57 protein-coding genes, 8 tRNA genes, 1 riboswitch and 2 other annotated features are annotated in these 53,823 nt (G+C 30.1%); of the genes, 2 read left to right on the plus strand and 63 right to left on the minus strand.

The window, feature by feature from the left end; genetic code table 11:
• Positions 1–300: 300 nt before the first annotated feature.
• A riboswitch (TPP riboswitch) is annotated at positions 301–399 on the minus strand.
• 52 nt (positions 400–451) lie between these two features.
• Genes rpe through BO51_RS05055 form a run of 15 tightly spaced genes read right to left on the minus strand, consistent with a single transcriptional unit; the run spans position 452 to position 14,933 of the window.
• The gene (gene rpe / locus BO51_RS04985) at positions 452–1,108 is read right to left on the minus strand and encodes a ribulose-phosphate 3-epimerase (RefSeq protein WP_496484566.1); all 657 of its coding nucleotides are present in this window, start codon (positions 1,106–1,108) and stop codon (positions 452–454) included.
• A gap of 1 nt (position 1,109) precedes the next feature.
• Positions 1,110–1,982 (minus strand): ribosome small subunit-dependent GTPase A, encoded by an 873-nt coding sequence (gene rsgA / locus BO51_RS04990; RefSeq protein WP_496484568.1) that lies wholly within the window; start codon positions 1,980–1,982, stop codon positions 1,110–1,112.
• A 1-nt stretch (position 1,983) separates the two neighbouring features.
• On the minus strand, positions 1,984–3,957 hold the full coding sequence (pknB, locus tag BO51_RS04995) for a Stk1 family PASTA domain-containing Ser/Thr kinase (RefSeq protein ID WP_496484570.1): 1,974 nt from the start codon (positions 3,955–3,957) through the stop codon (positions 1,984–1,986).
• A 12-nt stretch (positions 3,958–3,969) separates the two neighbouring features.
• Positions 3,970–4,701 carry a Stp1/IreP family PP2C-type Ser/Thr phosphatase gene (locus tag BO51_RS05000; RefSeq protein ID WP_496484572.1) on the minus strand — a complete coding sequence of 244 codons (732 nt, stop codon included), beginning with the start codon at positions 4,699–4,701 and terminating at the stop codon, positions 3,970–3,972.
• A 5-nt stretch (positions 4,702–4,706) separates the two neighbouring features.
• Entirely contained in the window at positions 4,707–5,747 is a 1,041-nt protein-coding gene (rlmN, locus tag BO51_RS05005) for a dual-specificity RNA methyltransferase RlmN (RefSeq protein ID WP_496484574.1), read from the minus strand.
• A 26-nt stretch (positions 5,748–5,773) separates the two neighbouring features.
• Positions 5,774–7,114, minus strand: a complete 1,341-nt coding sequence (gene rsmB / locus BO51_RS05010; RefSeq protein WP_496484576.1) for a 16S rRNA (cytosine(967)-C(5))-methyltransferase RsmB — start codon at positions 7,112–7,114, stop codon at positions 5,774–5,776.
• 21 nt (positions 7,115–7,135) lie between these two features.
• Positions 7,136–7,825 carry a zinc metallopeptidase gene (locus BO51_RS05015; protein ID WP_496484578.1) on the minus strand — a complete coding sequence of 230 codons (690 nt, stop codon included), beginning with the start codon at positions 7,823–7,825 and terminating at the stop codon, positions 7,136–7,138.
• Positions 7,826–7,844: 19 nt separating this feature from the next.
• Positions 7,845–8,771, minus strand: a complete 927-nt coding sequence (fmt, locus tag BO51_RS05020) for a methionyl-tRNA formyltransferase (protein WP_496484580.1) — start codon at positions 8,769–8,771, stop codon at positions 7,845–7,847.
• Between the two features lie 2 nt (positions 8,772–8,773).
• On the minus strand, positions 8,774–9,247 hold the full coding sequence (def, locus tag BO51_RS05025; protein ID WP_496484582.1) for a peptide deformylase: 474 nt from the start codon (positions 9,245–9,247) through the stop codon (positions 8,774–8,776).
• A 9-nt stretch (positions 9,248–9,256) separates the two neighbouring features.
• Positions 9,257–11,701 (minus strand): primosomal protein N', encoded by a 2,445-nt coding sequence (gene priA / locus BO51_RS05030; RefSeq protein ID WP_496484584.1) that lies wholly within the window; start codon positions 11,699–11,701, stop codon positions 9,257–9,259.
• A 32-nt stretch (positions 11,702–11,733) separates the two neighbouring features.
• Positions 11,734–12,942 (minus strand): bifunctional phosphopantothenoylcysteine decarboxylase/phosphopantothenate--cysteine ligase CoaBC, encoded by a 1,209-nt coding sequence (coaBC, locus tag BO51_RS05035; RefSeq protein ID WP_496484586.1) that lies wholly within the window; start codon positions 12,940–12,942, stop codon positions 11,734–11,736.
• Positions 12,943–12,951: 9 nt separating this feature from the next.
• Positions 12,952–13,158 (minus strand): DNA-directed RNA polymerase subunit omega, encoded by a 207-nt coding sequence (rpoZ, locus tag BO51_RS05040; RefSeq protein ID WP_496484588.1) that lies wholly within the window; start codon positions 13,156–13,158, stop codon positions 12,952–12,954.
• The gene (gmk, locus tag BO51_RS05045; protein ID WP_496484590.1) at positions 13,151–13,774 is read right to left on the minus strand and encodes a guanylate kinase; all 624 of its coding nucleotides are present in this window, start codon (positions 13,772–13,774) and stop codon (positions 13,151–13,153) included. The genes rpoZ and gmk overlap by 8 nt, the downstream gene beginning before the upstream one ends.
• On the minus strand, positions 13,767–14,042 hold the full coding sequence (locus BO51_RS05050; RefSeq protein WP_496484663.1) for a DUF370 domain-containing protein: 276 nt from the start codon (positions 14,040–14,042) through the stop codon (positions 13,767–13,769). The genes gmk and BO51_RS05050 overlap by 8 nt, the downstream gene beginning before the upstream one ends.
• A gap of 12 nt (positions 14,043–14,054) precedes the next feature.
• Positions 14,055–14,933 carry a YicC/YloC family endoribonuclease gene (locus BO51_RS05055; RefSeq protein ID WP_496484592.1) on the minus strand — a complete coding sequence of 293 codons (879 nt, stop codon included), beginning with the start codon at positions 14,931–14,933 and terminating at the stop codon, positions 14,055–14,057.
• Between the two features lie 142 nt (positions 14,934–15,075).
• On the opposite strand from BO51_RS05055, the gene BO51_RS05060 reads away from it, so the two are divergent.
• Entirely contained in the window at positions 15,076–16,845 is a 1,770-nt protein-coding gene (locus BO51_RS05060) for an Rqc2 family fibronectin-binding protein (protein WP_496484594.1), read from the plus strand.
• A 4-nt stretch (positions 16,846–16,849) separates the two neighbouring features.
• Here BO51_RS05060 and pyrR read toward each other — a convergent pair whose 3' ends face one another.
• The 10 genes from pyrR to BO51_RS05110 are packed head-to-tail and all read right to left on the minus strand — an operon-like array spanning position 16,850 to position 22,901.
• Positions 16,850–17,383 (minus strand): bifunctional pyr operon transcriptional regulator/uracil phosphoribosyltransferase PyrR, encoded by a 534-nt coding sequence (gene pyrR / locus BO51_RS05065; protein ID WP_496484596.1) that lies wholly within the window; start codon positions 17,381–17,383, stop codon positions 16,850–16,852.
• Positions 17,367–18,305 (minus strand): RluA family pseudouridine synthase, encoded by a 939-nt coding sequence (locus tag BO51_RS05070; protein ID WP_496484598.1) that lies wholly within the window; start codon positions 18,303–18,305, stop codon positions 17,367–17,369. Before BO51_RS05070 ends, pyrR begins: the two co-directional genes overlap by 17 nt.
• Complete coding sequence (gene lspA / locus BO51_RS05075) at positions 18,302–18,775, minus strand: signal peptidase II (protein ID WP_496484600.1); 474 nt, start codon at positions 18,773–18,775, stop codon at positions 18,302–18,304. The genes BO51_RS05070 and lspA overlap by 4 nt, the downstream gene beginning before the upstream one ends.
• Before the next feature lie 14 nt (positions 18,776–18,789).
• Positions 18,790–19,362 carry a DivIVA domain-containing protein gene (locus tag BO51_RS05080; RefSeq protein WP_496484602.1) on the minus strand — a complete coding sequence of 191 codons (573 nt, stop codon included), beginning with the start codon at positions 19,360–19,362 and terminating at the stop codon, positions 18,790–18,792.
• A 16-nt stretch (positions 19,363–19,378) separates the two neighbouring features.
• Entirely contained in the window at positions 19,379–20,164 is a 786-nt protein-coding gene (locus tag BO51_RS05085; RefSeq protein WP_496484604.1) for a YlmH family RNA-binding protein, read from the minus strand.
• Positions 20,165–20,431, minus strand: a complete 267-nt coding sequence (locus tag BO51_RS05090; protein ID WP_496484606.1) for a YggT family protein — start codon at positions 20,429–20,431, stop codon at positions 20,165–20,167.
• Positions 20,432–20,446: 15 nt separating this feature from the next.
• Positions 20,447–20,875 (minus strand): cell division protein SepF, encoded by a 429-nt coding sequence (locus tag BO51_RS05095; RefSeq protein ID WP_496484608.1) that lies wholly within the window; start codon positions 20,873–20,875, stop codon positions 20,447–20,449.
• A 2-nt stretch (positions 20,876–20,877) separates the two neighbouring features.
• Complete coding sequence (locus BO51_RS05100; protein WP_496484609.1) at positions 20,878–21,582, minus strand: YggS family pyridoxal phosphate-dependent enzyme; 705 nt, start codon at positions 21,580–21,582, stop codon at positions 20,878–20,880.
• A 3-nt stretch (positions 21,583–21,585) separates the two neighbouring features.
• Positions 21,586–22,518, minus strand: coding sequence for a biotin/lipoyl attachment domain-containing protein (locus tag BO51_RS05105; RefSeq protein WP_496484611.1), 933 nt, complete (start codon positions 22,516–22,518; stop codon positions 21,586–21,588).
• 8 nt (positions 22,519–22,526) lie between these two features.
• Complete coding sequence (locus tag BO51_RS05110; protein WP_496484613.1) at positions 22,527–22,901, minus strand: hypothetical protein; 375 nt, start codon at positions 22,899–22,901, stop codon at positions 22,527–22,529.
• Between the two features lie 99 nt (positions 22,902–23,000).
• Here BO51_RS05110 and BO51_RS05115 point away from each other — a divergent pair.
• Positions 23,001–23,077: transfer RNA gene (locus tag BO51_RS05115), tRNA-Pro, on the plus strand.
• Positions 23,078–23,143: 66 nt separating this feature from the next.
• On the opposite strand, the gene BO51_RS05120 is transcribed toward BO51_RS05115, so the two are convergent.
• From BO51_RS05120 to BO51_RS05305, 38 genes are all read right to left on the minus strand, one after another.
• Positions 23,144–24,163 (minus strand): NAD(P)H-dependent glycerol-3-phosphate dehydrogenase, encoded by a 1,020-nt coding sequence (locus BO51_RS05120; protein ID WP_496484615.1) that lies wholly within the window; start codon positions 24,161–24,163, stop codon positions 23,144–23,146.
• On the minus strand, positions 24,156–24,755 hold the full coding sequence (gene plsY, locus BO51_RS05125; RefSeq protein ID WP_496484617.1) for a glycerol-3-phosphate 1-O-acyltransferase PlsY: 600 nt from the start codon (positions 24,753–24,755) through the stop codon (positions 24,156–24,158). Before plsY ends, BO51_RS05120 begins: the two co-directional genes overlap by 8 nt.
• Complete coding sequence (der, locus tag BO51_RS05130) at positions 24,752–26,074, minus strand: ribosome biogenesis GTPase Der (protein WP_496484618.1); 1,323 nt, start codon at positions 26,072–26,074, stop codon at positions 24,752–24,754. The genes plsY and der overlap by 4 nt, the downstream gene beginning before the upstream one ends.
• Complete coding sequence (locus BO51_RS05135) at positions 26,067–27,416, minus strand: DUF512 domain-containing protein (RefSeq protein WP_496484619.1); 1,350 nt, start codon at positions 27,414–27,416, stop codon at positions 26,067–26,069. Before BO51_RS05135 ends, der begins: the two co-directional genes overlap by 8 nt.
• A 57-nt stretch (positions 27,417–27,473) precedes the next feature.
• Entirely contained in the window at positions 27,474–28,706 is a 1,233-nt protein-coding gene (gene glyA, locus BO51_RS05140; protein ID WP_496484620.1) for a serine hydroxymethyltransferase, read from the minus strand.
• Between the two features lie 48 nt (positions 28,707–28,754).
• Positions 28,755–29,015, minus strand: a complete 261-nt coding sequence (locus BO51_RS05145) for a metal-sensitive transcriptional regulator (RefSeq protein WP_496484621.1) — start codon at positions 29,013–29,015, stop codon at positions 28,755–28,757.
• Positions 29,016–29,026: 11 nt separating this feature from the next.
• Positions 29,027–29,449, minus strand: a complete 423-nt coding sequence (locus BO51_RS05150; protein ID WP_496484623.1) for a SoxR reducing system RseC family protein — start codon at positions 29,447–29,449, stop codon at positions 29,027–29,029.
• 22 nt (positions 29,450–29,471) lie between these two features.
• Positions 29,472–30,185: a tRNA threonylcarbamoyladenosine dehydratase gene (locus BO51_RS05155; protein ID WP_496484624.1), complete on the minus strand. Its 714-nt coding sequence runs from the start codon at positions 30,183–30,185 to the stop codon at positions 29,472–29,474.
• Positions 30,169–31,953, minus strand: a complete 1,785-nt coding sequence (aspS, locus tag BO51_RS05160) for an aspartate--tRNA ligase (RefSeq protein WP_496484665.1) — start codon at positions 31,951–31,953, stop codon at positions 30,169–30,171. Before aspS ends, BO51_RS05155 begins: the two co-directional genes overlap by 17 nt.
• Positions 31,954–31,992: 39 nt before the next feature.
• Positions 31,993–32,179: a binding site (T-box leader), on the minus strand.
• Between the two features lie 65 nt (positions 32,180–32,244).
• On the minus strand, positions 32,245–33,696 hold the full coding sequence (gene hemZ, locus BO51_RS05165; RefSeq protein ID WP_496484625.1) for a coproporphyrinogen dehydrogenase HemZ: 1,452 nt from the start codon (positions 33,694–33,696) through the stop codon (positions 32,245–32,247).
• Positions 33,697–33,718: 22 nt separating this feature from the next.
• Positions 33,719–34,354 carry an MBL fold metallo-hydrolase gene (locus BO51_RS05170; protein ID WP_496484626.1) on the minus strand — a complete coding sequence of 212 codons (636 nt, stop codon included), beginning with the start codon at positions 34,352–34,354 and terminating at the stop codon, positions 33,719–33,721.
• An 11-nt stretch (positions 34,355–34,365) separates the two neighbouring features.
• Complete coding sequence (gene dtd / locus BO51_RS05175; RefSeq protein WP_496484627.1) at positions 34,366–34,815, minus strand: D-aminoacyl-tRNA deacylase; 450 nt, start codon at positions 34,813–34,815, stop codon at positions 34,366–34,368.
• A gap of 11 nt (positions 34,816–34,826) precedes the next feature.
• Complete coding sequence (locus BO51_RS05180; protein WP_496484628.1) at positions 34,827–36,989, minus strand: RelA/SpoT family protein; 2,163 nt, start codon at positions 36,987–36,989, stop codon at positions 34,827–34,829.
• A gap of 21 nt (positions 36,990–37,010) precedes the next feature.
• Positions 37,011–38,768 carry a single-stranded-DNA-specific exonuclease RecJ gene (recJ, locus tag BO51_RS05185; RefSeq protein WP_496484629.1) on the minus strand — a complete coding sequence of 586 codons (1,758 nt, stop codon included), beginning with the start codon at positions 38,766–38,768 and terminating at the stop codon, positions 37,011–37,013.
• Between the two features lie 78 nt (positions 38,769–38,846).
• A complete protein-coding gene (locus BO51_RS05190; RefSeq protein WP_496484630.1) occupies positions 38,847–39,176 on the minus strand; it encodes a LapA family protein in 330 nt (109 codons plus the stop codon).
• 13 nt (positions 39,177–39,189) lie between these two features.
• Positions 39,190–40,050 (minus strand): protein translocase subunit SecF, encoded by an 861-nt coding sequence (gene secF / locus BO51_RS05195; protein ID WP_496484631.1) that lies wholly within the window; start codon positions 40,048–40,050, stop codon positions 39,190–39,192.
• Positions 40,051–40,055: 5 nt separating this feature from the next.
• Entirely contained in the window at positions 40,056–41,327 is a 1,272-nt protein-coding gene (gene secD, locus BO51_RS05200) for a protein translocase subunit SecD (protein WP_496484633.1), read from the minus strand.
• Between the two features lie 14 nt (positions 41,328–41,341).
• Positions 41,342–42,691 carry a thioether cross-link-forming SCIFF peptide maturase gene (scfB, locus tag BO51_RS05205; RefSeq protein WP_496484635.1) on the minus strand — a complete coding sequence of 450 codons (1,350 nt, stop codon included), beginning with the start codon at positions 42,689–42,691 and terminating at the stop codon, positions 41,342–41,344.
• 41 nt (positions 42,692–42,732) lie between these two features.
• Entirely contained in the window at positions 42,733–42,888 is a 156-nt protein-coding gene (gene scfA / locus BO51_RS05210) for a six-cysteine ranthipeptide SCIFF (RefSeq protein ID WP_496484637.1), read from the minus strand.
• A gap of 110 nt (positions 42,889–42,998) precedes the next feature.
• Complete coding sequence (gene yajC, locus BO51_RS05215; RefSeq protein WP_496484639.1) at positions 42,999–43,337, minus strand: preprotein translocase subunit YajC; 339 nt, start codon at positions 43,335–43,337, stop codon at positions 42,999–43,001.
• Positions 43,338–43,388: 51 nt separating this feature from the next.
• Positions 43,389–44,510: a tRNA guanosine(34) transglycosylase Tgt gene (gene tgt / locus BO51_RS05220; RefSeq protein WP_496484641.1), complete on the minus strand. Its 1,122-nt coding sequence runs from the start codon at positions 44,508–44,510 to the stop codon at positions 43,389–43,391.
• 9 nt (positions 44,511–44,519) lie between these two features.
• On the minus strand, positions 44,520–45,542 hold the full coding sequence (gene queA, locus BO51_RS05225) for a tRNA preQ1(34) S-adenosylmethionine ribosyltransferase-isomerase QueA (protein WP_496484643.1): 1,023 nt from the start codon (positions 45,540–45,542) through the stop codon (positions 44,520–44,522).
• Positions 45,543–45,559: 17 nt separating this feature from the next.
• Positions 45,560–46,897 (minus strand): SpoIID/LytB domain-containing protein, encoded by a 1,338-nt coding sequence (locus tag BO51_RS05230; RefSeq protein ID WP_496484645.1) that lies wholly within the window; start codon positions 46,895–46,897, stop codon positions 45,560–45,562.
• A gap of 11 nt (positions 46,898–46,908) precedes the next feature.
• Complete coding sequence (gene ruvB, locus BO51_RS05235; RefSeq protein ID WP_496484647.1) at positions 46,909–47,916, minus strand: Holliday junction branch migration DNA helicase RuvB; 1,008 nt, start codon at positions 47,914–47,916, stop codon at positions 46,909–46,911.
• 8 nt (positions 47,917–47,924) lie between these two features.
• A complete protein-coding gene (gene ruvA, locus BO51_RS05240) occupies positions 47,925–48,518 on the minus strand; it encodes a Holliday junction branch migration protein RuvA (protein ID WP_496484649.1) in 594 nt (197 codons plus the stop codon).
• 14 nt (positions 48,519–48,532) lie between these two features.
• Positions 48,533–49,027 (minus strand): crossover junction endodeoxyribonuclease RuvC, encoded by a 495-nt coding sequence (gene ruvC / locus BO51_RS05245; RefSeq protein WP_496484651.1) that lies wholly within the window; start codon positions 49,025–49,027, stop codon positions 48,533–48,535.
• Between the two features lie 95 nt (positions 49,028–49,122).
• Positions 49,123–49,755, minus strand: coding sequence for a CBS domain-containing protein (locus BO51_RS05250; protein ID WP_496484653.1), 633 nt, complete (start codon positions 49,753–49,755; stop codon positions 49,123–49,125).
• A gap of 19 nt (positions 49,756–49,774) precedes the next feature.
• Entirely contained in the window at positions 49,775–50,509 is a 735-nt protein-coding gene (locus BO51_RS05255) for a hypothetical protein (RefSeq protein WP_496484655.1), read from the minus strand.
• 105 nt (positions 50,510–50,614) lie between these two features.
• The gene (asnA, locus tag BO51_RS05260; protein WP_496484657.1) at positions 50,615–51,601 is read right to left on the minus strand and encodes an aspartate--ammonia ligase; all 987 of its coding nucleotides are present in this window, start codon (positions 51,599–51,601) and stop codon (positions 50,615–50,617) included.
• A gap of 47 nt (positions 51,602–51,648) precedes the next feature.
• Positions 51,649–51,889: a binding site (T-box leader), on the minus strand.
• A gap of 7 nt (positions 51,890–51,896) precedes the next feature.
• Complete coding sequence (locus tag BO51_RS05265; RefSeq protein WP_496484659.1) at positions 51,897–52,517, minus strand: zinc dependent phospholipase C family protein; 621 nt, start codon at positions 52,515–52,517, stop codon at positions 51,897–51,899.
• Positions 52,518–52,606: 89 nt separating this feature from the next.
• Entirely contained in the window at positions 52,607–53,143 is a 537-nt protein-coding gene (locus BO51_RS05270; RefSeq protein ID WP_496484661.1) for a macro domain-containing protein, read from the minus strand.
• Between the two features lie 21 nt (positions 53,144–53,164).
• Positions 53,165–53,241 (minus strand) — tRNA-Arg (locus BO51_RS05275).
• 44 nt (positions 53,242–53,285) lie between these two features.
• Positions 53,286–53,360: transfer RNA gene (locus BO51_RS05280), tRNA-Gly, on the minus strand.
• A gap of 22 nt (positions 53,361–53,382) precedes the next feature.
• Positions 53,383–53,468: transfer RNA gene (locus BO51_RS05285), tRNA-Tyr, on the minus strand.
• Positions 53,469–53,476: 8 nt separating this feature from the next.
• Positions 53,477–53,552 (minus strand) — tRNA-Thr (locus BO51_RS05290).
• 6 nt (positions 53,553–53,558) lie between these two features.
• Positions 53,559–53,635, minus strand: a tRNA-Asp gene (locus tag BO51_RS05295).
• A 13-nt stretch (positions 53,636–53,648) separates the two neighbouring features.
• A tRNA-Val gene (locus BO51_RS05300) sits at positions 53,649–53,724 on the minus strand.
• Between the two features lie 23 nt (positions 53,725–53,747).
• Positions 53,748–53,822: transfer RNA gene (locus tag BO51_RS05305), tRNA-Glu, on the minus strand.
• Position 53,823 lies beyond the last annotated feature (1 nt).

The following is a 53,823-nucleotide window of genomic DNA, read 5'->3' on the forward strand; positions in this document are numbered from 1 at the left end:
TTATATTCGCCGTCATGAGAGACAAAAAGCCTTTTGAGCTAAGAACCCCAGAAGAGCATGAGGAACTACTTCTTACTAGGTCTTCAGTAGCCTAATGATCTGTATTTAATGTTTAGTTTTCAAAGAACAATTTTAAATAACAGCTTCGTTTTTTAAACCAATAATCATTGGTTTATTAGGTGTGCATTTTTTTATTATTAATTTTTCAAAAAATATTTAATATTATTTTGCTAAAATCTATTGACTTTAATTAGCTGGTCTTTTTTATAAAAAAAACTCATTGAGAGATTGTCAATGAGTATATTTCTATACACACTTCCCTCCGCTAGTATTACCTAGTTCAGGTTATAAGGGTCGGGATAAGATCCTCTCTCAGCTAATGCCCCCCTAGTGTTAAAGCCTATTCAATTTATTTAAATATATCACATTAGAGATAAATTAACAACATAAATTATTCTTTTAGAAGTATTTTAAATTGTTCTGTGCGGGCTTTTACATCATTATATGAAAATATATCAGAACCAATCACTAATATATCAGCTCCTAAATTTGCAATATGTTTAGCATTATCTAGTTTTATCCCACCATCTACTTCAATTAAAATATTAGGATAATCTGTACTTATTCTATTTTTCAAAGCTTCTATTTTCCTTTCTACTGGTTTGATAAAACTTTGGCCTCCAAAACCAGGATTAACTGACATTAATAATATTAAATCTAACTCATCAAATATATATTCTAGTATATCAAGTGGAGTAGCTGGATTTAATGAAACACCAGCCTTTATACCTTTTGATTTAATTAGTTGAATCGTACGATGTAGATGAGTTGTTGCTTCTGCATGAATTGTTAATATATCTGCACCAGCATCTATAAAATTGTCTATATATCTTTCTGGTTTGTCGATCATCAAATGAACATCGAGTGGTATTGAACTAATTTTCTTTATGCTTTTAATGATTGGCATTCCAAAAGTTATGTTTGGTACATAATTTCCATCCATTACATCTAAATGGATAAAATCTGCTCCACCTGCTGTAATATCTTGAATTTCTTCTTTCAGTTTTAAAAAATCTGCAGATAAAATTGAAGGTGAAATTTTTGCCACATCAAAACCTCCTATTATTTTTAATTTCATTTAATATGGATACATAGTTTTCATATCTAGATTTATATATTTTATTATTTTTAACTTCATTTATTACATTGCAATCTGGTTCATTAATATGCAAACAATTACTAAATTTGCACTGCTGTGAACTTCTATATATGTCAATAAAATAAGTATCGAGTCTATTTGCATCGATATGATTTAAATCAAGATTACTAAAACCAGGAGTATCAGACACATATGTGTTTTCCTGCAATTTAAATAATTCTACATGTCTTGTTGTATGCTTTCCTCTAGATAATTTTTTACTAATTTCTCCTGTTCTTAAATTTAAATTTGGATTAATAGCATTTAATAAGGAAGATTTTCCAACTCCAGAAGGACCCGAGAATACACTGATTTGATTTTGTAATAAACAATATAATTTATCAATACCTTCTTTTGTTTTTGTGCTTGTCTTAATTGTTTCATATCCTATATTTCTGTACATATTAATTATTTCATTTGCCATTTCATCATCAATATCTGATTTATTTATGCAAATAATTATATTTAAATTTGCATCATGCCCTATTACAATTAGCCTATCTAAAAACCATAAATTAATTTTAGGGCTATCTATACTCATAACAATAATTAATTGAGTAACATTAGCAATAGGTGGTCTTGTCAGAACAGTATTGCGAGGATATATTTCTTCAATATATCCTCTGCCATCGTCCTTGTTTATTCTTATTGATACTCTATCCCCAACTAGTGGTTCAATTTTTTGCTCTCTAAACAAACCTCTTGCTCTACACTCAATAATGTTATATCCTGTGTCAACATAATAAAAACCACCAATACCTTTAATAATAATACCATCTGCCATGTTATCCCTCAATACTTTTGCTATATTGGAATATACCGTCGTAATATACTTCAAATACCGCGCCTTTTTTGCCAGTTACGGGTATATCGAAAGTTCCATCTGCTGGTTTATGCTTTTTTGTATAAACAGTAGTTGTATTTCCATCTTGTTTTTTAATTATTGTTATTTCAGTCTCATCTTTATCAGCAAATGGTGTCACAGTTAAATTAGTAGTAAATTCTTCAGCACCTGGAGTTTCAGTTCCACCAGGGGTTTCTGGGTTATTTGGGGTAGTACTAGATGGTCCTGAGCTTACTTTTAGATCAATGGTAGTGCCTGGTTTTAAAGTACTACCTGGATTTTGAGATTGCTCCATTACTATATTTGCTGCATAATTATCACTTGGTTCATATTTAATTTCTCCTACTACTAAGCCAAGGTTTTTAATTTCCGATATCGCCTTATTGACATTTTCTCCAACTAATTGGATCATTATTACTTCGTCTACTTTTGGACCCTTACTGATGACTAAATCTACTCTTGTATTTGGTGCAACAGCTGTATATGGATCTATGCTTTGTGAAATAACATGATCAATTGGGATAGAATCATTATATTCATACTCAATATTATTTCCAAGTCTAAGACCTGCATCTTTTAATAGTCTTTCTGCCTCTGTTATCGATTTATTAACTAGATCAGGCACTTCTACATTTTCAGAACCCAAACTAACTACTACTCCAATTGGATAACCTGGCTTTATTTTAATTCCTTCATCTACATTTTGAGAAATTATAATACCTTCTTCAAAATCACTGCTCTGAACTCTATCTATAACATCAAGTTCAAATCCCATTTCCTCTGCGATTTTTGTTGCTTCTTCCTCTGTAATACCAACCAATTTTGGAGTGACAATGTAATCATTATTATTTAAATTATTTCTAAGTTGAAGATATCCGATAAACAATAGCGAAGCTATTATGAAGGCAGAAATAATCGCTATAGCAGTTGTCCTTTTCTTTGTCGGATTTTCTTTTTTACTAGTTCTGTTGTGTTTATCTTGTTTTCTTTCTGTCATATTATCTATTTCTCTTCCATTAATTGGTGGTATCAATTTCGTCATATCAAGAGTTTCATCAGAAACTATATTACTACCTATTTCATTTTTATTTATATTTAAGTTCTTCAAATCTCTCAACAATTCGTCTACATTTTGATATCTGTCACTTTGCCTTTTTTGAACACATTTCAATATAATTTTGTTGAATTCAGAAGATATATTGGGATTTTTTTCTATGGGTGGTACAATTTCATCTTGGACATGTTTTAAAGCAACTCCAATAGGAGTTTCTCCATTAAAAGGAACTTTTCCTGTCAACATTTCATACATAACTATGCCAAGTGAATAAATATCAGATTTTTCATCTGTATATCCACCACGAGCTTGTTCTGGTGAAAAATAATGAACTGAACCTAAGACATTAGATGTAGTTGTTATTGTAGATGAAGTTACTGCTCTTGCGATTCCAAAATCAGTTACTTTTACAATATTATCCTCTGTTATCATTATATTGTGTGGTTTTATATCTCTATGAATAATTTGGTTCTTATGCGCATGTTTTAATGCTTCAGCAATCTGAATTGAATAATATAATGCTTCAGATTCACTTAATTTACCTTTTTCAGTAATTATCTCTTTTAATGTTTTTCCATTTATATATTCCATAACAATATAATGAATATCTTTACCATCGATTTTATCATATCCAACATCATAGATACTTACAATATTGGGGTGAGACAAGCTAGCTGCAGCTTGTGATTCCTTTCGAAATTTTTTTACGAATTCTTCATCATTTGTCAAGTCTTCTTTCAATACTTTAATAGCTACATATCTATCTAATAAATGGCATCTTGCTTTATATACAACAGACATTCCACCAATGCCTATTTGTTCTAAAATTTCGTACCTATTGCCTAACATTTTACCTATCATCTTATCACCTCACTAAAATATTATACCAATCACAGTTATATTATCATATCCACCATTGTTTTTTGCTAATTTTACACATTCATCACATGCTATTTGGATATCTTTTGTATTTGTAAAGATTTCTAATAATTTGTCTTTACTTACCATGTTAGTTAATCCATCGCTGCAAATAAAAATTAAATCTCCTGTCATAACTTCTACTTCGATTATATCGACATCAATTTTATAGTCAGTGCCGACTGCTCTGGTGATAATATTTTTTTGAGGATGATTTTCAGCTTCTATCTCTGTGATTTTTCCTTCTGATACTAATTGCCTTACTAGCGAATGGTCTTCAGTAAGTTGAGTAATAGAGCCATTTCGAATTATGTAAGCTCTGCTATCTCCGACATGCCCTATGATGAAAATATTATCATAGAGATATCCTAAAGTTAAAGTTGTTCCCATACCAAATAAATTTGGATTTAATTTTGACTGTTCACAAATATATCTATTCGCCTCTATAACAGATTTCTTTATAGTTTCTTTCACATCATCTATTCTTCTAAATGATGTATAATCATTTTTAAAGACCTCTTCTACTTTCTTAACTGCAACTTGACTTGCAACTTCACCTGCATTATGGCCACCCATACCGTCAGCTACTATAAATAAAGGAAATGAATTATGAAAATTTGAAACAAAAAAACTATCTTGATTTATTAATCTGACATTTCCAGTATCTGTTGAAAAACCAACTTTCAAATAAATCACTCCTCTTTTTTAGGAAGTACTCTTCTTTTTAATTGCCCACAAGAAGCACTTATATCAGAGCCCATTTCCCTGCGTATTGTTACTTTTAATCCATTTTTCACTAACAGATTATAAAACTTTTCTAATTCTTTGTTTCCATCAAAACCATAGTTAAATTCTTTTATTGGATTGAGTGGTATGAGATTTATGTGTACATCCATACCTTTAACTAATGATCTAAGTTCCTTTGCATCTTCAGGTCTATTATTAAATCCATCAATTAATGTATATTCGAAAGTAATTCTCCTATTTGTCTTTCTAAAATAATACCTCATTGCTTCAATGATATCATTTATCTTATATTTCTTAGCAATAGGCATTATTTGCTGTCTTTTATCATCAAAAGGAGAGTGTAATGATAGCGATAAAGTGATGGGAAGGTCTTCTTTTGATAATTCAATTATCTTATCTACAATTCCGCAAGTTGATAATGTAATATGTCTAAGGCTTGTATTGTGACCATTTTCATCACTAACTAAATTTATAAAATTAAGTACATTGGAGTAGTTGTCTAGTGGTTCTCCACTTCCCATTAAAACAATGTTCTTTACTTTAATGTTTAAATAATTCTCAGCACAGTATATTTGATCCAATATTTCTGCTGCTGATAGATTTCTTATAAACCCTTCTTTTGTAGATGCGCAGAATTCGCATCCCATTTTGCATCCAACTTGTGTTGAAACACATTGTGAATATCCATATTTGTACTTCATAATTACGCTTTCAATAATATTGCCATCATTCAATAAAAATAGAAATTTTACCGTTTCATCCTCTTTTGATTCAAACACGTCATATATTTTTATTTTATTTAATGTGTAATTTTCCGCTAATATTTCTCTCGTTTTTTTTGGTATGTTAGTAATTTCATCAATGCTCATTATTTTCTTATTATGAACAAAACTAAATATCTGCTTTGTTCTATACCTTTCAATTCCAAGAGAGATTATTTCATTTTCTAAATCAGTATAAGATATTCCATTTAATTCTTTTTTCAATTTAATCCCTTTCTAATACTTACTTATTAATATAACTTTTTTAGTTTTGCTATAAAAAATCCATCTGTCCCATGTATATTTGGAAATAATTGAACATATCCATTTCTCGCTGTTTTAAATAGTTCATGGAATCTATGATCAAATTCAACTAAAGTATAATTTGGATGTCTATTTAAAAAGTTTTTTACTTGAATTATATTCTCATCTTCATTTATAGTGCATGTGCTATAAATTATTTCACCACCAATTTTTACATATTGAGATGCAACATCCAATATATTTTTTTGCAGCTCAATTAGCTCCTTTATACTTTCTATAGTTCTATTCCATTTTATATCAGGCTTCCTTCTAATTAATCCTAACCCAGAGCAAGGAGCGTCAACAAAGCAATAATCAACTTTATTTATCAATCTATCATCCAATTTAGTCGCATCGAAAATCTCTGTTCTTATTGATTTCAAATTTAGTCTTTTTATATTTTCATTTATTAATTCTAACTTAGAAATGCTTTTATCCCTAGCTATGATAATAGCATCATCTTGGACATATTCGGCAGTGTGCGTAGCTTTACCCCCTGGCGCAGCACACACATCCAATATCAATGAACCTTTCTTAGGATTTGCTATCTCAGTGACAAGCATACTACTCTCATCTTGAATAGTAAAGTAACCATTAATAAACTCAAAAGTATTAAATAAATTCTCAGGATTATTTACTACCAGACCAAAAGAAGAATATTTAGTTTCCTCAATATTATAACCTTTTTTAGCTAGTTCATATTTCAAATTATCCCTGGTAGTTTTTATTGTATTTACCCTAATATTTAATATTGGTTTTGAATTTAAGCTGAAAAGTAGTTGTTTAGTGAAATCAATTCCATAATCATTAATCCACATTTTTACAATATATTCTGGAAAAGAATAAAGCAATGTTAAGGAATGAATATCTAATTTTATATTTGAATAGTTTTCTATTATCTTATCTTTATTGGCAGCTATATTTCTTAACACAGCATTGACATAGTTTGCATTTCCTTTATGTGTGTATTTTTTTACTAGATCAACACAGTCATTAATTATTGCATAACTTGGTACTCTATCAAGATAAATCAATTGATAAATGCCTATCCTTAAACAATTTAATACTACCTTATGCAATTTATCAATTTTGATTTTTGAATACTTTTCAATGATATTATCTATCAATGTTAAATTCTTAACTATTCCATACACCGTTTCTCTTATTAATCTAGAATCGGATTGGTTTTTTATATCCTCTAGATAATTGTCAATGGTGTATTTTTTAAAATTAAAATTTTCTATCGATTCATTCAATATATTTAATATACTTTCTCTACTCTTTGTCATATCTTCATCCTTAACAACTATTTATCTACGTCTATTATCAGTAATAGCAAGCAGTCTTAGCAATTCAGATATTGCCACCAATGTTGCAGCTACGTATGTTAAAGCTGCAGCTCTTAGCATGCTTTTAGCATGTACAATTTGGTCTCTTGATATTACACCATTTTCTAATTGCTCAAGAGCCCTATTACTTGCATTAAATTCAACAGGCAAAGTTACTATTTGAAATAAAACAGCAGCTATAAATAGAGCAATGCCTAGATCTATAAAAAAAGGGCTGATAATAAATCCTAGAATTATAAAAATCCAGACTAAATTTGATCCAAACATAGCTATTGGTGCGATAGTATTTCTTAAAATAAGAGGGAAATAACCATCATTATGTTGTATTGCATGACCTACTTCATGAGATGCAACACTTACAGATGCAATGCTTGAACCAGAATAAACCTCTGGAGAGAGTCTCAATATTCTAGTACGTGGATCGTAATGATCAGTGAGAACTCCTCTGACCTGCTCTATTTTTACTTGACTTAATCCGTTTTTATCAAGAATATATCTTGCTACTTGAGCTCCAGTTAGTCCGGTATTGCTAGGCATTTTAGAATATTTTTTATATGCAGAGTTTACTTTCATTTGTGCATAAGAAGCAAATAAAATAGCAGGCAATACAAATATATACCATGAACTATAGTATCCTGTGTAAGATAACATATTAATCCTCCTTCTGTGATTACACTATTTTACCTATTTCAATTCGATTACCCTTAATATATTCACTAATAGGCATCATTTTTTTCCCTGGAAATTGAAATTCTTTAACAACAACAAACCCATTATTTGCAGCAATCCAAATGCCGTCGTTGCCAATTTTATAGATAGTACCTACAATCAAATCATGCTCGATTTCTACTATATCAACACTATTTACTTTTACAATTTTATCATCATAATAAAAATAAGAACCTGGCCAAGGTTTAAAAGCCCGTATATGATTTTTTATTTTATTTATATCACTATTCCAATCTATCCTGCCCATTTCTTTTGTCAACATAGGTGCATACGATGAGAGTTTATCATCTTGTTCAATATAAGCTGCTTTTCCTGATACTATTAAGTTGATTGTTTCAAGCAGTGATTCTGCGCCAATTTCAGAAAGTTTATTTGACAGTGTTATAGAATCATCATTTTCTAAAATAGGTAACTCTCTTTGTAATATAATTGGTCCTGAATCTAGTCCTTCGGTAATTTTCATGGAGGTTATACCAGTGACCGCCTCTCCATTTGCTATTGCCCAATTAATAGGTGCTGCACCTCTATATTTGGGTAGTAAAGATGCATGTATATTTATATTTTCATACTTAGCTATGTTTAATATTTCTTTTTTTAATATTTGCCCATACGCTATAACAACTAAAAAATCTGGATTGAGTTTAGTTATAGTTTCAATAGATTCAATACTGTTAATGCTTGTTGGTTGATAAACATCTAATCCCAATTCAAGAGCTGCTCTTTTTATAGGCGAAAACTGAAAAGATTTCCCTCTACCTTTTGGTTTATCAGGTTGGGTAATCACTAGCGAGATGTCGTGACCGTTCTCACATAGTTTTTTTAATGGTTTGACTGCAAATTCTGATGTGCCCATAAAAACAATTTTCAAATTTATACACCTTCCTCAGCTTCTGATTCTTTGTATATTTTCTCTGCTCTATCTATATATAGAATACCATCTAGATGGTCAATTTCATGCATAAAAGCTCTTGCCAAATAACCAGAAACTTCACGTTTTACGGTGTTTCTATTTTCATCAATATATTCAACTATTATTTTTTCAGCTCTTTTTACATATCCTGAATATCCAGGAATTGATAAACAGCCTTCTAAGTCTGTTATTTCTCCTTCAGAATAAGTAATATTTGGATTGATAGCAATAATTGGACTGTCTTCACCTTCTAACACAATAATTCTTCTTAATACTCCTGCTTGTGGGGCAGCTAGTCCGATTCCGTTAGCATCTCTCATAGTTTCTATCATATCTTGAGCTAATTGTAAAATTCTTTCATCAATTGTTATAATTTCTTTAGATTTTTTACGGAGAATAGGATCCCCTTCTATTCTAATTTTTCTTATAGCCATTTTTTCCTCCTATAAAATACTTACTGGATCTATGTCAATACTTATTTTATTAGATCTGTATTTTTTCCTATTTCTATTAGTTATAAATACCCACTCAACATATTTTATTAACTCTTCTTTTACTGAACGATCAAATTTTATTAGTAATTGATATCTATAATTATTGTTTATTTTCTCTATTGGAGCGATATGAGGAGTCCCTATCATTGATATATCTTTGTTCTTACTTTTTAAAATAGAAATAAAATCATCATAATATTCTCCAATTTCTGATTTAACATCATTCATATTAGGTCCATAAATTGTTATTAGAATAATATTCATAAATGGAGGATATCCAAATTCTTCTCGAAGTTTTATTTCTAAATTATAGAAATTTTCATAGTCGTATTCTTTTGCATATTTTATGCTATAATGGTCAGGATTATAAGTTTGAACTATCACATTCCCAGTGGCTTTACCTCTACCTGCTCTCCCTGACACTTGTGTTATTAACTGAAAAGATCTCTCTGCTGACTTAAAATCAGGTAAGAAAATTGTGCTATCAGCTGCAACAATGCCCACAAGTGAAACATTAGGAAAATCAAATCCCTTTGATATCATTTGGGTGCCAATCAATATATCTATTTCATTAGCCTTCATCGCTTCATAAATATTTTGATAATCATCCCGTTGATTCATTGTGTCACTGTCAACTCTTTTTATCTTAGCATTAGGAAACATTTTTTTTGTTTGCTCTTCTAGTTTTTCTGTCCCAATGCCAAACTGTTTAAACTTATTGCTACCACAATTAGGACATACACTAGGATATTTTTTTGTTTTCCCACAATAATGACATAGAAGCTTATTTTTTTGCTTGTGAACTGTCATACTTACATCACAACTATCACATTTTATAACATAACCACAATTTCTGCAAGAAACAAAATTTGAATACCCTCTTTTGTTCAAAAACAGTATTACCTGTTCTTTTCTTTTTAGTCTTAGTAATATTTCTTCATAAAGTGATCTGCTAAATATTGACATGTTGCCTGTATTTAATTCCTCTCTCATGTCAATTACTCTGATTTCTGGCAATGATGCAAATTCTATTCGATTTTTAATTTCTATTAGTTCATAAAATGAATTTTTAGCATGATAATAACTTTCAATCGAAGGTGTAGCAGAACCTAATACTAACTTACTATCTTCTAATTGACATCTTTTTATAGCTACATCGATGGTATTGTATTTAGGATCAATCGAGGATTTATAGCTATATTCATGCTCTTCATCGATTATTATAATTCCTAAATTATCTACTGGTGCAAAAATCGCTGATCTAGCTCCAATAACAATATCTAGTTCGCCTTTCTTTATCTTTTTCCATTGATCAAGTCTTTGTGATGTAGTGAGTTTACTATGCAATACTGCTACTCTATCACCAAACCTGCCGACAAATCTCTCTATAGTCTGCGGTGTTAATGATATTTCAGGGACCAATATGATGGAACTCTTATTTAATTTTAGCATTTGTTCAACTAATTGCAAATATATCTCAGTTTTTCCGCTTCCTGTGATGCCATGAAGTAAGAAAAACTTATTATTGCTATTTATTATTCGATCATAAGCATTTTTTTGTTCTTCATTCAATACATGTTTTTTATAAGAACAAAAATCATAATTGATTATTTCATTGTCTATTTTTTTATTGTTTTCTATTAGCAAATTTTTTTCAACAAGTTTATTTACTGAACTATTTGAAGTGTTAAATTTTGTTAAAATTTCATTTAATGACATTTCTTCTTTATCCCACTCGTTTAGCCATATATCTCTTTGCTTAGTAGCATTCTTAGGTAGTAACTTTAACCCCTCATCTATACTGTAATTCTTGGATTTTGAGTAAAGCTTAATAAATCTCTGATTTGTATTTTTTAATATAGTGTATTTTAAATCTAAAACAGAATTGTCAACTAATTTGGAGAGTTGTTTTTGAATCTTTTCTCCATAAAGTTTATATAGTTGATTAGCTTCAATTATATTGCTGGATTTAAATGCTGCAATTATTTCAACATCATCATTTTGGGGAATATAATTTATTTTTTTATTTATTTTATAATATAATTTTATACTTTTGATGTCTGACGGTGGTAAAAACAAAGATAAAGCATCAATATATGTAGAAAGATACTCGTTTTTAATCCACAAGGCTAAGTCAATTTGCTGTTTTGTTATTAAAGGAACATCATCAATAATCTCATATATTTCTTTTATATTTGCTATTTCTATTGATTCCACATTTTCAGATCTTATTCCAATAATTATTCCAATAGTAGGAGCATTTGTTTTCCCGAATGGAACTAAAACTCTTGAACCAATAGATAAATTATTATTCATTTCATCTTTTGCTTTATAAGTAAAAGTCTTATCTAATAATTTACTTTTGCTAAATAAAATTACATCTAATAATTTCAATTTGCCACACCCTTTATATTAGAAAAAGCTAGTTAACTAGCTTTTTCTAATATTGCTTTTATTCTATCTATAATAATTTCTGCCAGTTCACTTTTTTTCATAATTGGTAAATTTTCTATAGTTCCATCTTTATAAATTATTGAAGCAATATTTGTATCAACCTCGAACCCTGCGCCTTCAACTGTTACATCATTGGCAATGATAAAATCAAGATTTTTTTGTTTAACTTTTTTTGTTGCATTTTCAATTAATTCTTCAGTTTCTGCAGCAAAACCCACTATTATTTGGTTATCTCTTTTCTTAGCTCCAAAATATGCAGCAACATCTGGATTTTTTTCAAAGTCTATCTCAAGTATGTCTTTCCCTATTTCTTTTTTTAATTTTTGATCTGAGAAATGTGTAGGTTTGTAATCCGAAGGTGCAGCAGCTTTTATTAATACATCTGCATTATTAAAGTATAGGTCGATCTTTTCTAGCATTTGCTGTGTTGTAGTAACTCTTTCAAACTTTACATTTTCTGGGGTGTCTAAATCCGTTGGACCTGATATTAGTATAACATCTGCGCCTCGTCTACTAGCTTCTCTTGCTATTTCATATCCCATTTTCCCACTAGATCTATTCGTTATATATCTAACCGGATCAATAGCTTCTTGTGTCGGACCAGCAGTGACAATGATCTTTTTTCCTATTAAATCTTTCTTAGTAAAGAAATCTTTAAGATATTCGATAATTTGAAAAGGTTCTGCCATCTTGCCAGTTCCTTCGTCTCCACAAGCAAGTCTACCCTCCCCTGGATTGATAAATTCATAGCCCAGCTCTTTTAATATTCTTATGTTGTTTTGGAGAATTGGATTCTTGTACATTTGAGTATTCATTGATGGTGCAAAAATAACTTTTTTGCTAGTAGCCATAATAACTGTAGTTAGTAGATTGTCAGCTATTCCATTAGCTACCTTACCTATTGTATTTGCAGTTGCAGGCGCAACTAAAATAACATCAGCCTTTTTCGCCAATGAAATATGTTCAACTTCCATTTCATTAACCAAACCAAACATATCATAATGAACTTTACTTTGTGACATTGTTTGGAATGTTAGAGGTGCAACAAATTCGGTAGCTGCTTTAGTCATTATTACTTCAACATTTGAACTTTCCTTTTTCAATTTGCTTATCAAGTCAAGTGTTTTATATATCGCAATGCCGCCTGTCACACCTATTATTATATTTTTATTTTTAAGCACATCATTCACCTACTTACTTAAATATTGGGCGGGAATTTCATATTTGACTTTTCCTACCGCAATCTCTTCAAGTGCTATGCATACTGGTTTGTTTGATTCAGAATTCACTCTAGGTTTTGATCCATCGATTATTTGCCTTGCTCTTTTAGCGGCTACAGTAGCTAAAACATATTTATTGTCGCAACTGTTTAAAAAATCATCTAAATTTCTATTCATTTAATATGCCTCCTAAACCTAAGATTTTTTGTTTAATGTCTTTTTGCCTTTTAACCCTTAATTTTTCAGCATGAATTATTGCTTCTATATCTTCAACGGCCTTTTCTACTTTATCGTTGACAACAAAGAAATCATATTCACCAACAAAATCCAATTCCTTAAAAGCATTCTCAAAACGGGTGTTAATATCCGCTTCGCTCTCCGTACCCCTCTTTACGATTCTATTTTTGAGTTCATCCATCGTAGGTGGCAACAAGAATATGAATACTGCATCTTTACAATTATTCTTAATCTGCAATGCACCTTGTACATCTATCTCCAAAAGAACTATTTCACCATTATCTATTTGTTCATAAACAAATTCCTTTGGTGTCCCATAGTAGTGATTATGTACCAATGCATACTCTAAGAATTTATTATCATTCACCATGTCTTCAAACTCTTCTTCTGAAACAAAGTAGTAGTTCTTGCCATTCTCTTCACCAACACGCGGCTTTCTTGTTGTTACAGATACTGAAAATATTATGTCATTTCTTTTCTCCATCAACGCTTTACTGACTGTTCCCTTTCCGCTACCAGAAGGGCCAGACAACACTAACAGAAATCCTTTACTCATATTTCTCACCTTCTTTAGTTTGTTCGTGGTATTCTTTGTTTTGTAATCTATGTGATAATGTTTCTGGTTGCAAAGGAGATAATACTATATGTCCGCTATCCATAATTAAGACTGCTCTAGTTCTTCTCCCATAAGTAGCATCAATAAGTGAATTCGATTCTTTTGCTTCTTGTATCATTCTTTTTATTGGAGCTGATTCTGGACTTAAAACCACTATAATTCTACCTGTAGCTACCATGTTTCCAAAGCCTATATTAGTAAACAAAATATATCATCTCCTTTACTCAATATTTTGAACTTGCTCTCTTATTTTTTCTAATTCTGTTTTTAATTCTACAACTTTATTAGTAATATTTAAATTAGTAGATTTACTTCCTATTGTATTACATTCTCTATTAATTTCTTGAATTAAGAAATCTAATTTTCTTCCTACTGAATCCTCATTTTCTATTATATGTTTAAATTGAATCAAGTGACTTTTTAGTCTTATTAATTCTTCATCTATACTTGATTTATCTGCAAATACTGCTATTTCCATTGCCAATCTATCCATATCAATTGGGACATTTTCTAATATTGAGCTAATTCTTTGCTCTAGTTTTTCTTTATAATCTTCTACCACAGTATTGGAAATTGATTCTATCGAGCATATTATATCTTCGATATTTTTAATTTTTACTAAGAAATCATTCTTTAATTGATTGCCTTCTTTTGCTCTCATAGCATTATAATCATCTAGTGCTCCTTGAAGTGCTAAGCTTATCGCATTTAACAATATTGTCTCATCTATTTCTTGTTCTTGATGTTTAATTATGTCAGAGAATCCAATGAAATCAGAAATGTTAAGTTCTCCAGGGATTTCCAAGCTGTTTTTAATGTCATTAAAAGCAGATAAATACGATTTGGCAACATTTACTTCCGGCACAATTTTTACTAATGATGCATCTAGGAAGTCGAAAGAAAAATAAATATCCACCTTTCCTCTACTAATATTTTGCTTTGTTATCTTTTTTATAAAATCTTCATGCTTTTGCAAATACCTAGGTAATTTTATATTTATATCTAAGTATCTATGATTAACAGATTTTATTTCACATTGTACCTTCAAATTAGAATCTTCAAAAATACTTTTTCCATATCCTGTCATGCTTCGTATCAATATATCACCTCATTTTTATACTATTATATTTCTATTTTATAAATTATAATATACTTTATTAAGATATTTTAATATTTATATTAACTTTTACTTTTTTTTTCAATCTGTTATTATTGTATAAGAAAGAGATGGTGATTTATCAATGTCATATGATGGAATAGTAACAAAAGCGGTTGTGAATGAATTGAACACTTTATTGAAAGATGGAAGAATTGATAAAGTTTATCAACCAGAAAAAGATGAAGTAATTATCCAGATATACAACAATGGTACAAATTATAAATTACTAATTTCCGCTAGCAGTACTTATCCTAGAATGTATATAACAAATAATACTTATAAAAACCCTGTCAGTGCTCCTGCATATTGTATGCTATTGAGGAAGAATTTACAAGGCTTGAGAATATCTTCTATTGAACAACATTTATTAGATAGAGTAGTTATCATTACTGTAAGTGGAAAAGATGAATTAGGTTATCAAGAATATAAACAAATTGTTGTTGAAATAATGGGAAAGTATAGCAATATTATATTAGTAGATAAAAGTTCAAATAAAGTGATAGACGCTATCAAACGCGTTAATAAAGATATGTCAAGAGTAAGAGAAGTTCTACCAGGTTTGGAATACACTCTTCCACCTTTGAATGATAAAATTGATCCTAGAGATGTAGATTTGAATCTATTTAAGGAAATAATTGACAAAAATAATAAAAATCTCAGAGTAGATAAGTTTCTTTATCAGAATTTTTTAGGATTGAGTCCACTCATATCAAAAGAAATTTGTATGCGTTCTAATATCTTTATCGACAGAACATTGTTGAGCTTAGCGGATATAGAAATACTTGCAATTTACAATGCTTTTATTGATGTTATCAATAAAGTTAATAACAACGAATTTTTGCCTACCGCAAATATTGAAAAAGATGGAAAAGTGAATTATTTCTATGTTTTTCCATTAGCTCAATTTAATGCAGCAAATGATATATATTTCGAAAGTGTATCTAAGTTGCTCGATTTTATATATTATAAAATCGACAAAGATGACAGAATAAAACAGAAATCTTCATCTATTCGTAAAATAGTTGAAAATAGAATTGAAAAGCTGGAATACAAATTGTCAAAAATCCAAGAAGAGTTACTTGAGAGCACAGAAAGAGAGAAGTACAAGATATATGCAGACTTAATTCAATCAAATATCCACATTATTCCTAAAGGAGCTGCAATAGTTAAATTGAGTAATTTTTATGATGCAGAACAAAAAACAATCGAGATACCTCTAGATGTTAAATTGTCACCTGCCGCAAATGCTCAAAAATACTATAAAAAGTATGCAAAATTAAAAGCTGCTTCAAAAATCCTAAAAGAACAAATTGCAGAGGCTCAAAACGAGATATTTTATTTAGAAAGCATCATAGTTAGTTTAAATTTAGTTAATGAATTTGATGAACTGGAGGAAATTAAAGATGAGTTAACAAAGAACGGATATATAAAAAAGCCTTCAGGGAAAAAGAAAATAGAGAATGGCAAAAAAACTAAACCACTTCATTATTTGTCTAGTGATGGTTTTGATATTTATGTAGGAAAAAATAATAAACAAAATGAATATTTAACTACTAGATTTGCTAAAAAAGACGATTTGTGGTTCCATGCAAAAAATATTCCAGGGAGTCATGTAATTGTAAAAGCTCAGAATTCAGAAATCCCAGAATCTACTATTATTGAAGCAGCTTATTTAGCCGCATTATTTAGTAAAAACAATATGGAAAGAAAAGTTGACGTAGACTTCACTAAAAGAGTGTTTGTGAAAAAACCTAAAGATACTAAATATGGTTTTGTTAATTATGACAATTTCAAAACCATAACAATTGATTTAAATGAATTTGATGCAACAAAAATAAGAAAGATAGATTAAAAATCTATCTTTCTAGTATTATTACTTCATCAGAATCATCAATTTCTATTAATTTAACCGAAACAATTTCGTTGGATGCTGTAGGAACATTTTTGCCTATAAAATCAGGTCTTATTGGCAATTCCCTATGGCCTCTATCTACCAAAACAGCAAGTTGAACCTTTTTTGGTCTTCCTTGATCCATTAGCGCATCTAACGCAGCTCTTACAGTTCTGCCCGTATAAATAACATCATCAACCAGGACGATAATCTTATTGTTGATGTCATAATTTATTTTTTCCACTACATAAGGATCATTATTTATCTTATCTAAGTCATCTCTGTAAAATTGTATGTCTAATATACAAACAGGTGGTTTTTCACCTTCTATTTCTTCAATTTTCTCACTTATTCTATTTGCTAATGGCACTCCTCTTGTCTTAATTCCGACCAAGATCATGTTTTCAGTGCCTTTATTTCTTTCAATGATCTCATTAGATATTCTAGTAATTGCTCTTTTTATGGCTAACTCATCCATTATTTTAGCTTTTATTATCATTACATTCCCTCTTGACTATTTTTTTTATTATATTTTTAAATTCATCTGGTAAAGGAGCATAAAATGTCATTATTTCTTTACTTCTTGGATGATTAAACTCAATTTTAAATGCATGCAACATTTGTTTGTTAATGCCAAACTCATTTGAAATTTTTGAATAAATAGGATCTCCTACAATCGGGTGATTAACATGACTCAGATGAACTCTAATTTGATGAGTTCGTCCGGTTTCAAGCTTAAGTTTTAACAAACTGTAATTATTAAAATTTTTTAAGACTGTATAATGTGTAGTTGCATTTTTACTGTTAACTTCAGTTACTGCCATTTTTTTACGGTTTCGAGGATCTCTTCCAATCGGCGCATTAATTATTCCTTCACTATGTGAAAATCTACCATGGCATAATGCCATATACTCTCTATTAATTTTATGCTCTTTAATATCGTTTGATAATATTTTATGAGAATAATCATTTTTTGCTACAATCAATAAGCCTGATGTATCCTTATCTATTCTATGAATAATTCCTGGCCTAATAATTCCATTTATAGTAGATAGAGTATCAATATGATACAACAATGCATTTACTAATGTTCCACTATAATTTCCAGGAGCTGGATGAACCACTAAACCTTGAGGTTTATTTATTATCACTATATCATTATCTTCATATATAATGTCTAACGGTATATTTTCCTTTTCTAATTTTAATTCTTTTTTCTCAGGAAGTAATAATACTATTATATCTCCTTCATTTACAATATAACTTTGCTTTTTATGTTCTCCATTTACAGTAACAACTTTTTCTTTAATTAATTTTTGTGCATAAGTTCTAGAAAGTTCATTCATCTCCAAAGATAAATAGTAATCTAATCTATATCCATCATCTTCGCTAACTATAAATTCTATTTTCTCATAATTCATATATTTTCTCCATTTGAGAAAAATTTTTGAGGGAATATTGTTATTATCATAAGTAAAATTGTCCCAATGACAATAAATATATCAGCAATATTAAAAACTGGAAAATTTATTGATTTTATTAAATCGATCTTTATAAAATCAACTACATAACCAAGTCTAATTCTATCAATAAAGTTGCCTATTGCCCCGCCAATTAAAAAAGAGAGTGCAGTCTTTTTTAGCAAATTTGTTTCTGAATTGTATTTAACCAAATATAACATAAAAACACAAATCACAACAATTGTTATAACTATGAATATCCATTTCTTTTCTTGTAATATTCCAAAGGCAGCTCCGTAATTCTTTACATATTTAAATTCTAATAATCCATTAAAGAACTTATAGTTTCCATTTAGAACTATATTTTTAACAGCTAAATACTTAGTAATTTGATCAAATAAAACTATCGTAATTATAATTATAAATGTCAATATTTTTCCCCCTATTATTGGCTATCGCTTTCACTGATTAAAGTATTTGTAACGATATCATCAAAGTTTTGATCATAAATAGTTGAAGATACGTCACTTTCATTGATATCGCCATTTCCGTAAATAGCATCGTTTTTAGCTATACTTTTATAAAAGTCATTAAGAGATAATTTTTGAGATTCTAGGAAAGATTCCAATCTTGTTTTAAATATGTATATCTCTTTTTGTAAATATTCATATTCTTCTTTTATGCTTTTAACATCTTCATGCGCTTGTTGTATGATTGCGTTTTTTTCTATTTCTGCTTCTTCTATAATTATGTCAGCTTTTTTTCTTGCATTCAAAGTTATTTCTTCAGCAGTTTTTTGTGCAATTAAAAGAGTTGACTTTAATGTTTCCTCCATAGAATTGAATTGTCTTATTTGTTCAGATAACATATTTATTTTATCTTTATATTCTATATTTTCTTTGTATACTTTTTCATAATCTTCTATAGTTTCTGATAAAAACGCATTAACTGATTTTTTATTGTATCCGAAGAATGATTTTTTAAAAGACTTGTTCTGTAAATCTAGAGGTGTTAACATGTTATCACTCCAATACTTATATTTTTTGGACAACTATATGTAATTTTCCACTCTTAGTTTTCCCACTTATATTTACTAAGATGAATCTGCCGTACCCTTTAATTGATATTAAATCATTTTCTTTAATAATATGGTGTGGTTTTAATACAACTTCCCAATTTATTTTTACTAATCCGTGTTTAAACAAATTTTGACTTTCTTCCCTACTGATATTGCATACGGAACCAATAATAGCATCTGCTCTCATTGAGCTAACTACTTTGTTTAAAATATCATAATGTCTTTCTGGTATATCCAAATTATCATTTTCGACTAACTCAAATTTCTTAATCGTCTCATTTTTAATTTTTATTAGATTTGATATTATATAGTCTGTTATTTCACTTAGAACAATAATCGCAACTTTTTCTGGATATATTATTATGTCTCCAATTTTCTCTCTCTTAATTCCCAAAGCCATAATACTCCCTAAAACGTCTCTATGGGTAATATCGTCAAATCTTCCGTAAAACATAAGAGTTTTAATAAATTCGTTTTTGTGATTATTAATTTCCTCAACGGGTGACATTATCAATATTTTTCTCTCACTATGGTCATATCCTCCATAAAACTCTACGAAAATATCTGCAAAAAATTTTTTTATATAGGAATACACAATTTTTTGTTCGAAAGGATCTAAGAAATTAGAATGGGTAACAGTGAATCTTCTTAAAGCTATTTCTGCTTTATCGATTATATTTTTTATTTTTAATTTTAGATCTTTATCATCATTTATTGAAACTAGGATTTCTTTGTCTTTCATCTATAATAATACTCCTACTAGCAATTGATATAATAACCTCATAATAAGAATTGCTACCCACGGTGAAAAATCAAGCATTCCACGATTTAACCCTAAAACATTCAATAGATATCTTGCTGGAATTATTATCGGTTCTGTAAGTTCATAAATTATTCTTAATAATTTATTTTGTTCATTAATTCTGAAAATATTGAGAAATACTCTTATGAGTATTAAAGTTTCAATTATAGATAACAATTTACCAAGTGATTGTAAAAATAAATACATAAATGCCTCCTGATTTTACCATGGGAATATCCCTCTATTTTTAAGTTCATCTTTTATTCCATCAATTTCTACGTTTATGGGCGCTAGAATAAATATATCCTTTGTCACTTTTTGAATTTTACCTTCTATTGCATAAAGTCCCCCGTTTATAAAATCAAAAATTTGCCTTTTCAAATTTAAGTCTAATTGTTCAAAATTTACAACAACTGCTTTCCTCATTTTTAAATCATCTATTATACTAGGTGCTTCTTCATAACTAAGAGGTTCATGAACAGCTATTTTTAAATTTGTATTCTGATTTATACTAACCAATTTTGTATTATTCCTTTTAGCTTTATTAACAGGTGTAATGTCATATTTCTCTTCTTCCAATTCTTTTATTTCTTCTTCCTCGTATTCATCAATTCCAATAAAATACTTAAACTTATCCATAAAATTAGACATTTTTAACCCTCCATTTTTTCTCTTTCACCAAAAATACCAGTACCTATTCTTACCATATTCGAGCCTTCTTCGATTGCTATTGAATAATCATTGGTCATTCCCATTGAAAGAATATCCATATTTACTCTTTCATAATGTTTTGACTTAATCTTTTCACTTAAATTATACATTTTCCTAAAATCCGATCTAATTATCGCTTTGTCATCTGTATTTGAACCTATAGTCATAAGCCCCTGAATCTGTAAATGCTTGTGGTTCTGTAAAGATTCAATAAACTCGAAAACTTCATTTTCAAATATCCCAGATTTAGTAGACTCTTTTGATATGTTAATTTGTATAAGTAGATTTATTGTAATATCAGCAATACTTGCTCTTTTTTCCAACTCATTTGCTAAATCAATTCGGTCTAGTGACTGAATCAGATCAACTTTATCATAAATATACTTCACTTTATTTGTCTGCAGATGACCGATAAAATGGTAGTTTGGCTTTGGGTTAATGCAATCCCTTTTTTTGAGCAATTCTTGTACTTTACTCTCGCCAATATCGTTTATTCCATACTTTAGGCACTCGTGAATTCTATCGACTGGTACATATTTTGTGACTGCAACTATTCTGACGTCGTTTTTCCTTCCAGTTGCTAAACACAATTTATCAATATTTTCTCGTATTTTAAAAATATTATCTCTAATGCTAATAACTATCACCTCTTATTTAATAATACTACCATACTCGACACTATCGGGATCTAGTATGATGTCAGAGTGTTCATCTATTGTTTTTTTATACTCGTCTTTAATTAATATGTTGCCATTTTCATCTCCTATACTTGCATATACATAGGCATCATTGCTATCGATAATTTCTATCGGTCTAAATCCAATAACCCCATAATATTCTTTTATGAAAACGCCAACTACACCATCCTTTTGAGTAAGTGCTGAATTTGGTATTTTATATGCTTGTTCTTGGATTTCTATAATGCTTATTTCTAATTTTCTACCATCTATAAATTCTTGAATGAAGTTACTAGATTCTAAAATTAAAATGTTATGATTTTTAGTCTTTGATTTAGCAACTAATCTTGTATCTATGTATCTATCAACAGAATTGTCTGTTTTTATTTTGACAGTATCATCATTTATATAATTCTCATAAAAATTATCATCTACATCTACTATTAAATACCATATATAAGAATCTATAATTTTTATGCCAATTCTATTCTCACTCGATTGTTCGCCAAAAAGATAATTCAAGTCTGTGTCATCCATGCTTTTTATAGCATTAATATCGATATTTTCGTATCCATCAATATCAAAAGAAACAAAACCAGAGCAATTTGAATAAATTTCATATTTCTGACCATCAGACTTTGTTACTGTTGCTATCAATGAGCCCTTTGGAACCAATTTTGCTTCAGGCGCTAATTTATCTATTTTTAATATAGCTTCACTATCTAATTGTAAAACTTCATCTCTAATTATAACACTGTTAAAGCTTTGTTTTTTTTCATACATTAATTTTTTTGGTTTAATTGTATTTATTTCTGAAAAAGAAAGTATCGGCATAATTATAATTATAATAAAAGTTAAAATTAATATTGATAGAAATATAATTAATTTTTTTCTCTTTTTTTCCATTACTTCACCTAGTTAAAAAATTTGCCATATTTCCCCAATATTTTAAATTCCCGAATGGTATCTATTCTTAAATTTATTACTTCATTTGTATAAGTGATGATTTTTATGGAGTGTTCTTTTGCAATAGCTCCAATAACTACACCTTTGTATTTTTCATTTGTCTTAGTCTGTATAGTTACTTCGTCACCAGCTTTAAGTTTAGTTCCATCTAAAATGAATTCGTATAAGTCAGCATCCTCTATTTCATCATTCGATATATGCTTATTATCTATCAATATAATATTCTTTTTAATGTAATACTTTTCTTTTAAAACAACTAGCACATAACCAAATAAACTTGCTACTTCTGCCATAATAATCAAGCTAATAAAAAAATCGAACATCCTTTATCCCCCTTGTAAATTATAAAATTAGTATACCATATATTTTTGAAAGTTTAAACTCTTTACAAAATCAATTTTATTAGTTATAATACAGCTTATCGGGGTGTGGCGCAGCCTGGTAGCGCACAAGTCTGGGGGACTTGGGGCCGGAGGTTCAAATCCTCTCACTCCGACCAAATTAAATGTAGAATAAAAAATACAAGATATGAGAATACCAAAGTCTTCTCATATCTTATATTTTATTAGTCTTTATAAAACTCTAAAATTTCTAATTCATATTTCTTTTCTCTTCCCATCAATTTTGCAGAGGAGCTTTTAACATCTGCTCCAAGATATAGAATACTATATATTTCATTTGTTATTGGCATTTCAATATTTAAATTCTGCGATATGTGATATGCAGCTTTTGTTGTCTTCACTCCTTCTACAACCATACCCACTTTGTTTGTAGCGTCAGTTAGCGAATATCCTTGACCTATTAGAATTCCAGCCCTTCTGTTTCTACTATGCATGCTTGTGCAAGTAACTATTAAATCGCCTACTCCTGCTAGGCCTGAAAAAGTATCAGGATTTGCACCCATAGCAACTCCTAATTTTGCCATTTCATAAAGTCCCCTTGTCATTAGTGCAGCTTTAGTATTATCGCCAAATCCAACTCCATCTGAAATTCCTGCACCTAATGCTACTATGTTCTTTAATGCGCCTCCTAATTCAACACCTACTAGATCTGTATTAGTGTAAATTCTAAAAGAAGAAGTTGTAAAGATATTTTGAATGTATTCTGATACTTGTGGATCAATTGATGCGCAAACTACTGCGGTAGGAATATTTCGTATCACTTCTTCTGCATGAGAAGGCCCTGAAATGACACAATACTTATTTTTGGGTAATATTTGGTTGCATACTTGCGAAATCCTTAGGTCTGTTGTTTCTTCAATCCCTTTTGCTAAATTAACAAATATTTGATTTTCACGTATCATTGGTTCTAAAGTCTTAAGCAGCTCTCGAACGCTATTTGTAGGCACAGCCAAAGTAATAATATCACGGTTATTTATAGCTTCTTCTAAATCATTAGTTATTTTTAATGTGTCAGGTATTTTAACTCCTGGTAAATATTTATTATTGGTCTTTTCATTTACCATTTCCTCATATTGAGAATGGGATCTGACCCACAAAATTACATCCTTACCTTCTTTAGACAGCATACTAGCTAACGCGCATCCCCAGCTTCCTCCGCCTAATATAGAAATACTATCATTCACTAGATTTACCTCCAAGTTTATTCTCTTTCTTATTAATTAATCTCACAATATTACTTCTATGTCTATAGATACCCATTAAGCTTAAGAATAATATAGCCAATTTAGTATAAGTATCTATTTGAACTAAATTTGTTGCTGATAAAACTACCATTGAAATTAAAAAAGTAATAGATAGTAAAGAAACATATTTTGTGGCAACTCCAACTATTAGGCCTATTATTATACTTATTAGAGTTAACTTAAATTGAAGTATCGCCATTGTCGTTATTGTTGCAACAATCCCTTTTCCTCCTTTAAATCCAAAAAATATTGGCCAATTATGTCCTATTACAGTAAAAACTGCAGCTACTAATCCACCATAATATCCATAAATATGTAGCCCAATCATGACACTTACTATACTTTTTAGAGCGTCTAAAACAAATGTTGCAATACCAGCAGGTTTCCCTAACACTCTCATAGCGTTTGTTGCGCCAGCATTTCCACTTCCGTGTTCTCTGATGTCGATACCTTTATATAATTTTCCAATTACATAGGCTGAAGAAAAACTACCGAAGAAATAAGCAATAATAGCTATCAATATTACTTTCATTTTTCCGCATCCTTTTCTCTGAATTCTAGTATTATAGGAGTTCCAGTAAAGTCACAATTTAGTCTAATTTGATTTTCCAAATATCTTGCATACGAAAAATGTATTAATTCTTTGTTATTCACAAAAATTACAAATCTAGGCGGTTTTATTGATACTTGTGTAGCATAATAAATTTTGCCTCTTTTGCCTTTATCACTTGGTGGTTGATTCATCAAAACAGCTTCATTTACAATATCGTTTAATTTACCAGTGCTGATTCTTTTAGTGTAATTTAGATAAACTAAATTAATTGTATCAAGTAATTTATCGACTCTTTTCCCTGTTTTTGCAGAAATGAACAATATTGGCGCATATTGAATAAAGCCAAGAGTTTCTCTAATTGCCTTTTCAAACTCCTTATAGCTTTTATCATCTTTTTGTACTATGTCCCATTTGTTAATTGCAATTATCATAGCTTTTCCATTATCATGTGCATAACCAGCTATTTTTGAGTCTTGCTCAGTGACTCCTACTGTACCATCAATAACTAAGACACACACATCTGATCTATCAATTGTTGTCAGTGTCCTGATTACTGAATATCTTTCTACTTTTTCATCGATGTACTTTTTCTTTCTTAATCCTGCTGTATCAACTAATATGAATTTATTATCATTATATTCAAAATAAGAGTCAATCGAATCACGAGTTGTTCCTGGGATATCAGTAACTATATTTCTTTCTTCACCCAGTATATAATTTACCAAAGATGATTTTCCAGAATTTGGGCGTCCAATAAAAGCAACTCTTATTGCATCTTTATATGTTATAGGTTCACTATTTTTAGGAAAATTTTTAACTATTTCGTCAAGCAAATCTCCTATTCCTAATGATGCTTCTGCAGATACATAATTTATATTTTCAAAGCCTAATTCGAAAAAGTCGTAGAAATGAATTAGTTCTTTCTTAGTATCAATTTTATTTACAACCAATAAGATTGGTTTGCCAGATTTTCTAAGCAGATTTCCAATTTCTATATCGGTTTGTGTAATGCCTTCTAATCCGTCTACTACAAATAGTATGACATCCGCAGTATCTATAGCAACTTGAACCTGTTTTTTTATATTGCTCATAAAAATGTCATCACTTCGAGGGTCCAAACCGCCAGTATCAATGATGGTATAGTAATTGTTAAGCCATTCTCCTTCAGCATATATTCTATCACGTGTTATTCCTGGGGTGTCTTCTGTTATGGAAATTCTACGTCCAGCTAATTTATTGAACAATGTAGACTTACCAACATTTGGTCTGCCTACAATACATACTACAGGTCTACTCATGCGAACACTCCTTTCTAAAAAAATCTATTAATTTGCTTCCATCTATTTCTATTGGTATTACATCAAACCCAAGAATGTTTTTTACATCAATAATTCTATAATCATCTAAGAATATATCATCATTCTTTCTTAGCATATTTTCTGGAATTAATAAACAGTCAATATTACTATATTCTTGCTTTGACATGTTATTAATTAGATCTTTTCCTGTGATAAGTCCAGAGACTGTTATATTTTCCCCAAAAAAATCATTAGTAATTTTAACAACGTCGATTTTTAGTTTATCAATCTTTTTTACTATCATCTCAGAAATTGATTTCATGTATGGATATGCTGAAACACCAGTAGCTATTGCAACATGTTTTTGTTTCATATAATTTATATTATCTAATTTATCTATGTTTTCAATCACTTCAGTCAAGAAGGATCTAAGCATGCCAACGCCATTTTCATATTGTGGGAAGTCTTCATATGATTCATAGCTTGGCAAATCAGTGCCAGATAAACAGTAGAATTCATCTGAAGCAAAAACTAATCTTGTTCCAAATATATCTTTGAATGTGTTTTGATACTTATTTATTATATTTAAAACATCTCTCGCACTTCCTTGATCAAATGGGACTATTTTCTCTAAATTATCTCTGTACTTAGTTAAGCCTACTGGTACACAAGCTATTGAGTTAACACTTGGATAAAGTTTTCCTAAATCTTTTAATGTCCTTTCTAACTCTGTTCCATCATTAATTCCTGGGACTAATACGATTTGACAGTTTAACTCAATATTAGCATCTGCTAATTTTTTAAGGATGTTCATTATTTCACTCGCGCGCTTATTTCTCAGCATCTTTACTCTTAAATCAGGATTGGTTGTGTGAACCGATATATTTATAGGGCTTAAACGATATTTAATAATCCTATCAATTTCGTCCTCATTCATATTAGTTAAAGTAATATAATTACCTTGTAAGAAAGATAATCTTGAATCATCGTCTTTAAAATATAGAGTTTCTCTAAGATTTTTAGGAAGTTGATCTATAAAACAGAAAATACATTTATTTTGGCACGACTTAGCCTTGTCAATCAATGAGTTGCTAAAAACTATTCCTAAGTCTTCGCTAAAATCTTTTTCTACTTCAAATTCCCAAATATCTCCGTTTTGCTTCAAAATTTCTAAAGTGATATTCTCATCTGCAGTTAAATACTTATAATCAATTATGTCTTTTATGCTTTGATTATTTATTTTACGTAATATATCGCCAGGTTCTATTCCTAACTCAAATGCTATACTATTGTCATTTACTTCAATTATTACATTATTAAGTTTATTGTTAATTATTTCCATATACACCACTCAAAATTTATTTAAAATATGTAAGCCTACATTAAATGTAGGCAATTTTTATCTATACAAAGGGAACCTATCGCAAAGATCATAAACTCTATTTTTGATCTTTTCTGGATCAGATTTATTCTCTAAAGTATCGCTAATCAGTTCTGCAATTTCATACATTTCTGTTTCTTTCATACCTCGAGTTGTCATTGCAGCTGTGCCGATCCTAATACCACTAGTTATAAAAGGACTTTCAGGATCAAATGGTATTGTATTTTTGTTTGTAGCAATACCAATATCATTTAGCATTTTTTCGGCTACTTTACCATTTAAGTTCTTATTTCTTACATCTATTAAGATTAAATGGTTATCTGTCCCGCCAGAAACCAATCTATAATTTTTCTCAATAAGTGCTTCTGCTAATGCTTTAGCATTTTTAACTACCTGTTTTTGATAATCTTTGAAATCATCTTGTAAAGCTTCTCCAAACGCAACAGCTTTAGCGGCTATAACATGCATTAGTGGCCCACCTTGTATACCAGGGAAAATTGCTTTATCAATTAATTTAGCGTATTCAGCTTTGCATAAAATTGCGCCTGCTCTTGGGCCTCTTAAAGTTTTATGTGTTGTAGTAGTTACAAAATCAGCATATGGTACTGGGTTTTGATGTAATCCTGCTGCTACTAAACCAGCAATGTGAGCCATATCAACCATTAAATACGCCCCAACTTCATCCGCAATTTCTTTAAATTTCTTGAAGTCAATTTCTCTAGGATATGCACTTGCTCCAGCAACGATTAATTTTGGTTTTTCTTTGATAGCTATTTCTCTAACTTCATCATAGTCTATTCTTTCAGTATTCTTATCTACTCCATATGCTGCAAAGTTAAAATAGACACCTGATATATTTACCGGGCTACCATGTGTTAAATGACCACCTTGCGATAAATTCATACCCAACACCTTATCGCCAGGTTTTAACAAAGCAAAATATACCCCTAAATTTGCATTTGAGCCTGAATGTGGTTGAACATTAGCATGATCTGCGTTAAAAAGCTTTTTCATTCTTTCTATGGCTAATACTTCTACTTTATCAACAACTTCACATCCGCCATAATATCTCTTGCTTGGATAACCTTCAGCATATTTATTCGTCAATTGACTTCCCATCGCTTCTAGTACAGCACTAGACACAAAATTCTCAGAAGCAATCAATTCGATATGCTTATTTTGCCTGTTTATTTCCTCCTCGATAATACTCATTACTTCTGGATCAGATTTTTTTAAATTCTCAAAATTCATTTTATTCTCCTTTCACAAAATTATATTTATTAGCCATATGGCTTAAAATCAATTTTGTTTTGTATATTTGAGCATAACATCGATTAATTTTGCAATCTCTTCTGGTGAAGTTGATTGATCTTGGTTTAAGCAGTTCTTTAAATAGTTCTCAAGTATTATACCACTTACATTATTTAAAGCACTTCTTGCTGCTGATATTTGAATTAGTATATCGCCACAGTATTTGCCATCTTCAACCATTTTTTGAATTCCCTTAATTTGACCTTCTACTTTCTTTAATCGAAGAATCACCGCATCTTTATCAGACAAAAGATTACCTCCTAGATTTTTTTGCTTATTTTTAATATGTTATCATTGTTCTTAAAATATTTATTATCTATAAGTTTTAATATTAAATAAGAAACGCCTAAAAAGAACATGCCTAAGATAAAGCTAAATATATCGGCATCATACAAATTGTAAGTTAATGCAACATAATAACCTAAAATCATGCCTATTATTAGAAATGCAAAAGGTATTGCATATACAATTAAAGTATATTTTAGTATGTTCTTGCTTTCAGTGCTTAACAATACTTTATCTCCAGGTTGTGCATTAATAGTGTCTTTTAAAATAACAATATGCTTACTCGATTCTGAAGAATTTCCACATGCTTTACAATCTCCACAAGCAGCATTTCTCTGAACTTCTAATTCAACCATTCCATTATCTAGCTTTTTGGTGACTACAGCTATTTCTTCCATTTTATTACCTCCTACACAAGAATTAGCTATTCATTATATCCTTTATTACTTCTGAAGTGATTATCATGCCTACTACTGGAGGAACATATGACATACTTCCTGGTATTGCCTTTCTTTTGTCATTATCTCCAAGATTTACTTTAAGTGGCATCTCATCAGAATATACAACTTTTAATTCATCGATGTTTTTCTTTTTAAGTTCCTGTCTCATTGTTTTTGCCAATGGACATACTTTAGTATTGAAAATATCATCTACCTTAAATCTAGTTGGGTCTAACTTATTGCCAGCACCCATAGCACTAATTATATTAATGCCGAGTGTTTTAGCTTTTTCTATTAAACAAATTTTTGATGAAATCATATCTATTGCATCTATGATGTAATTGTATTTATTCAGTTCGAAAAAATCTATATTATCAGCACTAACTTTATCTTGGTAAATCTCAATATTCAAACTAGGATTTATTTCTAAAAGTCTATCTTTCATAACTGATACTTTTGGTAAACCTATAGTTTTAGTTGTAGCATGTACTTGTCTATTTATATTAGTTATATCTATTATATCATAATCAACAAGTGTTATGTTTCCCAATCCAGCTCTTACTAAAGATTCTGCAGAATAAGAACCTACGCCTCCAATTCCAAATATGATTACATTGCTATCTTGAATTTTCTTGAAATTATGATCTCCAATCATACTTATTGTTCTTTCAAATGGGTTACTCATTCTTGACATCAACTCTAATGTGCGCCTCTTCTAATTGCTTATTAGATACTGTTGAAGGAGCGTTGGTAAGTAGGCAAGTGGCTGATTGAGTTTTGGGAAATGCAATAACATCCCTTATATTATCGCTGTCAGTAAAAAGCATAGTTAATCGATCAAATCCATATGCTATACCTCCGTGTGGTGGTGTCCCATATTTAAATGCATCAATTAAAAACCCAAATTTGTCATAAGCTTCTTCTTCAGAAAATCCTAAGGCTTTAAACATTCGCTTTTGCAAATCAGCATTATTAATTCTTATGCTGCCTCCGCCTATTTCATCGCCATTTATTACTATATCATATGCTTTTGCTCGAACTTTTTCAGGTTGAGTTTCAAGTAAATCTATATCTTCATCCATAGGATGAGTAAATGGATGATGTTTCGCAACATATCGATTTTCTTCTTCACTATACTCAAATAGAGGGAATTCTACTATCCACACTAAAGAGAACTCATTTTCATTAATTATGTTTAGTTTCTTAGCGACTTCATTTCTTAAGTTCCCAAGACTATCATATACTACTGATTCTTTATCAGCAACTATTAATATTAAATCTCCGACTCGAGCATTAAAGCTCTTTAGTGCTTCATCCAATTCTTCATTAGAAAGGAATTTAGATATTGGTGAAGTAACTCCTTCCTCAGTAACTTTTATCCAAGCTAAACCTTTTGCATTGTATGTTTTACAATATTCTTCTAAATTTTGAATATCTTTTCTAGTAAATTTATCTGAATAGCCATTTACATTTATCCCTTTGACTTTTCCACCATTTTTAATTGCATCTGAAAATACTTTAAAATTGCTATTCCTAACTTTATCTGTAATATCAACAATTTCAAAGCCAAATCTCAAATCGGGTTTATCCACTCCGAATCTCTCCATAGATTCTTTATAAGTCATTCGCTTAATTGGTAATTCAATATCTACATTTTTAAATTTCTTAAATATTCGTTTTAGTAATAATTCATTTACCTCGATAACATCGTCAATGTCGACAAAACTCATTTCCATATCAATTTGAGTAAATTCTGGCTGCCTGTTTGCTCTTAAATCTTCATCTCTAAAGCACTTAACTATTTGATAATATCTGTCAAAACCAGATACCATTAGTAATTGTTTCATAAGTTGTGGAGATTGAGGAAGAGCATAAAATTTACCAGGATTTACTCTACTTGGCACTAGATAATCCCTTGCACCCTCAGGTGTTGGTTTAGTCAACATTGGAGTTTCTATCTCAATAAAATTATACTCATACAGAAAATCCCTTACTTCTTTTGCTAATTTCGCTCTAGTTATTAAATTATTTTGCATTGAAGGTTTTCTTAAATCGAGGTATCTGTATTTTAGCCTCATTGTTTCACTTACATTATCATCATCTTTAATATAGATTGGTGGGGTAGAAGCTGTATCAAGAATTTTCAAATCCTTAGCTAATACTTCAATTTCTCCAGTTGGTATATTTGGATTTATTGATTCTCTCTTTCTCACTGTCCCTCTAATAGCTATTACAAATTCTGGACGTAATAGCTCAGCTTTCTCTAATGCTTCAATAGGTGCAAATTCATCAAATACGATCTGTACTATTCCAGTTATATCTCTTAAATCTACAAAATGTATACCTCCAAGATTTCTTTCTCTTTGAACCCAACCCATTAAAACTACATCTTCATCGATGTTCGACAAAGATAATTTACCACACATATGAGTTCTTCTCAAATTACCCATTGACTCCATAATTATCCTCCTTTACAAAATAAAAACTCTCATCTCTGAATATTCAGGGACGAGAGATTTTCTCGCGGTGCCACCCTAATTAGGTTACCTCACTTAATCTAATAACGCAATATGCGAGTAGTTAACTACTTTCTCATAGGTGTCTTCATAAGATGTAGGTACCGATTCTCATCATACATCGGCTCTCTGAAACCTTATTCAAATTACTATTCCTATTCTACGAATAATATTTAATTATTTTAATTATAATTTATCTTTGCAATGCTGTCAACAACATACTAATATTAAATCACATCATTTTAAAGCATCTAGTTTATTAGATATAGTTTCGTAAAATCTCTCAAAATATAAATTCATGTCTTTTGGATTTGCAATTCTTTTTATGCTATCATTTTGCTTGTTATATATTTTAGTTGTTGCACCCATTCCACAACCAATAATAGTTTCCTTTTCTTCCATCATGGAAATATTATATATACATGGATTATGTTCTCTTGAGAAACCTATATTCTCTAAATTTCCCACCATCATTTTTTGCCTGTACAAATAATATGGCACTAATGAATTAGCAGTTGCAAATTTTATGCATTCATTTTGCATGTTTTCGATCATGTTTGAAGTTGTCAAATAGTATTCATTATTGTTTTTAAGTGCTGAACCTTTCTTATATGATAAAGTATGAACTGTAAGGTTATCAGGATTTAATGGCTTTATCTTTTCCAAAGTAGCTTTAACATCTTCAAGATTTTCACCTGGCAATCCAATTATCAGGTCCATGTTAACAGTTTTTATTCCTACTTCTTTAGCTTCAATATAAGTTCTTATTATGTCATCAGACGAATGATTTCTTGAAATCATCTTTAAAGTTCTGTCATTCATCGTTTGAGGGTTAATGCTTATCCTATCTACTCCGTATTTATACAAAATTGACAATTTCTCATAATCAATGGTATCTGGTCTACCAGCTTCAACAGTTAGTTCTTTTATATTCGGATAGAGTTTTTTCACATTGTATAGAATTTTTTCTATTAATTCTATTGGAAGGCTTGTGGGTGTACCTCCCCCAATGTATATTGTATTTGACTCCCAGCCTTTCATAGAATCATTCACTGCTTTAATCTCTTCTATTAATTTATCTGTGTAATCATTAATTATATTCTCATGTCTATCAAGTGGCAAAGATGGAAAGGAACAATAACTGCATCTTGAAGTACAAAAAGGAATATGAATATAAAGACTATAATTATTAGCTTTTATTTCGTTGATTATGCTTTGTTGTGAAATAGCTATATCCAATGCCATCTTAGCTTTTGGTTTAGATATATAATATTGATTTGTCAGTATATCTTCTATGGATTCTTTATTTATCCCTAACTGCAATAAATATGATGGTATTTTAACAGGTTTTATGCCTGTCAATATGCCCCATGGCAAATCAATATGTGTTAAAGTGTTTAATAGTGCGTATAATGCTCTTTTTGCTGTAATTTTTTTAGTAGTATTTGCATCCCTATATATTTTTGTCTCTGAAATATCTATGCATTTTCTTTCTTTTAATTCCCCATTAGCAAAAGCACTTGCACAAAATATGTTGCCATTTAATGTAATTTTAATTAAATAGCTATAATTATTTAACTCATTTACACTATTAATACACTGTATTTCCTCAAGTGGATAGAAAGATTTAACTAATTCATACAATTCTATATAATTAATATCATTATCTTTACAAAAAATACTTATCATTTTTTCTCCTATTGCTTGATTGTTAATTATTTATGTGTTTTTTAATATATGGATTTTTTACTTTTTCGTCTTTAATCGTAGTAGATGGTCCATGACCTGGCAAAACAACTGTATCATCAGGTAAAATTGAAATTTTATTAATTAAACTGTTTATGATATCATCATAATTCCCACCATATAAGTCTGTTCTTCCAATCGAACTTTTAAACAATGTATCTCCTGAAATTAAATATTTATCAAAAAATAAACATATTCCTCCTCTAGTGTGTCCAGGAGTATGAATTACCCTCAAATTTTTATCGCCTAACCAGATAATATCGTTATCTTTTAAGACTTTATCTGCTTTTATAGATATTGGACCATAAGACATTGATTTAGATAAATTTAAGCCTGGATCCATCAACATTTGATAATCATCTTCGTGCACTAAAACAGGTATATTAAATTTCTCTTTCAGTTCTTTCACAGCACCAATGTGATCACCATGTGCATGAGTTAAAACTATATATTTGGGTAATAAATTCTTGCTATTTATTTTATTTATTATAATATCGCTATCTGAACTTGGATCAACTATTAAGCATTCTTTACTAATGTCATCATAAACTATATATGTGTTCACTCCATATATTCCAGTTTGCAATGTTATTACATTCATTTAATCACCTCTTAAAATAATTTTGTGCTATCTATCAAAATTGTAACTGGCCCTTCATTCTTATATTCGACTACCATGTCTGCTCCATAAATACCAGTTTGTACATTAATACCACTTTGTTTTAGTTTTTTAATAAATTTATCATAGATTTCTTTTCCTAGTTCAAAAGGAGCAGATTGGATAAAACTAGGTCTTTTACCCTTTCTAACATCTCCATACAAAGTAAATTGTGAAACCACTAAAATTTCTCCTGCTATATCTTCAACAGATAAATTCATTTTACCTGCTTCGTCTTCAAATATTCTTAATCCTTTTATTTTATCAATCATGTAATCTAAATCTTTTTCAGTGTCACTATGAGTTATAGCGATGTATACTAATAGACCATAATCAATTTTACCCACTGTCATATTATCAACTATAACTCTTGCATCTTTAACTTTTTGCACTACTGCTCTCAAAATTCAACCTCCTATGCTGTTACTCTGTATACTTCTTGAACATTTTTAATTCTCTTGAGTTTTTTAATTAGCTCATTTAATTCGTCCTTATTTTTTATTTCGAGTACAATTCGGATAGCAACTGTCTTATCTTTAGATTTTTTAGCATTTAGAGATAATAAACCAGCGTCTAATTCATTTAACTTTGTAGTAATATCTGCTAACAATCCTTCTCGGTCACTAGCTTTTACTTTTATTTCTGCTTGATAAGAAGTCGACCTTTCAGTATCCCAATACACATCTATTAATCTTTCTTTTTCATTCATTATTGATTTTAAATTTGGACAGTCAGTACGATGTATAGAAACGCCTCTTCCCTTAGTGATGAACCCTATTATGTCATCTCCAGGCAGTGGATTGCAGCATTTTGCAAATTTAATTTTTATATTATCTACACCTTCAAGTTTTACCCCTTGACTAGATTTCTTTTTTGATTTATTTTCAGTTTTTTGTATTTTTTGCTCAATTAAATCCATTTCATTTGGCTTAAAAATATCGCCATGCTGATCTTTTAATTTATTTATCACTTGATTTACTGTAATGTTACCATAACCTATAGATGCGTAGAGATCTTCAACCGAAACTATACTCATCTTGTTAGCGACAGATTTTAGCCAATCTTCTTTTAGTACTTCCTGCGGTTTATAGCCGAGCCTCTTTACTTCCTTTTCTAACATTTCTTTGCCTTTTTCAATATTAGTATCTCTTTCCTTATACTTAAAATATTGTTTTATTTTGTTTTTTGCTTGAGTACTCTTGACTATATTTAGCCAGTCCCTACTTGGACCAGCACTGTTTGGACTAGTTATTATCTCTACTATGTTCCCATTTTGCAATTTGTAATTAAGTGGTACTATTCTGTTGTCTACTTTTGCGCCAACACATTTATTCCCAACATCTGTGTGGACTCTATAAGCAAAATCAATTGGCGTTGACCCTTCAGGTAAATTGATTACATCACCTTTTGGAGTAAATACAAACACTTCATCCGTGAAGAAATCAATCTTCAATGTATCCATAAAATCTTTTGGATCACTCAAATCTGTTTGCCACTCAAGCAACTGTCTAAGCCATGTCAATTTTTCATCAAAATTTGAACTTTTGCTATAACCTTCTTTATACTTCCAGTGAGCTGCTATACCATATTCAGCTGTCCTATGCATTTCGTAAGTTCGTATTTGAACTTCAAATATTTCGCCTTTATAACCAATTACAGTTGTATGAAGGGATTGGTACATATTAGGTTTTGGCATAGCTATATAATCCTTAAATCTACCTGGCAATGGCTTCCAAAGCGTATGAACTATACCAAGTGCCCCATAACAATCTTTAACTGTGTCAACTAATATTCTTATTGCTGTTAAATCATATATCTCTTCGAAAGCCTTACCTTGGTACATCATCTTTTTATAAATGCTATAAAAGTTTTTTGGCCTCCCACTTATTTCACACTTAATATTTACTTCATTTAGTTTTTCATACAAAACATCAATTACTTCTTCAATATAAGCTTCTCTTTCTCTTCTCTTCTTTGATACTTTATCAACGAGGTCATAGTAATTTTCTGGATCCAGATACCTTAATGACAGATCCTCTAATTCCCATTTGAGTTTTGACATACCTAATCTATGAGCTATAGGGGCATAAATTTCAAGAGTTTCTAAGGCTTTTTCTTTTTTCTTTTTTTCAGTCATATATTCTAATGTTCGCATGTTGTGAAGTCTATCTGCAAGTTTAATAATTATTACTCTTATATCCTTTGCCATTGCAATGACCATTTTTCTTAGATTCTCAGCTTGATTTTCTTGCTTGGTCTTATATTCGAGTTTTTTAAGTTTAGTTACTCCTTCAACTAAATCTGCAACTTCTTCACCAAATTCTTCCTTTATATCATCATAGGTATAATCTGTATCTTCTATGACATCATGTAATAATCCAGCGGCTATCGTGGCTGTGTCCATGTTCAAATCAGCAAGTATCATAGCTACCTGAAATGGATGGATAAAATACTTTTCCCCAGAATTTCTTACTTGCCCTTGATGAGCAGCTTCAGCAAAATTATATGCTCTTATTATCAACTCCAAATCAGCTTGTGGATTGTATTGTTCAATTTTTAATAATAAATTTTCTAACATAATATCACCTTTTCATAGGTTTCAAATAAATCTATAATTTTTGATTATCAATTGTAGCTGTGCTATTCCATTATATACATTTAATTCTGGATAGTATATTATATCTATTTTACAACTATTTTCTTTCCCTAACAATATTTTTTCTAATGTGTTATCTTTATAAAATAATTTCAATCCATTTGAAAATTCATCTAATTTTTGGAACAGTATTAGGTTGTTGTAAATTTTTCCATTACATTCAGCTACAAATTTTAATACATTCTCATTCTTACCTAAAACATTAAGTTTTAGAATGTCAATGTTTTTAGCCCCAAACAGAGGTTTAGGATTGCCTGTACCGAAAGGTTCTAATAGCTCAATTTCTTTAATTAATCTTTCGTCAATGGTACTTAATGGCAACGGCATATCGATGTAAATTTTATTCATTATATCTTCTTGTGTTAATTCAGATAAACTATTTAGCTTGTGCCTTAGATCTTCAATATATGATTTTTCCAAGGAAAGTCCTGCTGCCATAGGATGTCCGCCGAAATTAAGAAGAATATCTTTACATTTATATAATTCATTGTATATATTATATTCATCTATTGAGCGAGCAGATCCCTTTACACTATTCTTCGATTTAGTTAGAATTATTGTGGGCTTATTATATTTTTCTTTAACCCTACCCGCTACAATACCAGCAATACTTTCATGTATATTAGGTTCATAAACAACAAGCACTTTGTCGTCCATGTAATTATTTTCAATTATCTCAAAAACGCTATTGGCCCCAGTCTCTGTCATTTCTTTTCTCTCTTGATTTAAACTAATCAGTTTTTCTGATATTTCATCTATTTTATCAGCTTCATCAGTTGTAAATAACTCTAAAGCTAGTAGTGCGCTTTCAAGTCTTCCAGATGCGTTTAGTATTGGACCAATAATAAAACCAATATGATATGTGCTTATTTTCTTATCCATTAAACCCACTTTTACCAATAGTGTTTTTAATCCATTATTAGCTGTATTTTTTAATCTATTTAATCCTTCAGCAACAAAAACTCTATTTTCACCTCTTATATCCACAACGTCACAAATGGTCGCAAGTGCGACAAATTCAATATAATTAGTATTGTAATTTGGTATATTATATATTTTTTGTAGATTTCTTGCTATTTTATAAGCTATACCAGCTCCGCAAATGCTTTTATTCGGATATTTGCATGAATATTTATGAGGATTTATTACAGCATCAGCTAAATTAAATATTGTGTTGTCACTATTATTTTTATCACTAGCTATATCATGATGATCAGTAATTATATAAGTCATGTCCATGTTTTTAGCAATTTCTAATGCCTCAAGTTGAGAAATTCCATTATCGCAAGTAATAATTGTATCCACACCTTGAGCTTTTGCCTCGAGAACAATGTTCTTGTTAATACCGTATCCATCATTTATTCTATGAGGTATATAATAATCAACATCTGCACCAATTTTTTTCAAGCAATCATACAGTATATATACCGAAGTGATTCCATCAACATCATAATCACCAATTATTCTAATTTTTTTGTTTTGAGATATTTTTACTTTGATTAAATTTATAGCTATTTTAAAATCACTCATTAATTCTTCATCATACTGATATTCTATATTAGGATATAAAAATTTATATATGATGTCATCATCAATTATATCTCGATTTATTAAAAGCTTAGCGAGAATTTTAGATATATTAAACTTATTTGATATCTTCTCAACATTTCCCTTTTTATTCCTTATATACCACTTTTCCAATCTTTTCACTCCAAAAAAAGAATTTAGATAATATTATCTAAATTCTAACATTTATTCCTTATAAAAACTAGTCTCATATTAATTACTGTTATTCTCATCTTTTAAATACAATAGTTTTATCTGTTCTTCTTTTTCAGTTACAGTTCTTTCAAGACTTTCAATATTCTTATTTAAATCATCAATTTTTGAATTTTGCTGTTTTATAACCTTTTTCAATTTCATTTCTCTAAACCAACTAAAAATCGAAGTAATTGCTACCCCTAATAATACACAAACAAATATTACTATTGCTTCAGAAATCTCAATTTGTGTAAAAATCAAATCGATAGTTACAATTGCGTTATTATTAATGGCAAATATAATCACTACTATTGACAAAATTAATGTGATAATTAAACTTTTTTGCATAATAACACCTCCATTAATTAGATCTAGCTTTCACTTCCATTTTATACCATATAGGACTTGCAATAAATAAAGTCGAATAAGTCCCTGCTATCATGCCGAAAATCAGTGGCAAAGCTAATTCTTTTACTGCATCCACACCAAAAATATAAAGGCTTAGTACAGCAACTAAAGTTGTTAGTGTTGTATATAAAGTCCTTCTCAGAGTAGCTTTAATACTTTTATTCACAAGAGCATCTAGTTTCATCTTTTTGTTTAAGTGCAGCTCTTCCCTTATTCTATCAAATATTACTATTGTGTCATTAATAGAATATCCTAAAATTGTCAAAATAGCAGCAATAAATGCACTATTTACCGGTATATTTAATATCAAATAAAGTGATGTCATTATTAAGCAATCATGTATTAAAGCTATAATAGCTGCCACTCCAAAATTAAATTGAAATCTAATGGATATATAGATTAGCATGCAAATTATTGCTACCAATATCGAAATAATAGCTCTTTTGAATATTTCACTTCCCATGCTCGGACCGAATTTCTCAGTTTGATAGCTGTTATCGCTTAATCCGTATTGGCTTCTAAAGTCATTTATCAAGGAATTAATATCATTATTGCTTAAATCTTTGTTGCTCTTAATAATTATAGTATCTTTATTTTCTCCTTCATGAATTATTGATGCATTTTCGTCATACTTATTGATTGTTTGTTTTACATCTTCAGTAGAAGTATATTGATTTAGGTTGAGAGTAATTATTGTACCCCCAGTAAAATCTATTCCGAGATTAAAACCTCTGGTAAAAAACATTCCAATACCAACTAAAATTATTGCAATTGATATTGAATATGCTATCTTTTTATATTTTAGTACATCCATGCTAACTATACCTCCTTCACGCCATATAACCAAGGATTTTTATTGCCGGTAATATCTACAATAAGCTTTAAAACATATTTAGTAAATAAAACTGCTGTTATCATTGATGCAACAATACCGATAATTAATGTTACGCCAAATCCCTTAATAGGACCTAAACCAAAGAAATATAAGACAATTCCAGCAATCAAGGTTGTTATATTTGAATCCAAGATTGACCTTAGTGCTCTATTAAATCCTGCCATAACTGATACTCTTATCGTTTTTCCTGATTTTATTTCTTCTTTTATTCTTTCAAATATAATAACATTGGCATCAACAGCCATTCCTATTGATAAAACAAGTCCGGCAATCCCAGGTAATGTAAATTTAGCATGGATTAAAACCATAAAATATAAAACAATTAGTGTATATAATACTAGCCCTAGAGATGCAACAAAGCCTGGTAGCTTGTATATAACAATCATAATTAGAAAAATTATTAACAATGCTATACCTGCTGCAAAAATACTCTTTTCAAATGCTTCTAACCCAAGGGAAGGTCCAATTATTGATGTTTGAAGTTCTTTCATTGTCAATGGTAATGCACCTGCTCTTATCAGTGTTGCCAAATTGTTTGCTTCCTCAAATGTAAAATCCCCATCTATGATTGGTTTCCCATTGTCAATTGGCTCAGCTACTGCAGGTGCAGATATTACCTTCCCATCCAAAACGATGTAAACAATTTTATCAGTTCGAGTAGATCTAGTAGATAACTCTTTAGTTAAATCATAGAATATTTTAGTCCCTTCATCATCCATCTCAATAGAAACTACTGGTTTATTTCCTCCTAATTGATCATTTTTATAAACAACTTTAGCATCTACAATATTTTTGCCTGTCAGTACAACTTCCTTATTTGGATTAAGAAATTCAAGTTGAGCAGTTTTCCCTATTAAATCTATAGCTTGCTGTGGGTCTTTTATCCCTGCTAGCTCAATTCTAATTCGATTATTACCTTCTATCATAATATTAGGTTCAGACACACCAAGCCCGTCTACTCTTTGCATAATAATTGACTTTGTTTGCTCCATAAGCTTGTTAAGTTCTTCACCTTTTTTATCAGTTTGAGCTTCTAGTACTACATATATTCCACCATTTAAATCAAGCCCCAATTCTAAAGAGTCTTTAACATTGTTTATTGAAATATTACCTATATTTAATCCAAATACAGCGATGCATGAAAGTAAAATAATAATCAGCACTATACTTATCAAAATTATTAGACTTTTTTTCATTTTATCCTCCATCTCTACTCGTTAGCCAAAATTGATATTGCACATTCAAGCCTTTTCTTTTCCATTCTGCAGCTTAATTCATGAGGTTCTAAAATATTATTATTAGAATAATATGCATTTGCATGGCAGCCACCGCTACAATAAAACTTTGCCCAACATGTTTTACATTTTTCTTTAGTATTTACATTTGCCTGCTTAAACTTATCTCTTAATTTTGTATTAGTAATGCCTGTTTGTAAAGTTCCTAGCTTGAATTCTTCTTCTCCTACAAATTGATGGCAAGGGAAAATATCTCCTTCTGGGGTTACAGCTATGTACTCGCTTCCCGCACCGCACCCAACTGATTTTTTAACCGCACATGGTCCTTGATTCAAGTCAATCATAAAATGAAAAAACAAAAATTCAGGATCATTCTTTCTTAACTCCATGTATTCTCTAGAGAACTCTTCATATTCTTTTAAAATAGTCTCAATATGCTCTTCCCTAATTGCGTAATCTTCTTTAGGATCAGTAACAACGGGTTCGATTGAGATATTCTTAAATCCATTTTTATAGTATTCTAAGCAATCTTTTGAAAAATCAAGGTTCTTAGATGTAAAAGTACCCCTTACATAATAATCTTTGTCTTTTCTACGTTCTATCATTTCTTTTATCTTTGGTACAATTACATCGTAGCTACCACCATCATTTAATGTCATTCTCATATAATCATTAACAGATTTTCTTCCATCTAGACTCAAAACAACATTATCCATGTTTTCATTAATGAAATTCATGTTCTCATCATTAAGTAATAGCGCATTTGTCGTTATAGTAAACCTAAAATGTTTGTTTGACTTTTTCTCTAATTTTCTCCCATAGGCTACCAAATCTTTAACTACGTCAAAGTTCATTAAAGGCTCTCCACCAAAAAAGTCAACTTCTAAATTTTTTCTATTACCTGAGTTTTCAACTAAAAAATCCAATGCCCTCATACCAGTTTCCAAATCCATTAGTTGCCTTTGACCTTTGAAATTTCCTTGAGATGCAAAACAATACCTACACTTTAAATTACAGTCATGAGCAACATGTAGACACATTGCCTTTATGACATTTTCTTTATTATATTCAAAGTTTGTGTTTAAATCATTAGAAAAAATCAAATCTTCATTTTCTAGCAACTCTATTTCTTTATAAGCATTTAATATCATATCTCTAGGATATTCATTAGCTAATATATCAATTATTTCATCAATTTCATGATCTAAATAATAGTCTAATATATCATAAACGATCTTATCAACTACATGTACAGATCCACTATTAATATCTAATACAATATATTTTTCATTTAAATAAAATTTATGAATATTGCCTTTACTCATACTAACACCTCATTCATTAAATAAAAAGTAGTGGCTTTCCACTACTTTTTATTTACCTTCTTATTTTCGCATTTTTGATTACCTACAGTGCATGATGTTTTGCATGCTGATTGACAAGAAGTTTGGCATTCACCACAACCACCATATGCTAAACTTTCCTTTAAATTTTTATTAGTTAATGTCTTTATGTATTCCATAGTATTTTCCTCCTTGTTTGATTTAAGTAAAATGATTATATCACATTTGATTAAACACTTAAAGATAAATCCTCGAAAAAGAAAACTCCCATTGGAAGTTTTCTTTTAGATTAATTATCTTCTTTTACTTCATTCACTTCTTCATTTTTTACTTCTGCTTGTTTTGAAGAAGAATCATTTACTGGTCTGGACTTAACAACAGATCCTATTGCCCATTTTGCAAAATCCATTTTAGTTTTTGAAGGTCCTACTTCTAATGTAACATAGTCGTCTTTGACTTTAACTACCTTTCCGTATAAACCTCCAATTGTTACAATCTCATCACCAATTTTTAAACTATCCCTCATCTCTTTAACTTCTTTTTCTTTTTTCTTCTGAGGTCTGATAGCTAAAAAATAAAAAACTGCTAGAAACGCTATCGGTAATATTAATGCTTGCAATGCTTCCACTTTATCACTCCTTTTCATATATATTATACAATAAAAGTTAAAAAAGCTCTACTATTCTTTAGTGTAACCATAATTTTTATAAAAAAATTTTTTAAATTCATAGAAATTATCATCTTTAATAGATTGTCTTATATCTTTCATTAAATTCAAAAGAAAATACAAATTATGAATTGTTGTCAATCTCAATCCCAGTATTTCATTAACATTAAATAGATGTCTTATATATGCTCTAGAATAATTTTTACAAGTATAACAATCACATTCTGGATCTAATGGAGTAAAATCATCTGCATACTTAGCATTTTTAATAATAATTCTTCCTTTACTAGTCATAGCAGTACCATTTCTTGCAATTCTAGTAGGTAATACACAATCTGCCATGTCGATTCCTCTTTCCACCGCTTCGAAAAGAAAATCAGGGCTTCCTACACCCATCAAATATCTTGGCTTGTCTTTGGGCAAGAATGGAGTTGTATATTCAAGAATATCGCACATTATATCCATAGGCTCTCCAACACTTAATCCTCCCACAGCATATCCACTAAAATCCATATCTACTAGACTTTGTGCGCTCTCCTTCCTTAAGTCTTTAAATACTCCTCCCTGGACTATACCAAAAAGACCTTGTGAATCCCAATTATGATGGTGGTCTTTGCATCGCTTAGCCCATCTTGTTGTCCTTTCCATGGATTCTTTAGTGTACTCGTATTCAGAAGGATATGCAACACATTCATCAAAGCACATCATTATGTCAGAGCCTAGTGAATTTTGTATATCAATTGATATCTCGGGACTAATAAAATGCTTTGATCCATCTATATGTGATCTGAACTCCACACCTTCTTCATGAATTCTTCTCAAATCAGTTAAACTAAAAACCTGAAAACCACCGCTATCTGTTAATATTGGTCTATCCCAATTCATAAATTTATGCAATCCACCAGCTTTTTCAATTAATTTGTGGCCAGGTCTTAGGTATAAGTGATATGTGTTTGATAATATTATCTGCGCACCTAAATATTTTAATTCATCTGGCGTCATAGCTTTTACAGTTGCTCTAGTTCCTACTGGCATAAATATTGGCGTTTCAATAATTCCATGAGGTGTTTCCAGTTTGCCTAGTCTAGCCATACATTCTTTAGATTCTTTTAATAACTCAAACCTTATAGACATTTTCCCCTCCTATTTGATGAACATTGCATCTCCAAAACTAAAAAATCTATATTTTTCTTCTATTGCAACCTGATATGCTCTCATAATTAAATCCTTATTTGCAAATGCACAAATCAGCATCAATAATGTAGATTCTGGTAAGTGAAAATTAGTAATCAGTTCATCAACAATCTTAAATTTATAGCCAGGATAAATAAATATATCAGTCCATCCTGATTGTGCCTTGACATATCCACTATCATCGGCTACTGTTTCTAATGTTCTCAAAGATGTTGTCCCCACAGATACAATCTTTCCACCATTTGCTTTAGATTCATTTATTTTTTTAGCACATTCTTCGTTTATCTCATAATACTCAGAATGCATTTTATGTTCTTCAACATTTTGAACTTTAACTGGTCTAAATGTGCCGAGGCCAACGTGAAGAGTTAAATATGCAATATTTACACCTTTATTCTCAATATCTTTTAAAAGTGCATTATCAAAATGCAATCCTGCAGTTGGAGCTGCAGCTGAACCAACATTCTTTGAGTAGACTGTTTGATACCTTTCTTTTTCTTTTAACTTATGTGTGATATATGGAGGCAGTGGCATTTCTCCGAGTTCATCTAGCACCTCTTCGAAAACCCCTTTATAGAAAAATTCAATTACTCGAATTCCATCATCGGTTATTTGCTGAACTCTTCCTTTTAAAATATCACCAAATTCGATTAAAGTGTTTTCTTTCATTTTTTTCCCTGGTTTTACTAAACATTCCCATGTATTGTTTGATGTGCGTTTTAGCAATAGCACTTCTATTTTTTCTGCTTTTTCTGGCCTATGTCCAAATAATCGAGCAGGAATTACCTTGGTGTCATTTAATACTAAGCAATCCCCGGGGTTTAGCTCATCCACAATATCAGTAAATTTCTTATTACTTATCTCTTCTGTTTCTCTATTTACTATCATAAGTCTTGAACTTGTTCTATCTTCTAAAGGAACTTGAGCAATTAGTTCTTTAGGTAAATCATAATAAAAATCTTCTGTTTTCAATATATCCAGTCTCCAATCTATTGCATGATATTAATATCTTTATAATAAAATCGTAATATTTGATCAAAACTATATCCTTCTTTTGCCATTTCAATTGCTCCATATTGGCTCATCCCTACACCATGCCCATAGCCTTTTCCCACAAAAGAAAATGAAGCTACTTGAGTGTCTATATTTATATCTGATTGACCCTTATCGTCCAATATATTGATTGATGAATTATCAACACTCTTTATTCCATCTTTAGTTATTATAGATACAGTACCTGATGATATATCTATTTCTTCTATTCCATTTTTTGATAAAGATGATTTCAGAATTCTACTTGTATCATATTTTTTTTCGATAGAAAATAATGTACTCTTAAAATTAGAATTTCCCATAATTGATCTAAATTTGTCTCCACTTAGCAATACGGTTTTATCTGAGGCAATCACTTTTATGGTTTTTACACGACCTGATTCTGTTCTATCTAAAATTTGTATGTCAATTAAGTCTTGAATATTTATGTTGTCCTTTCTTAAATTATTTACTATAACTGAGTTTGTAAATGTTATATTCCAGTTGCTGTTAGGAGCATTTAGTGAGAACGGATCTTTTACAGCGACTAAATATGGTGTTTTATTTCCCCATACATTTTCACTACTTTCAGTGTAACCTCCAGAAGAAGAATGGAATACAGCATCAATTATTTTATCATTATATTTTAATACAATACCCTTTGTAACATTAACTGCTATGTTTGTATTTTCTTTCTCAGCACTATATCCTCCATATACTTGGCAATGAGTAGAATCACATAAATTGTATCCATCTTTGATATGTCTACTTAAATTATTTAATGCATAACTCCTTGCAGCAATAGCTTGGGCCTTTAATGCCTCTATCGGAGAAGAAGAAGGTATTTCTCGTGGGACAACACCATATAAATACTCTTCTAATAGTAAATGATTTACTATATAGTAGGAATTATTGTTCATTATAATCTTTATACTTCCTCTATAGCTTTTATTGTTAATTGAAATAACATCTGTGCCCTTATCAATAGTAGTTATTTCAAAATTATCTGTGTATTTTATATCAGATATTTTATTGTTATTTAAATCAAATATTGAATAATATTCTGGAGAAATTAAAGATATATTTAGTGCTTTTTCATTAGATGTATAACTATTGATGGAATTATTTATAACAAAGCCACTAGTTGAACTAATGCTTATCGTACTATTTAAAGCAATATTATCCCCTATTTTTACGTCTATATATTGTTCGTTTTCTGCTAAAGATTCAGTATTAATAAAAAATAGTGCAAATAAAATGCAAACTGTAAACAATCTTATATATTTTAATTTCATTTTAAGCACCTTCATCCTTCATACTTTATATTAAAATGTTCGTAAGCTTTCTTACTTGCCACTCTTCCCCTAGGAGTACGATTGATAAATCCAATTTGTATTAAATATGGTTCATATACATCTTCAATTGTTACTTTTTCTTCTCCTGTCGCTGCAGATAGAGTGTCTATACCTACTGGTCCCCCACCAAAATTGTGTATTATAGAAAGTAATATTTTCCTATCTATATTATCTAAGCCAAGTTCATCTATTTCTAATAAGTCTAAGCCTTTCTTTGCACTCTCAAGTGTTATAATTCCATTTTCTACTACTTGAGTGTAGTCTCTCACTCTTTTTAATAACCTATTAGCAATTCTCGGAGTACCTCTAGAGCGACGAGCAATTTCTATTGCTCCTTCTTTCTCTATTTCAATATTTAGTATTTTTGCAGATCTATTAATTATATCAGTCAAACTGTTGATATCATATAATTCTAAGTTTAATAATACACCAAATCTATCCCTTAATGGCGAAGTTAATAATCCTGATCTTGTTGTCGCACCAATGAGCGTAAATCTTGATAAATCTAATCTTACTGATCTGGCAGATGGTCCTTTCCCAATAATTATATCCAGAGCGTAATCTTCCATAGCCGGGTACAGAATTTCTTCAACAGTTCTGTTGATTCTATGTATTTCATCAATAAAAAGTACGTCGTCATCTGACAAATTTGTAAGAATGCTTGCTAAATCACCCGCTCTTTCAATCGCAGGTCCTGAAGTTACTCTTATATTTACTCCCATTTCATTTGCAATTATATTTGCTAATGTAGTTTTACCTAAGCCAGGTGGGCCAACAAGTAAAACATGGTCTAAAGCCTCATTTCTTCCTTTTGCAGCTTGTATAAATATGTCTAACTTATTTTTAACTTTATCCTGACCTATATACTCATTAAGCCATTTTGGTCTTAATGTAACATCTGAATCAAAATCTTCAAGCAAACTATTTCGAGCAATTATTCTGTTTAAATTTTCATCCATATTATCACCTAATTAGCTAGCTTTCTTAGCACAAGTTTAATGATTTCTTCAATTTCTAAATCCTCTACATTTATTTGTGCCAAAGCATTTCTCACCTCATATTTATTGTAACCCAAAGTCACACATGCTTCTGTCACTTCTTCTAAAATCGAATTAATGTTATTTGATTTACTTTCAACGTCAACTATATCTATGGAATTTTCATCAATTTTATCTTTTAGTTCTAAAACAATTCTTTCTGCTGTTTTTTTACCTACACCAGAGCATTTGCATAGTAAAGTTATATCGTTCGATAAAATTGCCATTTTGAGCTTTGAAGAGCTAAGGCATGATAATATTGCACATGCTAATTTAGGACCAACTTTAGAAACTGTGATTAACAATTTAAATGTTTCAATTTCTTCAACTGAGTCGAAACCATATAATGAAATCCCATCTTCTCGTATAGCAATGTGCGTATATAACAATATATCCTTAACTTCAGGTTTTATATTTGATATGGTGTTCATTGATGTCATTATCCTATAGCCTATACCATTATTTTCTATTACAACATACTCATCTCCTATTTGAATAATAGTGCCTTTTATGTATTCAAGCAAATGCCTTCACCTCTTCATTTCATCAAAAATAAATCTTTAAATTTCAAACTGCTGCCATGACATATGGCAACTGCTAATGCGTCAGCTACGTCATCTGGTTTTGGAATTTCATTTAAATTTAGCAGAGTTTTAACCATATATTGCACTTGCTTTTTATCAGCCCTACCATATCCAACTACAGACTGTTTTATTTGCAGTGGTGTATATTCGTATATATTTAAACCATTTCTAACTGCACTTAAAATTTCTACGCCTCTAGCATGCCCAACTGTAATTGCAGTTTTAACATTTTTGTTGAAGAATAATTCTTCAACAGCCATATCATGAGGTTTGAAGTATCGAATAATATTATTTAATTCTTCGAAAATCAAATCTAATCTGTTAGGCATTGATAAAGTTGATGGTGTTAATATAGGCCCATAATCAATAGCTCTGTATTTATTAGCAACACACTCTATTATACCATAGCCAACAGTTGCAATTCCAGGATCGATACCAATTATTATCATATAAAACTCCTTACAATTATAATCTACCATCTATTTTATCATAAGTCTATGAAAATTACTAAGAAAAATCCCCTCTAATTATGAGGGGATGTAAATTATTCACCAAATTCTCCAATCTTAAAACCTTCTCTTTCTAATTTTGACACCAATTCATCAATATTATCAGTATCAACTCTCAATACAACCTTTATAATTCCCATGACTTTTGTATCTAACAATGTTAGATTCATTATGTTGATGTTTTCCTTTTTCAAAATTTCTGTTAATCTAGCAAGTTGTCCAGGAATGTCAAACATATGAACTACAAGTCTTTGCCCCATTTCTAATCCAAATATCTCTGAAAAAGCTTTAAAAATTGCAGCATGAGTTAAAATGCCAAGATAATTATTTTTATCATCTACAACTGCTAAGAAAGGTGTTCTTCTACTATTTAATAAGTAAGAAGCTCTTTCAATAGGCTCGTTTTCATTAATAGTTTTTAAATCTTTATTGTATACATCCTTAACTTTGCAATTATTTAGAAAGTCTTCCTTGTTAACAAAATCTTCTTCGAAATATTTTCTATAAATTGCTTCTTTCATAAGTATACCTAAAATCCTATTGTCATTTACTACCGGTAAAGATAGAAAATCTTTGCTGTTAATCTTTTCAAGAGCTTCCTTAACGCTCTCTTCTGGATTCAAACAAGTTAAGTCACTTAATTTAATCATATGATTCCTGACGTACATACAAATCCTCCCTTATATCTTATTTATAGCGTTTCAAGACCCTGTCGTTCAACCCATTCCAATATGCATCTTTAAACAGCCTATTGGAATTTTTCTTTATTATAATAACAACTTCTTCATAAATTGATTTTAAGTCATTGTCAGATAAAATTTCTAGATTATCATTGATCATCAAAGATTTAGTATTGCATTTTATCGTAAGCTGACTATCTAAGTGATTGTTTAAATTCATTATTTTGGGTTCAATTATCTTATTGCAATAGTAAACAATCAAATCATCTAAATACTTATAATAGTCATCTGTCTCTTTTAAATACAAGAATAATTCTTCTTTAAAATCATTTATTGTTTGATTGTTAAGATCAAATTGAAATAAGTATTTTCTATGGTATAAGGTATTGATATCATAGACTTCAACTGCCTTTTTCTCCAGTAAATTAGCATTTTTTATATCGGCAAAGCCCTTCTTGTAGCCATCTAAATATAAAAGAAGCTCTAATCTATTTATATCTTCATGTATTAACTCACCTAAATTAGAAGCTATTAAAGCGTTCCCCTCTCTATCCTTTAAGAATTTAGATATATAATTCTTAATACATTGAATAGTAACATATTTGGGATAAATATTTCTAATATTGTCTTCAATGTCATAAAGATTTATTAAAATGTGAATGCTATTTAAGTCATTTTCATATAAAAAATTTCTTTTTAAGCCTTCATAAATATTTACATAAGTATTTTCATTTACTGCCATTAAAAGCACTCACCCTTCATATGAATATAGAGTAAGTTTATTATACTACAAAAATTACAAATTAGCTTATACTTTTTAGCAATATTTATTACAATCTTTTAATATTTATAGTAAAAATATATCATTCTCTTTACATTTTTGTAACTCATCATCTGGCCAAACAGAAGCTTGCACTTGTCCTATGTGCTTGGTTTGTAAAAAAAACATGCAAATTCTCGATTGTCCTATCCCACCCCCAATAGTAAATGGCAATTCGTCTTTTAGTATCAACTGATGATATTCATACTTTTCCCTATAAGCACAATCTGTAATTGCCAGCTGTCTTTTTAAACTGTACTTGTCCACTCTAATACCCATACTCGACAACTCTATTCCCTCATTTATTGCTGGACTATAAAATATAATATCTCCATTCAAATTCCAATCATCATAATCTGGCGATCTAAGGTCATGTGGCTTTCCAGATTTTAGTTTGTCACCTATTTTGTAAATAAATACAGCTTTCTTTTCTTTTGCGATTATATTTTCTCTATCTTTTGGTGAATAGTTAGGGTAAAGATTTTCAAGTGTTTGACTATCTACAAAATATATATCTTCTGGCAGAATTAATTTTGTATTGTTTGGGAATTTTTCGTTTAGAAAACTTTCAGTATCTTTGAAAACTCTATAAATCTTTTTTACTGTATCAAATAAATAATCTAAATTTCGATCTTCATACTTTATTATTTTTTCCCAGTCCCATTGATCTACATAGATAGAATGAGTTTTATCCACATATTCATCTGGTCTGATCGCATTCATATCAGTGTATATTCCTTCATAAGTTTCAAATCCATACCATTTCAAAGCCATGCGCTTCCATTTAGCTAAAGATTGTACTATTTCTAATTTTTCATTGTATTTTCTCATTTCAAACTCAACAGCTTTTTCACTACCAGATAAATTGTCATTTAAGCCTGTATCTGTTTTTACAAATAAAGGAGCAGACACTCGTGTTAAATTTAACACATTTGCAAGATCCATTTCAAAAAAATCTTTGATTAACTTAATTGCAATTTGTAGTTCTCTAGGTGTAAATCCATTAACTAACATTAAAATCACTCCTTAAAAATAATATAAAAAAAACGTCCTTCAAAAAATCAAAGGACGAATAAATTCGCGGTACCACCTTATTTAGCATAAGCTCACCTCATAAACATACAGATTACTCGATATGTCTAGCTTTTAACGGGCTAACCGTCTTAACCTACTAGTTATTTAAATTCGTTCGGAAAAGAATCTCAGGGGCGTTTTTCATATTGGTTTTAGTATTAGGATCTCACCATTCCTAATTCTCTTAAACTAAAATTTTAATATTACTCTTCCCATCATTGAGTATTTAAAATATTTAAATTTGAAAAGCTAAAGTTTCTTGACCTTCCAGCACTGATTCTCTGAGTGAGTCAATTATAAAGAAAGTTATTTTTTTATTTATAAAAGTAGCAAATTCTAAATCATTCCCAAAACTTGGTGTTTTGCTATATTCATCTATTACTTCATCAATATATTTCTTTATTATTTTCTTTGTATTATATAGATTTAAAGATTCCAAATCTATATCAGGTACATTGATCTTACTTTGAGATTGATTAAAATTATATGATTTTGCAAAATCATTGAGTTGGTTTTCATATTTTATATGTTTTACCATAGAATCTGAAAATGTCCATCTTTGAGCATGAGGATAACATACATAGTCTGTTAAATAATGAGAAATTATTCCTATTTTCTTACTTAAAGAAGCCACTCCTATGCTTTGTGGTACAATTGATATATCAACATATTTAGTAAAGAGTATTATCTTTAGAATTTCATTCGCAACAAAATTTATACTTTCATCTTTGTAATGTCTAATAAATTTATATTTTGGTAGATAATCTGGAGCTACACTGCCCCATGTTAATTTATTATTATCTAATAATATATCATATTTATCTTCAACTTCGTTACTAATAATATTTGCGATCATTTTATGTGTTTCAGCTAAAATATTAACACCTTCTTTTTATTCAATGTGTTAATAATAATATAAATAATATGATATGTCAACCATAAAAATTAAAAATTTGTATTTAAAGTAGAATTAAAATATGAATTATAAAATTCGTATTTTTCTTCATCAAATAAAACAAATCTAATCTCTTCTATGTTATTATTGTTAGCTGAAAAATCTTTTATTGATTTATAAATTATAGGTAAAGTTTCTTTAACTGGGTATCCATATACCCCAGTAGAAATAGCGCAAAAAGATATGGTCTTTAAAGAATAACTATCTGCAAGTTTTAAAGAATTTATATAGCAATTATACAGTAATAAAGGCTCTAATCCACCATGTTCACCATATATTGGTCCTACAGTGTGAATAATATATTTACACGGTAAATTCCCAGCTGTTGTAATTTTAGCATCACCAGTGGCGCAACCTCCATGCTTTTTACATTGCTCCAGTACGGATGATCCGGCCCTTTTATGTATAGCTCCATCGACTCCACCGCCGCCGAGCAAAGAATTATTAGCAGCATTAACAATTGCATCAACATTTTCATCAGTTATATCGCCAAGTTTGATAATTATTTCAATATTCTGTAACTTCATATTACAACAACCCCTTATAATTGGTGTACCCTGAGGGATTCGAACCCCCGACCCCTTGATTCGTAGTCAAGTACTCTATCCAACTGAGCTAAGGGTACATTTAAAAAAAAAGAAGAATTAAGATTCTTCTAATAATAAGAAATGGAGCGGAAGACGAGATTCGAACTCGCGACCCTCGCCTTGGCAAGGCGATGCTCTACCACTGAGCCACTCCCGCACATTAAGTAATTTACTTTTATTGGTGGAGGAGACTGGATTCGAACCAGTGAAAGCTGAGCTAACGGATTTACAGTCCGTCCCCTTTGGCCAACTCGGGAACTCCTCCTAAATCTTTGGAGCTGGCGAGAGGACTTGAACCCCCAACCTACTGATTACAAGTCAGTTGCTCTACCAATTGAGCTACGCCAGCGTGTTTTGGCGACCTGGAAGGGACTCGAACCCTCGACCTCCAGCGTGACAGGCTGGCATTCTAACCAGCTGAACTACCAGGCCACTGAATTTATTATGGTGGGCACAATAGGGCTCGAACCTATGACCCCCTGCTTGTAAGGCAGATGCTCTCCCAACTGAGCTATGCGCCCATAATCATTCTTTATATGAAATTTGGTGACCCTACCGGGATTCGAACCCGGGTTACCGCCGTGAAAGGGCGATGTCTTAACCGCTTGACCATAGGGCCA

Source organism: Soehngenia saccharolytica DSM 12858 (assembly GCF_059568515.1).

Bases quoted from the DNA above. Each gene is read 5' to 3' on its own strand.
- secF (WP_496484631.1), bottom strand. From the start codon at position 40,050: ATGGATGTACTAAAATATAAAAAGATAGCATATTCAATATCAATTGCA.
- BO51_RS05180 (WP_496484628.1), bottom strand. From the start codon at position 36,989: ATGTTAGAAAATTTATTATTAAAAATTGAACAATACAATCCACAAGCT.
- BO51_RS05170 (WP_496484626.1), bottom strand. From the start codon at position 34,354: ATGAATGTAATAACATTGCAAACTGGAATATATGGAGTGAACACATAT.
- ruvB (WP_496484647.1), bottom strand. From the start codon at position 47,916: ATGGATGAAAATTTAAACAGAATAATTGCTCGAAATAGTTTGCTTGAA.
- plsY (WP_496484617.1), bottom strand. From the start codon at position 24,755: ATGAAAGTAATATTGATAGCTATTATTGCTTATTTCTTCGGTAGTTTT.
- rsgA (WP_496484568.1), bottom strand. From the start codon at position 1,982: ATGGCAGATGGTATTATTATTAAAGGTATTGGTGGTTTTTATTATGTT.
- BO51_RS05105 (WP_496484611.1), bottom strand. From the start codon at position 22,518: ATGGAAAAAAAGAGAAAAAAATTAATTATATTTCTATCAATATTAATT.
- BO51_RS05095 (WP_496484608.1), bottom strand. From the start codon at position 20,875: ATGTCTAATTTTATGGATAAGTTTAAGTATTTTATTGGAATTGATGAA.
- BO51_RS05085 (WP_496484604.1), bottom strand. From the start codon at position 20,164: ATGAAAGACAAAGAAATCCTAGTTTCAATAAATGATGATAAAGATCTA.
- BO51_RS05230 (WP_496484645.1), bottom strand. From the start codon at position 46,897: ATGAAATTAAAATATATAAGATTGTTTACAGTTTGCATTTTATTTGCA.
- der (WP_496484618.1), bottom strand. From the start codon at position 26,074: ATGAGTAGACCTGTAGTATGTATTGTAGGCAGACCAAATGTTGGTAAG.
- def (WP_496484582.1), bottom strand. From the start codon at position 9,247: ATGGCTATAAGAAAAATTAGAATAGAAGGGGATCCTATTCTCCGTAAA.
- glyA (WP_496484620.1), bottom strand. From the start codon at position 28,706: ATGAATTTTGAGAATTTAAAAAAATCTGATCCAGAAGTAATGAGTATT.
- scfA (WP_496484637.1), bottom strand. From the start codon at position 42,888: ATGGAATACATAAAGACATTAACTAATAAAAATTTAAAGGAAAGTTTA.
- BO51_RS05070 (WP_496484598.1), bottom strand. From the start codon at position 18,305: ATGAATTATGAGAAAATAGAATTTATAGTTAGCGAAGATGATGGATAT.
- ruvC (WP_496484651.1), bottom strand. From the start codon at position 49,027: ATGATAATAATTGGTATCGATCCTGGAATTGCAACTGTTGGCTATGGT.
- BO51_RS05060 (WP_496484594.1), top strand. From the start codon at position 15,076: ATGTCATATGATGGAATAGTAACAAAAGCGGTTGTGAATGAATTGAAC.
- BO51_RS05265 (WP_496484659.1), bottom strand. From the start codon at position 52,517: ATGATCGCAAATATTATTAGTAACGAAGTTGAAGATAAATATGATATA.
- BO51_RS05110 (WP_496484613.1), bottom strand. From the start codon at position 22,901: ATGTTCGATTTTTTTATTAGCTTGATTATTATGGCAGAAGTAGCAAGT.
- BO51_RS05150 (WP_496484623.1), bottom strand. From the start codon at position 29,449: ATGGAAGAAATAGCTGTAGTCACCAAAAAGCTAGATAATGGAATGGTT.
- tgt (WP_496484641.1), bottom strand. From the start codon at position 44,510: ATGTCTATAAGGTTTGAGTTATTAAAAGAATCTAAAGAATGTATGGCT.
- BO51_RS05090 (WP_496484606.1), bottom strand. From the start codon at position 20,431: ATGTATTTATTTTTACAATCACTTGGTAAATTGTTATCTATAATTGAA.
- BO51_RS05135 (WP_496484619.1), bottom strand. From the start codon at position 27,416: ATGGAAATAATTAACAATAAACTTAATAATGTAATAATTGAAGTAAAT.
- pyrR (WP_496484596.1), bottom strand. From the start codon at position 17,383: ATGATAATAAAAGCTAAAATAATGGATGAGTTAGCCATAAAAAGAGCA.
- BO51_RS05080 (WP_496484602.1), bottom strand. From the start codon at position 19,362: ATGTTAACACCTCTAGATTTACAGAACAAGTCTTTTAAAAAATCATTC.
- rpoZ (WP_496484588.1), bottom strand. From the start codon at position 13,158: ATGAATAGAAATTTAGATGATTTTTTAAACAGTTGCGACAATAAATAT.
- BO51_RS05255 (WP_496484655.1), bottom strand. From the start codon at position 50,509: ATGGCAGTAAATGAAAATACTTATGTAAATATTTATGAAGGCTTAAAA.
- BO51_RS05015 (WP_496484578.1), bottom strand. From the start codon at position 7,825: ATGTTATCTTACACAGGATACTATAGTTCATGGTATATATTTGTATTG.
- scfB (WP_496484635.1), bottom strand. From the start codon at position 42,691: ATGAGTAAAGGCAATATTCATAAATTTTATTTAAATGAAAAATATATT.
- secD (WP_496484633.1), bottom strand. From the start codon at position 41,327: ATGAAAAAAAGTCTAATAATTTTGATAAGTATAGTGCTGATTATTATT.
- BO51_RS05190 (WP_496484630.1), bottom strand. From the start codon at position 39,176: ATGCAAAAAAGTTTAATTATCACATTAATTTTGTCAATAGTAGTGATT.
- asnA (WP_496484657.1), bottom strand. From the start codon at position 51,601: ATGTTAGTTAATGGATTTACACCTAGAGAACTACAAATTGCAATTAAG.
- pknB (WP_496484570.1), bottom strand. From the start codon at position 3,957: ATGATAGGTAAAATGTTAGGCAATAGGTACGAAATTTTAGAACAAATA.
- hemZ (WP_496484625.1), bottom strand. From the start codon at position 33,696: ATGATAAGTATTTTTTGTAAAGATAATGATATTAATTATATAGAATTG.
- BO51_RS05155 (WP_496484624.1), bottom strand. From the start codon at position 30,185: ATGTCAAGAATGAGTAACCCATTTGAAAGAACAATAAGTATGATTGGA.
- gmk (WP_496484590.1), bottom strand. From the start codon at position 13,774: ATGAGTAAAGGATTTCTGTTAGTGTTGTCTGGCCCTTCTGGTAGCGGA.
- BO51_RS05270 (WP_496484661.1), bottom strand. From the start codon at position 53,143: ATGAAGTTACAGAATATTGAAATAATTATCAAACTTGGCGATATAACT.
- BO51_RS05250 (WP_496484653.1), bottom strand. From the start codon at position 49,755: ATGTACGTCAGGAATCATATGATTAAATTAAGTGACTTAACTTGTTTG.
- rsmB (WP_496484576.1), bottom strand. From the start codon at position 7,114: ATGACAAAGAGTAGAGAAAGTATATTAAATATATTGAATGAATCGATA.